The sequence below is a fragment of the Pseudoalteromonas sp. 2CM41L genome (assembly GCF_023161905.1).
Taxonomy (GTDB): domain Bacteria; phylum Pseudomonadota; class Gammaproteobacteria; order Enterobacterales; family Alteromonadaceae; genus Pseudoalteromonas; species Pseudoalteromonas atlantica.
In genome coordinates, this window is the sequence record NZ_JALNTN010000017.1 from 57,672 (window position 1) to 103,455 (window position 45,784).

37 protein-coding genes and 1 tRNA gene (1 of these 38 running past the window's edge) are annotated in these 45,784 nt (G+C 40.6%); 30 read left to right on the plus strand and 8 right to left on the minus strand.

Translation table 11 applies throughout. The features are described 5' to 3' along the window. From rpoE to pdxJ, 10 genes are all read left to right on the plus strand, one after another. Nucleotides 1-575, plus strand: partial view of an RNA polymerase sigma factor RpoE gene (gene rpoE, locus MTF64_RS16730; RefSeq protein ID WP_004586222.1) — the 3' portion only. Its footprint begins 7 nt before the window's first position; only the last 575 of its 582 coding nucleotides appear in the window; the start codon falls outside the window, past its left edge; the stop codon is at nt 573-575. Nucleotide 576: 1 nt separating this feature from the next. Beyond that, on the plus strand, nt 577-1,203 hold the full coding sequence (locus tag MTF64_RS16735; RefSeq protein ID WP_024033083.1) for an RseA family anti-sigma factor: 627 nt from the start codon (nt 577-579) through the stop codon (nt 1,201-1,203). A gap of 4 nt (nt 1,204-1,207) precedes the next feature. Beyond that, nucleotides 1,208-2,158 (plus strand): MucB/RseB C-terminal domain-containing protein, encoded by a 951-nt coding sequence (locus MTF64_RS16740; RefSeq protein WP_054982697.1) that lies wholly within the window; start codon nt 1,208-1,210, stop codon nt 2,156-2,158. Nucleotides 2,159-2,177: 19 nt separating this feature from the next. After that, on the plus strand, nt 2,178-2,627 hold the full coding sequence (locus MTF64_RS16745; protein ID WP_004586225.1) for a SoxR reducing system RseC family protein: 450 nt from the start codon (nt 2,178-2,180) through the stop codon (nt 2,625-2,627). 188 nt (nt 2,628-2,815) lie between these two features. Then, the gene (gene lepA / locus MTF64_RS16750; RefSeq protein ID WP_029771928.1) at nt 2,816-4,603 is read left to right on the plus strand and encodes a translation elongation factor 4; all 1,788 of its coding nucleotides are present in this window, start codon (nt 2,816-2,818) and stop codon (nt 4,601-4,603) included. A gap of 16 nt (nt 4,604-4,619) precedes the next feature. Continuing rightward, nucleotides 4,620-5,555 carry a signal peptidase I gene (gene lepB / locus MTF64_RS16755; protein WP_004586227.1) on the plus strand — a complete coding sequence of 312 codons (936 nt, stop codon included), beginning with the start codon at nt 4,620-4,622 and terminating at the stop codon, nt 5,553-5,555. Between the two features lie 2 nt (nt 5,556-5,557). Next, complete coding sequence (gene rnc / locus MTF64_RS16760) at nt 5,558-6,235, plus strand: ribonuclease III (protein ID WP_004586228.1); 678 nt, start codon at nt 5,558-5,560, stop codon at nt 6,233-6,235. Next, nucleotides 6,225-7,157, plus strand: coding sequence for a GTPase Era (gene era, locus MTF64_RS16765; RefSeq protein WP_004586229.1), 933 nt, complete (start codon nt 6,225-6,227; stop codon nt 7,155-7,157). Before rnc ends, era begins: the two co-directional genes overlap by 11 nt. Before the next feature lie 20 nt (nt 7,158-7,177). After that, the gene (gene recO, locus MTF64_RS16770; RefSeq protein WP_024033080.1) at nt 7,178-7,870 is read left to right on the plus strand and encodes a DNA repair protein RecO; all 693 of its coding nucleotides are present in this window, start codon (nt 7,178-7,180) and stop codon (nt 7,868-7,870) included. Nucleotides 7,871-7,891: 21 nt separating this feature from the next. Next, on the plus strand, nt 7,892-8,623 hold the full coding sequence (pdxJ, locus tag MTF64_RS16775) for a pyridoxine 5'-phosphate synthase (protein ID WP_248452055.1): 732 nt from the start codon (nt 7,892-7,894) through the stop codon (nt 8,621-8,623). Between the two features lie 104 nt (nt 8,624-8,727). On the opposite strand, the gene barA is transcribed toward pdxJ, so the two are convergent. Beyond that, on the minus strand, nt 8,728-11,502 hold the full coding sequence (gene barA / locus MTF64_RS16780) for a two-component sensor histidine kinase BarA (RefSeq protein ID WP_248452056.1): 2,775 nt from the start codon (nt 11,500-11,502) through the stop codon (nt 8,728-8,730). 111 nt (nt 11,503-11,613) lie between these two features. Between barA and rlmD the strand changes: the two genes are divergently transcribed. The 5 genes from rlmD to eno all read left to right on the plus strand — a co-directional run bounded on the left by rlmD (nt 11,614) and on the right by eno (nt 19,127). Beyond that, nucleotides 11,614-12,939, plus strand: coding sequence for a 23S rRNA (uracil(1939)-C(5))-methyltransferase RlmD (gene rlmD / locus MTF64_RS16785; RefSeq protein WP_248452057.1), 1,326 nt, complete (start codon nt 11,614-11,616; stop codon nt 12,937-12,939). A gap of 8 nt (nt 12,940-12,947) precedes the next feature. Further along, the gene (relA, locus tag MTF64_RS16790; RefSeq protein WP_024033076.1) at nt 12,948-15,104 is read left to right on the plus strand and encodes a GTP diphosphokinase; all 2,157 of its coding nucleotides are present in this window, start codon (nt 12,948-12,950) and stop codon (nt 15,102-15,104) included. Between the two features lies 1 nt (nt 15,105). Beyond that, nucleotides 15,106-15,903, plus strand: a complete 798-nt coding sequence (gene mazG / locus MTF64_RS16795) for a nucleoside triphosphate pyrophosphohydrolase (protein ID WP_248452076.1) — start codon at nt 15,106-15,108, stop codon at nt 15,901-15,903. A gap of 177 nt (nt 15,904-16,080) precedes the next feature. After that, nucleotides 16,081-17,715, plus strand: a complete 1,635-nt coding sequence (locus tag MTF64_RS16800) for a CTP synthase (protein WP_004586236.1) — start codon at nt 16,081-16,083, stop codon at nt 17,713-17,715. A 113-nt stretch (nt 17,716-17,828) separates the two neighbouring features. After that, a complete protein-coding gene (gene eno / locus MTF64_RS16805; protein ID WP_029771921.1) occupies nt 17,829-19,127 on the plus strand; it encodes a phosphopyruvate hydratase in 1,299 nt (432 codons plus the stop codon). Nucleotides 19,128-19,307: 180 nt separating this feature from the next. Here eno and mutH read toward each other — a convergent pair whose 3' ends face one another. Beyond that, entirely contained in the window at nt 19,308-19,979 is a 672-nt protein-coding gene (mutH, locus tag MTF64_RS16810) for a DNA mismatch repair endonuclease MutH (protein WP_248452059.1), read from the minus strand. A 577-nt stretch (nt 19,980-20,556) separates the two neighbouring features. Between mutH and rppH the strand changes: the two genes are divergently transcribed. From rppH to MTF64_RS16880, 14 genes are all read left to right on the plus strand, one after another. Then, nucleotides 20,557-21,075 carry an RNA pyrophosphohydrolase gene (gene rppH, locus MTF64_RS16815; protein ID WP_004586239.1) on the plus strand — a complete coding sequence of 173 codons (519 nt, stop codon included), beginning with the start codon at nt 20,557-20,559 and terminating at the stop codon, nt 21,073-21,075. Between the two features lie 29 nt (nt 21,076-21,104). Next, nucleotides 21,105-23,369, plus strand: coding sequence for a phosphoenolpyruvate--protein phosphotransferase (gene ptsP / locus MTF64_RS16820; RefSeq protein WP_004586240.1), 2,265 nt, complete (start codon nt 21,105-21,107; stop codon nt 23,367-23,369). 72 nt (nt 23,370-23,441) lie between these two features. Continuing rightward, nucleotides 23,442-24,251, plus strand: a complete 810-nt coding sequence (locus MTF64_RS16825; protein ID WP_248452060.1) for a sulfite exporter TauE/SafE family protein — start codon at nt 23,442-23,444, stop codon at nt 24,249-24,251. Between the two features lie 10 nt (nt 24,252-24,261). Continuing rightward, the gene (gene lgt, locus MTF64_RS16830; protein WP_004586242.1) at nt 24,262-25,065 is read left to right on the plus strand and encodes a prolipoprotein diacylglyceryl transferase; all 804 of its coding nucleotides are present in this window, start codon (nt 24,262-24,264) and stop codon (nt 25,063-25,065) included. A 12-nt stretch (nt 25,066-25,077) separates the two neighbouring features. Beyond that, on the plus strand, nt 25,078-25,929 hold the full coding sequence (locus MTF64_RS16835; protein WP_248452062.1) for a thymidylate synthase: 852 nt from the start codon (nt 25,078-25,080) through the stop codon (nt 25,927-25,929). Nucleotides 25,930-25,948: 19 nt separating this feature from the next. Further along, complete coding sequence (gene galU / locus MTF64_RS16840) at nt 25,949-26,827, plus strand: UTP--glucose-1-phosphate uridylyltransferase GalU (RefSeq protein ID WP_004586244.1); 879 nt, start codon at nt 25,949-25,951, stop codon at nt 26,825-26,827. A gap of 377 nt (nt 26,828-27,204) precedes the next feature. Then, nucleotides 27,205-27,903, plus strand: coding sequence for an SPOR domain-containing protein (locus tag MTF64_RS16845; protein WP_248452063.1), 699 nt, complete (start codon nt 27,205-27,207; stop codon nt 27,901-27,903). A gap of 211 nt (nt 27,904-28,114) precedes the next feature. Continuing rightward, on the plus strand, nt 28,115-28,693 hold the full coding sequence (locus MTF64_RS16850) for an SPOR domain-containing protein (protein ID WP_248452064.1): 579 nt from the start codon (nt 28,115-28,117) through the stop codon (nt 28,691-28,693). A 159-nt stretch (nt 28,694-28,852) separates the two neighbouring features. Then, nucleotides 28,853-29,446 (plus strand): FlgO family outer membrane protein, encoded by a 594-nt coding sequence (locus tag MTF64_RS16855; RefSeq protein ID WP_004586247.1) that lies wholly within the window; start codon nt 28,853-28,855, stop codon nt 29,444-29,446. A 13-nt stretch (nt 29,447-29,459) separates the two neighbouring features. Further along, nucleotides 29,460-30,152, plus strand: a complete 693-nt coding sequence (locus MTF64_RS16860) for a FlgO family outer membrane protein (RefSeq protein ID WP_004586248.1) — start codon at nt 29,460-29,462, stop codon at nt 30,150-30,152. Nucleotides 30,153-30,160: 8 nt separating this feature from the next. Continuing rightward, the gene (locus MTF64_RS16865; protein ID WP_248452065.1) at nt 30,161-30,838 is read left to right on the plus strand and encodes a FlgO family outer membrane protein; all 678 of its coding nucleotides are present in this window, start codon (nt 30,161-30,163) and stop codon (nt 30,836-30,838) included. A 224-nt stretch (nt 30,839-31,062) separates the two neighbouring features. After that, nucleotides 31,063-31,139, plus strand: a tRNA-Arg gene (locus MTF64_RS16870). Nucleotides 31,140-31,375: 236 nt separating this feature from the next. Then, nucleotides 31,376-32,374: a site-specific integrase gene (locus MTF64_RS16875; protein WP_248452066.1), complete on the plus strand. Its 999-nt coding sequence runs from the start codon at nt 31,376-31,378 to the stop codon at nt 32,372-32,374. Next, a complete protein-coding gene (locus MTF64_RS16880; RefSeq protein WP_248452067.1) occupies nt 32,371-32,865 on the plus strand; it encodes a hypothetical protein in 495 nt (164 codons plus the stop codon). Before MTF64_RS16875 ends, MTF64_RS16880 begins: the two co-directional genes overlap by 4 nt. Nucleotides 32,866-33,599: 734 nt before the next feature. Here MTF64_RS16880 and MTF64_RS16885 read toward each other — a convergent pair. The 5 genes from MTF64_RS16885 to MTF64_RS16905 all read right to left on the minus strand — a co-directional run bounded on the left by MTF64_RS16885 (nt 33,600) and on the right by MTF64_RS16905 (nt 42,145). Next, nucleotides 33,600-34,130 carry a hypothetical protein gene (locus MTF64_RS16885; RefSeq protein ID WP_248452068.1) on the minus strand — a complete coding sequence of 177 codons (531 nt, stop codon included), beginning with the start codon at nt 34,128-34,130 and terminating at the stop codon, nt 33,600-33,602. Nucleotides 34,131-34,238: 108 nt separating this feature from the next. Continuing rightward, nucleotides 34,239-36,971 (minus strand): SIR2 family protein, encoded by a 2,733-nt coding sequence (locus MTF64_RS16890; protein WP_248452069.1) that lies wholly within the window; start codon nt 36,969-36,971, stop codon nt 34,239-34,241. A gap of 583 nt (nt 36,972-37,554) precedes the next feature. Continuing rightward, on the minus strand, nt 37,555-40,107 hold the full coding sequence (gene mobF / locus MTF64_RS16895) for a MobF family relaxase (protein ID WP_248452071.1): 2,553 nt from the start codon (nt 40,105-40,107) through the stop codon (nt 37,555-37,557). Beyond that, on the minus strand, nt 40,104-41,864 hold the full coding sequence (locus MTF64_RS16900; RefSeq protein ID WP_248452072.1) for a type IV secretion system DNA-binding domain-containing protein: 1,761 nt from the start codon (nt 41,862-41,864) through the stop codon (nt 40,104-40,106). The genes mobF and MTF64_RS16900 overlap by 4 nt, the downstream gene beginning before the upstream one ends. After that, nucleotides 41,864-42,145: a hypothetical protein gene (locus MTF64_RS16905; protein WP_248452073.1), complete on the minus strand. Its 282-nt coding sequence runs from the start codon at nt 42,143-42,145 to the stop codon at nt 41,864-41,866. Before MTF64_RS16905 ends, MTF64_RS16900 begins: the two co-directional genes overlap by 1 nt. Nucleotides 42,146-42,593: 448 nt before the next feature. Here MTF64_RS16905 and MTF64_RS16910 point away from each other — a divergent pair, with 448 nt between their 5' ends. Then, entirely contained in the window at nt 42,594-43,343 is a 750-nt protein-coding gene (locus MTF64_RS16910; protein ID WP_248452074.1) for a hypothetical protein, read from the plus strand. A 531-nt stretch (nt 43,344-43,874) separates the two neighbouring features. Here MTF64_RS16910 and MTF64_RS16915 read toward each other — a convergent pair. After that, nucleotides 43,875-44,414: a hypothetical protein gene (locus MTF64_RS16915; RefSeq protein WP_248452075.1), complete on the minus strand. Its 540-nt coding sequence runs from the start codon at nt 44,412-44,414 to the stop codon at nt 43,875-43,877. Between the last annotated feature and the right edge of the window lie 1,370 nt (nt 44,415-45,784).

Here is a 45,784-nt window from a genome sequence, read left to right on the forward strand (position 1 = left end):
AGCAGGAATTAGATTTAGCGCTTGTAAAAAGGGTCCAGCAAGGAGATAAAAACGCCTTCAACCTATTAGTAAAGAAGTATCAGAACAAAATTGCAGGGTTAATTTCACGTTATGTGTCTAACCAAGGCGATATTGCAGATGTAGCACAAGAGGCATTTATTAAGGCCTACCGTGCACTTCCAAACTTTAGAGGTGATAGTGCCTTTTATACGTGGTTATACCGTATTGCCGTTAATTGTGCTAAAAATTATTTAGTAGCTCAGGGCCGTAAACCGCCAGCAAACGATATAGACGCTGAAGATGCCGAGTTTTATGACGGTGCGGATTCGATGCGTTCAAACGCATCGCCTGAAAACTTACTGTTAAGCGACGAAGTACGCGCTGTTATTTTTAATACGATTGATAGTTTGCCTGAAGACCTTAAAACCGCGATTACCCTAAGAGAAATCGAAGGGATGAGCTATGAAGAAATAGCCGTGGTAATGGATTGCCCTGTTGGGACAGTACGTTCGCGTATTTTTAGAGCCCGAGAAGCAATAGATAATAAATTAAACCCATTAATAGGCGAGTCTTAGTATGACAAAAGCACACGTTAACAAGTTGGATAGCGAAACGTTATCAGCATTACTTGACGGCGAACAACACCTTGCAGAGGGTAAAATTTCTGATCAGGATGTTGCTACGTTTGGTCGATATGCGCTAATTGGTGATGCGATGCGTGCTCAAAAAAATAACAACGACATACACATCGATATAAGCGATAACATCGCCTTAGCACTTGAAAGTGAGCCTGTGTATGCCGATTTCACCCAATCTACAGCAAACAAAGCGCCTGATACCGAGCACAGTGAAGCGCAGCAAGACAACAAAGTAGTGGCGTTTAATTGGCGTAAGCCGGTTGCACAACTTGCTATTGCTGCAAGCGTAGCTATGTTTGCCATTGTTGGCGTAAATACCTTGCCACAAGGTGCGGGCGAGCAAGAAAGCGAAATTCCGCTTTTACAAACTACCCCATTAACAGGTATGGCATCACCGGTGAGTTATTCATCAGAACCTGCTCTTGAAAATGCTGAGCAGGGTTTACGCGAATTACAGCAACAACGCATTGGCGCGTTAGTTTTAGAGCATCAACGTCAAGCACGTGTTGCACACTCTTTGCAAACAGCGCAAAATAGTGACAAAGCGCAAGAGGAAAAAAACTAATTAAATGAAAGTAATCACTTTTGTTCTGTCGTTGGTATTAAGCTTTAATGTTTTTGCTAACGACACAAATCCCGCCAAAGATTTATTACTAAACATGGCGAACGCAGTGCATACCCGTAATTTTGACGCCTCTTTTGTGGTGGTAAAGGGTAAAGCCATGGAACCCTACCGTTGGGTTCATGCAAAGCAAGGTGAAACAGAGCTTGAGCATTTAAGTTTACTTAATGGCGCGGGCTTAGAAATGGTGAGAATTAACGACCAAGTAACCTACTTTGAACCGCAATCGCAGCCATATTCTATAAATACAGACTCCATTGCTGGGCCAATACCTGAAGTATTATTTAAAGATATTGAAGCGCTAAGCAGCCAATATGATTTTGTGCTAGGTGGTAAAGGCCGTATTGCAGGGCGAGCGGCGCAACTGGTGAGAATAGAATCAAAAGATGAATACAAATATAACTATTGGATTTGGCTTGATACAGAGTCATCGCTGTTATTAAAAGCCGCGTATGTTAACCACCAAGGTGAAGCATTAGAGCAGCTACAGTTAACCCATATTAGCGTAACAGAGCAACCAGCACCGATGATTTTAGAAGTGCTCAATCGTAATTTTCCAACGCCGTTACCAGGTAACGCACTGGAAGGTGAAAAAAGTAATGCCACAAACTGGCGCATTGGGTGGTTACCGAATGGCTTTAAATTACTAAAATCAGACCGCCATAAACTTGATTTAAATAACGAACTTACTGACTATTATTTATATTCTGACGGGTTTGTTGAAATTTCTGTTTTTGTACAGCGCCCCTTACCAGGTCGCCGCTTAAGCGGATCATTAACTTCTGGCGCAACGACAATTTATGTGCATAATGGCGGAAACTTTGATGTATCCGTTGTTGGTAATGTGCCAAGCCAAACCGCAAAGGCAATTGCTGAGTCAGTGACTCGCGCATTATAAACAATTCGTAAGGGTTGTTATGATTGAACAAACACTTACAGTGGTTGCCCTAGATGGCACCACTGCCCACTTAGAAGCCCAGCAAAAAAAAGCCTGCGAAGGGTGTAATGGTCGCTGTGGCTCGCAAGTCTTTGCCAAACTCTTTGGTAGCGATAAAAAAACCTTTCCATATCAATTTGATACTCCTGTAGAAGTGGGCCAAAAAGTAACGCTCTCATTAGATGATTCGCATCTAGTCAAACATGCTTTTGCTGTATACATGCTGCCTTTATTTTTAGGATTAACGCTTGCATTTATTAGTGCCGAATTACTACTTTTAGCGCAGGGATGGCAAATATTATTCGCCGCTTTGGGCGGTGTAGGTGGTTACTTTTTAGCTAAAAGCAAAGTAAAAACACTCAGGCATGATGTAAAAGTGATAAAAATTCATCCAATTAGCCTTCCTTTAACGCAAATAGATGGTGATTAAGGCCAATTAAATGTAAAATTGCCGTTTTATACCAGAGTAACTTGGAAATACAGGGTAAAAAGGCAATCAAAATTTGATTATCTAAAGCGCATTTAGCCACTTATATAGCACTTATACCCAATAAGTATTTTCAAGTCACTCAGGTGTTCGTACTTAGCCTATTAAAATAGAAGTTTAGAATCCAGTTTATGAAGCATATCCGTAATTTTTCGATCATCGCCCATATTGACCATGGTAAATCGACCCTTTCAGATCGTTTGATCCAGGTTTGTGGTGGCTTAACAGACCGCGAAATGCAAAAGCAAGTGTTAGATTCAATGGACATCGAGCGTGAGCGCGGTATTACCATTAAAGCGCAAAGTGTAACGCTTAACTACACAGCTAACGATGGCGAAACCTACCAACTTAACTTTATCGATACACCAGGGCACGTTGACTTTACTTATGAAGTTTCTCGCTCTTTAGCGGCATGTGAAGGTGCGCTTTTAGTTGTTGATGCCGGGCAAGGTGTTGAAGCACAAACGCTGGCAAACTGTTATACCGCCATTGAAATGGATTTAGAAGTAATCCCTGTTTTAAATAAAATAGATTTACCGCAAGCCGATCCGCTTCGTGTAGCAGAAGAAATTGAAGACATTATTGGTATTGATGCCCTAGACGCTGTGCAATGTAGTGCAAAAACAGGTGTTGGTATTGCTGAAGTACTTGAAATGATTGTAAAGGATATCCCACCACCGGTAGGTGAAAAAGATCAACCTTTGCAGGCGCTTATTATTGACTCGTGGTTTGACCCATACCAAGGTGTTGTATCACTAGTGCGTATTAAGCACGGTGAACTACGTGCCGGCGACAAAATAAAAATAATGTCGAACGAGCAAGTACATACAGCTGATCACGTGGGTATTTTTACCCCTAAACAAACCAACACGGGTATTTTACGTACCGGCGAAGTAGGGTTTGTTATTGCCGGTATTAAAGAAATACACGGCGCCCCAGTGGGCGATACGATTACGCATCAAAAAAATGCGGCACCAGTGCGTTTACCAGGCTTTCAAAAAATTAAGCCGCAAGTATATGCAGGTATGTTCCCAATTGCCTCTGATGATTATGAATCGTTCCGCGATGCGCTTAATAAACTAAGCTTAAATGATGCGTCGTTATTTTTTGAACCTGAAAATTCAACAGCACTGGGTTTTGGCTTCCGCTGTGGCTTTTTAGGTATGCTACACATGGAAATTATTCAAGAGCGTTTAGAGCGTGAATACGATATTGATTTAATTACCACGGCACCTACTGTAATCTACGAAGTAGTAACCAAAGAAGGTACGAGTCAAATTGATAACCCGTCTGACCTACCAGCGGTTAATGATATTGTTGAAATCCGCGAACCAGTAGTAGAGGCAAACATACTTGTACCGCAAGAGTTTTTAGGTAGCGTTATTACTCTGTGTGTAGAAAAGCGTGGTATGCAAACTAAAATGAGTTATCACGGCAAGCAAGTCGCTGTAACTTATGAACTACCTATGGCTGAAGTGGTTATGGACTTTTTTGATAAATTAAAGTCAACCAGTCGTGGTTTTGCATCGCTTGATTACAACTTTAAGCACTTTCAAACATCAGACATGGTACGTGTTGATATACTTATTAATGGTGAACGTGTTGATGCGCTCGCTATAATTGTTCACCGCGACAGTGCACAATCACGTGGCCGCCAACTTGCTGATGCGTTAAAAGAGCTTATTCCGCGTCAAATGTTTGATATTGCGATTCAAGCTGCAATAGGACAACATGTTATTGCGCGTACCACGGTTAAGCAATTACGTAAAAATGTAATCGCTAAGTGTTACGGTGGTGACGTAAGTCGTAAGAAAAAGCTACTGCAAAAGCAAAAAGATGGTAAAAAACGAATGAAGCAATTGGGTAACGTAGAAGTACCGCAAGAAGCGTTTCTAGCTATTTTGAAAGTTGGTAAATAAAAACAAAGGATTATAGATGGCTGGTTATTTCTCAGTTTTATTGGTGTTATTAACGTTAGGCTCAGGTTTAATATGGTTAATTGACCACCTAATGTATGCGCCAAAAAGGCAAGAGCGTTTGGCGCTTGCCCAAACATCTGCCGGTGGCCAGCTTGATGAAGAAACAGCGGCGTTAATTGCACCTGAGCCGGCAATTACAGAAACTGCAAAATCGATTTTTCCGATGATTGCAGCTATTACTATTTTTAGGTCGTTTATTTTTGAGCCTTTTCAAATACCGTCAGGTTCAATGATGCCAACCTTGTTGGTGGGCGACTTTATTTTAGTACAAAAGTACTCGTACGGGATTAAAGACCCAGTATGGCGTAGCCAGCTTGTAGATGTAGGCGAGCCTGAACGCGGCGATATTGTTGTTTTTAAATACCCGTTAGATGAGCGAGTAGATTATATAAAACGTGCTATTGGTTTACCGGGCGATAAAATTGTTTATCGTGATAAACGTTTATATATTCAACCTAATTGTAAAGAAGGCGAGACCCAGCAGGGTGACCTACTTTGTAATGAGTTTAATAAAATTGATTTTAAATTAATTAACGATAATGAGTTTAAACAAGGCCAAATGTCGCTTGCCCGAGTAAATGAAGATTTAACGACACTCAAGCACGACATTTTAATCAACCCACGCGCACCTGAACGTAAAGGGCGTTACTATCAGCAACCAGGTACTCCTTCGGATGAATGGACTGTACCAGCTGATCATTATTTTATGATGGGTGATAACCGCGACAACAGCCAAGATAGTCGCTTTTGGGGCTTTGTACCAAAAGAAAACTTGGTGGGTAAAGCTGTCTTTATATGGATGAGTTTTGAATTTGAGAATGGCCCAGATGATGTTTTACCAGGATGGGTTCCAACTGGTGTTCGTTTTGAACGCCTAGGTAATATTCAGTAACAATGAAAAAAAATGTAACAGAATTATATAAACGAATTGGCTACGAATTTGCTGATCAAGGTTTACTTGAACAGGCAATGACGCACCGCAGTCATAAAGGTCAGCACAACGAACGCTTAGAGTTTTTAGGCGATTCAATTTTGAGCTTTGTTATTGCCAATGCTTTGTACGACAAATTTCCAAAAGCGCGTGAAGGCGATTTAAGCCGTATGCGCTCTACGCTTGTGCGTGGCCAAACCCTTGCTGAATTTGGGCTAGAGTTTGGTTTAGGTGACTACTTGCGCCTTGGGCCGGGTGAGTTAAAAAGCGGTGGTTTTCGTCGTGAATCAACATTAGCTGATGCTGTAGAAGCCATTATAGGGGCTGTGTTTTTAGACTCAAACATAGACCGCTGTGGCGAGCTAATTTTAGCGTGGTACGAATCTCGACTTGATGCTATATCACCAGGGCTTAATCAAAAAGATCCTAAGACCCTGCTGCAAGAGTATCTACAAGCGCGTAAGTTATCTTTACCGGGCTACACCGTTGTTGATACCAAAGGTCAAGCGCACAATCAAACGTTCACGGTTGAATGTATAGTTGAAGGTATGGATAGCATTATTTCTGTTGGTAGCTCGCGCCGTAAAGCCGAACAAAAAGCTGCCGAAAAAGCATTGAAGATACTAAAAAATGAATCTTGATACCTTAATACAGCCTCATGAAGGTGATATTGATACGTTTTGTGGCATGGTTGCCATTGTTGGCCGCCCTAATGTAGGTAAATCAACATTGCTTAATGAAATCATTGAGCAAAAAGTAAGTATTACCTCGCGCAAGCCACAAACAACTCGCCATCGTATTATGGGTATTCATACAGAAGGGCAACACCAAGCTGTTTATATTGATACGCCGGGCTTACACGTTGAAGAAAAGCGCGCTATTAACCGCTTAATGAACCGTGCTGCATCGAGTTCAATTGGTGATGTAGAGCTTATTATTTTTGTTGTTGAGGGCACTCACTGGAATGCCGATGACGAAATGGTACTTAATAAAGTATCGCAAAGTGGTAAGCCCGTTTTACTTGTTATTAATAAAATAGACCAAGTAAAAGACCGCGATTTAGTATTACCGCATATGAAGATGCTTGGCGACAAATTTGATTTTGTGGGCATTATGCCGGTATCGGCAACGCAAGGTAAAAACGTTGATTTAATTAAAGCCGAAGTAACTAAACGCTTACCACCGTGCGAATTTTACTTTCCTGATGACTATGTAACCGACCGCTCAATGCGTTTTATGGCGGCAGAAGTTATTCGTGAAAAGCTAATGCGCTTTATGGGTGAAGAGCTGCCGTATTCTGTTACTGTAGAAATTGAGCAGTTTAAATGGCAAGAAAACGGTGTTTGGCATATCAACGGGTTAATTCTTGTTGAGCGTGAAACCCAAAAACGCATGGTAATAGGTAACAAAGGCGAAAAGCTTAAAGTGATTGGCCGTGAAGCCCGTAAAGACCTTGAAGAAATGCTCGATAACAAAGTGTTTTTAGAGCTTTGGGTTAAAGTTAAATCGGGTTGGGCAGATGATGAACGTGCCTTAAGAAGTTTAGGCTATGGCGAAGATTAACCAGCATTTAACCAACTAATATGGATAGCGACTTCTACACAGCGTACCTATTACATCGGCGTCCTTATAGCGACTCCCAAGTAATGCTCGATATGCTGGTAGAAGGCGTAGGCCAGCTTAGAATGCTAGCCAGAGTGAGTGGTCGCCAGGCCACTAAACACAAAGCACAATTACAGCCTTTTCAGGCACTGCTTGTTCATTACAGTGGCAAGTACGATTTAAAATACATTAATAAATTTGAGCTACATGGTAATCCTTTATATTTAACAAAGGATAAGCTTTACTGTGGCTTTTATTTAAATGAGCTGACTAACCGCATTGTGCCGGTAAACGAGCCACTTGAACAAGTGTTTGAGCTCTACAAAACTCACCTAGAGAACTTAAATAGCGATGTCGATTTACAATCGGTGCTGCGCTCATACGAATTTCAACTATTAGAGTTGTTGGGCTATGGCGTCGACTTTAGCTTTGATGCCAGTGGTGAGCCAATTGATGAAAGACAAACGTATAGTTACTTTCCTGAGTTGGGTTTTTTGATGCAACAAGATACGCGCTCAGGGTTTAGCGGCGCGCAGCTCAAAGCGATTGCTAATCATGATTTTAGCCAAAGCGATGTACTCTATATGGCAAAACAATTAAGCCGTTATTTACTAAAACCTTTACTGGGTAATAAACCATTAAAAAGCCGTGAATTATTTATGGCCTCTCAATAAACATATTTTACAGGTAACAAAATGAAAGACATTCTTTTAGGCGTAAACGTTGATCATATTGCAACGCTTCGCCAAGCGCGTGGTACATCATACCCAGACCCAGCACATGCAGCCAGTGTGGCAGAGCACGCCGGTGCAGATGGTATTACTATTCACTTGCGTGAAGACCGTCGCCATATTCAAGACCGCGATGTATACGTAATGGCTAAAACGATTCAAACGCGTATGAATCTTGAAACAGCGGTTACAGATGAAATGATTAATATTGCCCTTGAAGTAAAGCCTGAGTACGTATGTTTAGTACCTGAAAAACGTGAAGAGCTTACGACCGAAGGCGGCCTAGATGTGGCTGGTAATGTAGATAAAATTAAAGCGGCCACTAAAACACTAACTGATGCGGGTATTAAAGTGTCATTATTTATTGACGCCGATAAAGCACAGTTAGATGCAGCTAAAGCGTGTGGTGCACCGTATGTAGAAATTCATACCGGCGCGTATGCAGATGCCACTAATGATGAAGATTTAAACAAAGAGCTTGAGCACATACGAGAGGGTGTAAAATACGCGGCGAGCTTAGGCTTAATTGTAAATGCAGGGCATGGCCTTCATTATCATAACGTAAAACCAATTGCTGCAATGCCTGAAATTTATGAGCTTAACATTGGCCACGCTATTATTGCGCGCGCAGCTATTGATGGCCTTGAAAAAGCAGTACGCGACATGAAACGCCTCATGATTGAGGCAAGGTTATAAATTTAACCCTATGGTGGCACCATTTAATAGAAATACTTAATTAAGTAAAATGGTATTAAAACCTGTTAAAAGCGCATTTACTGCGCTTTTTTATTACGTGTTTTTTAGCGTTGATGCTCGGTAACACTTGCATCTGCCATGAGGTTTTCCAGCTCATCCTGAAGCTCAAATAGTTCAGGCTCAACGTTATCTAGCACGCAATCACTTTTAAGTGAGGTTTCTATGGTTTCTGCTAGTGATTTAAGCTTAGGCACACCGGTATAACAGCACGCGCCATGGAATTTGTGAATAACACTTAATACCGTTTGGCAATCGTTTTTCTCAATAGCCTCGTTGAGCTGCGAGAGTGTCTCTGGCACACTTTGTAACAGCATATTGAGCATTTCCAGCGCCAGCTCACCTTTACCCCCTGCGCGTTGTAGCGCAAGCGACCAATCTAAGCAGTTACTTTCAAATGGAGCTGGGCTTTGTGACGTTACACTTTTAATTTTGTCGCGGCTTACGGGCGATTGCGGGCTATGATCGCATATAATTTGGCTCAGCATGTCCTCATCAATAGGCTTAGTTAAATAGCCTTTAAAGCCATCTTTTAATAGCTGCTCTTTTTCACTGTGCAGTGCATGCGCGGTTACCGCAATAATAGGTGTGTCTTCGTTTAAAGAAGACTCCTTAATAAGTTTACACGCGGTAATGCCATCCATAATCGGCATTTGTATGTCCATAAAAATAACATCGTACTTATGGCTTTTACTTAAACTGTAGGCTTGTGAGCCATTGTAGGCCGTATCTATAAATTCAACTTGTTCTTTTAACAAGGTGCAAATAAGCTTTAAGTTTGCATCGTTGTCATCTACCACCAGTACTTTTAATGGCAATAATGTTTGATCGCTTGGCTCAATATTTAAGGTTGGATGATCAAGGCGATAAGGCGCAGCCAGTACTTCACATAATTTACGATGATTAAGCGGTTTACTTAAGCACGCATCGGCACCGCTACCAATAAACGCTTCGCGCATATTATGTGATACAGTATTGAGCATAAGGTATAAATAATCGCACGACTCGCGAACCATATTCACATAGCCTTTAAGTCGCTGCATATCATCTACCGATGCCATATCACCAATAATACAAATATCGTATTTAAACATTTTATGTTTGATGGCATCTAAAAACGCTGCTTCATTAAAACAGGCGGTTACAACCGCTTCCCACTCGTTTAATACAGAAAGCACTGAGTGGTGCGTATGCTCGTGTGGCTCTAAGTATAATATGCGTTTACCAATAAGTGATTTAGAAGGTAAGTCGTTACTAAAGGTATGGTCAGGCAACCTAAACACACCATTAAAGGTAAAACAGGTGCCGCTTCCCGGGGCTGAATTTAGCGTTATTCGGCCATTCATAGCCTCTACAATATGTTTGGTAATAATAAGACCTAAACCAGTGCCGCCAAATTTTCGGGTGATAGATGAATCTGCTTGGCCAAATGCAGTAAATAACGCATCTTGCTTATCCATTGGAATACCCACACCGGTATCGGTTACTGATACTAAAATAGAGGCGCGGTCTTCATCTAATAAGCGGTAGCTTATATCAACTTTTATAGAGCCTTTTTCAGTAAACTTAATGGCATTACTTAACAAGTTAATGAGTACTTGTTTAAGGCGAGTGGGGTCACCGGTTAAATCATCAGGCACTTGTGGGTTGATATAAATAGATAGTTCAAGTTGTTTTTCATGCGCCGAGGGAGCTAATAATGTCATAACCTCGTTTACGCTATCGCGCAGTTGAAACTGGATTGATTCAAGCTCCATTGCGCCCGCTTCAAGTTTAGAAAAATCTAAAATATCGCTAATAATCGTCAATAAACTATTGGCAGAAAGCTCTATGGTATCGAGGTAGTCTTTTTGATGTTTATTTAAAGGTGTTTTATACAATTGGCGCGTAAAGCCAATAACCCCATTAAGCGGGGTACGTAACTCGTGACTCATTTTAGCTAAAAAGTCGGACTTAACGCGGTTAGCATCTTGCGCCTCTTTTTTGGCCATGGTTAGCTGAATATTTGAAGTTTCGTATTGCTCTAGGGTTTCGCGGTAATCACTCGTGGCCTGATCAATATTTTTCTGCATTTCATCTTTTTGCATAACCATAGTGTGGGCAATGGTATTAAGCCCTTCACGCAAAAGTTCAAATTCGCCCATCATGGTGTCGTTTAAACCCGTGTCTCTTTTACCTTCAACTAGTTTGTCGGTGGCAAGTACTAACTTATTAAGCGGGTTCATAAACATACGGCTAAGCTTAAGCGCTAAAATAGATGCCAATATTATTGAAAATAAAATAACAATGCCGCTAATTAAAACCGCTCGCTGCTGGCCTATAATCGCTTGGTCTTTATTAAGTTGTAAAATAACGGTGCCAAGCGGGGTTTGAAAATCATTAATATCCCATTTTGATACCGGTGCAGAGTGATTAAAAATTGGAGTATAGAACGTGATTAACTCTTCTGATTTATTAATTTTTGTTGTGTGAAGATTTTCAATTTGTTCTTTTTGAGTTAGTTCATCAAACGAGCGATGATAGTTGCTGGTCATAATAAGCTGATTGCTGGTATCAAAAATAGCAATCGATTTAATGGTTGGGGAGTGCTTATTGTGTGTGTAACTAATCAGACGGTTGAGCAGCTTTTTATTTTTTTCAAGTAAAGGCTGCTCTAAAGCAATTGCTAAGGGTTCAGATATTGAGCTGCCTTGCTGATATAAAATTTCATCAAGCTCAATGTAACGATTTATTGTAAAATAGCCGCCAAGTAACAAACCAATGATCACTGTGGGGATCAAGGTTAAGGTTAAAACAGAATCACGTAAGCCTAATTTGGTCATAATGGAAGCGTTATTATCATTATTAGTATGGATCGAGTATATACGGTTCATCGGCTATTCTCAAAGCATCTGATTTGCTTATACGTAATACAAAATTTAAGGTAATGCCGCATGGCGCAAATTTTTAAAGCAAAGAAAAAACCACTTAAACAGCAAACACTCACACTTAATATTACGGCCATGGATCATCAAGGGCGGGGCGTTGCCAAACACAATAATAAAGTGTGCTTTGTAAGCGGCGCTTTAATGAATGAAAAAGTAACGGCAACCCTAATAGAAGATAAAGCCAAATACGGTAGTGCAAAGCTGGTTAAGGTTATTAATCCAAGCGATGCACGCACGCAGCCTTTTTGTCAGCATTATAATCACTGTGGTGGTTGCCAGTTGCAGCACCTAGAAATAAATCAGCAAGTGGCTGAAAAGCAGAATGCAGTGACGCAACTGTTTCAAAAATTTGCCAAATTAAGCGACTTAAATTGGCAAGCGCCTCTTTTAAGTAAGCCCACTCATTACAGACGCAGTGCCCGTATTGCCGTAATGTATGATAAAGCCGCTAAAAAAATGCGAGTTGGGTATCGTGCGCCTAGCTCTAAAAATGTGATTAGTATTGAGCAATGTGATGTGCTTAGTGAGGCATTTACTAACGTATTTAGTATTTTTGAAACGCTTATTAATCAATATAAAGCGCTACACAGTATAAGTCATTTACAGTTGTGCCAAAACGAGGCTGGGAACTTTATTGTTATTCGCCATACTAAAGCGATACCAGATGAAGCCAAAAGCTACGTACAAGAAGCGGCAAACGCACAGCAGTGGTTAATTACCTGGCAAGACAACAGCGATGTTATAGAGCAGGCTCATTTGCCTACGCCGTATTATTTTTTAGAAAAGTTTAATTTAAAGTTTGAATTTGGCCTTGGTAATTTTATTCAAGTAAATGATGAAGTTAACCAAGCTATGTTAGCTCAGTCGGTAAATTGGCTTAACTTGCAAGGAAACGAGCAAGTATTGGATTTATTTTGTGGTATTGGTAACTTTTCATTAGTGCTAGCCCAGCATGCTAAATCGGTTATTGGAGTAGAAGGGGTTACATCGGCGGTTGCAATGGCGACACAAAATGCGCAAACTAACTCTATCACTAATGCGCACTTTCATTGTTTTGATTTAACGCAAAAAATTGAAACAGCACAATGGTTTAATAAGGCGCTAGACGTATTAGTATTAGACCCTTCTCGCACAGGTGCTATGGCTGTTTTAGAGCAACTACCTTTAAAGCAGTTTAAAACCATTTTATATGTCTCTTGCGATCCTGTTACTTTAGCCCGTGACAGTGCAATTATTTCGCAAGCAGGCTTTGAAGTTACTAAAATTGGGCTAATGAATATGTTTCCACATACAGGACACATAGAAACAATGGCGTTATTTCAACGGAGGTAAAGCGTTTTATGGTCGCTACACGTCAATCACATCAGCAGGACGACACAGGTGACTTTGCTACTAGCCTAAAACAGTTAGCGTTATCGCAAGAGAAAATAACGCTACTAAACAAAGCGCAAGCATTGTGTGTTACATGTGACAACCAAGCACGGCAAAACACGGCCATAGAAATGGTCGAGATTTTAGCCGAGCTAAATTTAGATGCAGAATCTCTCGCAACCGCGTATCTCACGCATTACTACTTAAATGACTTAGTAGACCTTGAAACCGTAGAAGCACAACTTGGCAAAAATGTAGCCATGCTTTTAACTGGGGTTGCGCAAATGGCTGCTATTAGTACTTTATCGCACCAAGGTAAAGGCACTATGCAGGTAGATAACATTCGTAAAATGTTACTTACCATGGTTGAAGATGTGCGCGCTGTGGTGATTAAACTTGCTGAGCAAGTGTGCCATTTACGCAATGTAAAAAATGGCGATGAAGAAGAGCGTGTTATTGCCGCTAAAGAAACCGCCGATATTTTTGCCCCGTTAGCAAACAGGTTAGGTATAGGCCAGCTTAAGTGGGAACTAGAAGATTTATCGTTTAGGTATTTACACCCCGACACCTATAAAAGCATTGCTAAACAACTTGATGACAAACGTCTTGCTCGTGAAGCCTATATGGAAGACATGGTTGCGCAAGTAAAAGCTCGCTTAAGCGAAGCCGGTATTGAGGCGCAAGTGTATGGCCGCCCTAAGCACATTTACAGCATTTATAAAAAAATGCAGCAAAAAAACTACGAGTTTGATCAGCTGTTTGATATTAGGGCAATGCGAATTGTTGTAGAGCGCCTGCAAGATTGTTATGGCGCGCTAGGTATTGTGCACACTAATTGGCGCCACCTTAATAAAGAGTTTGACGACTACGTTGCTACACCCAAACAAAATGGCTATCAATCAATTCATACCGTGGTATTTGGCCCTGAAGGGAAAACCGTTGAAATACAAATACGCACCAGCGAAATGCACCAAGATGCAGAGCTAGGCGTAGCCGCGCACTGGATGTATAAAGAAGGCGCTTTACCTGGGCGTGGCTCAGGCTATGAGCAAAAAATTAGCTGGTTGCGCAAATTACTGCAATGGCAAGAAGAAGTGGTTGATGGGGGCGATTTAGCCGAAGAGCTTAAAAACCAAGTTGTAGAAGACCGCGTTTATATATTTACCCCAAGTGGCGATATCATCGATTTACCTGTTGGCGCTACACCGCTTGATTTTGCTTACTACATTCACTCAAATGTAGGGCACCGCTGCATAGGGGCTAAAGTATTTGGCAAAATAGTGCCGTTTACACATCAGCTATCAACGGGCGATCAGGTAGAAATTCTCACGCAAAAGCAGCCTAATCCAAGCCGCGATTGGTTAAATCCATCGCTTGGTTATATTAAATCGTCGCGTGCAAGGGCTAAAATCCATCATTGGTTTAAACAGCTCGACCGCGATAAAAACTTAAGCGCCGGTAAAGAGATTCTAGATAACGAACTGCAAAAGCTAGATTTAACCTACAAAGATTTAGACCCAGCCATTAAGCGCTTTAATTTTAAAGAACTAGATGACTTAATGGTTGCCATTGGTGCCGGCGATGTTCGCTTAAACCAAATGCTTAACTTTGTCAGTGATCGTACTGAAGAAGAACCCGTTATTCGTTTTAAAGCGCCAAGTAAAGTAACTGGCGATAAAAACGGCATTGTGGTTGATGGTGTAGGCAGCTTAATGAGCCACGTTGCTAAGTGTTGCCGCCCAGTACCTGGCGATAAAATAATTGGCTATATTACACAAGGCCGTGGCATTGGGGTACACCGCGAAGATTGCGATTCATTTAACAACTTAAAAGAGCAACACCCAGAGCGTGTTATATCGGTTAGTTGGTCAGATGAAATAAACGGCTCTTATGCGCTAAGTATAAAAATAGAAGCCAGCGATCGCTCAGGTTTAATTCGCGATATTAGCTCTGTACTGGCTAACGAAAAAGTAAATGTGATCAACATGAACGTCAATACAGTTGGGGCCGATCAGTTAGCAGTATTTACTATGCAAATAGAAGTGCATGATCTATCGGGCACAAACCGGGTTTTGTCAAAGCTGCATCAAATTGAAGGTGTGCACAGTGCCAAGCGAAACCAATAAAATGGCAAACAGTAACGCCCTTGAGCAACTACTCGATATTATGGCGTTGCTTCGCGATCCTAGCGACGGTTGCCCGTGGGATCGCAAGCAAAACTTTAAATCGATTGTTCCGCACACGCTAGAAGAAGCCTTTGAAGTGGCCGACTGCATAGAGTCGGGTAATTTAAACGAGCTTAAAAATGAGCTGGGTGATTTACTGTTTCAAATCGTTTTTTACGCACAACTTGCCAAAGAGCAGGACATGTTTGATTTTAACGACGTGGTTAGTGAGCTAAATAGTAAACTTACCCGCCGTCACCCTCATGTTTTTAACACTAAGCAAGCGTTAACCGACGAGCAATTAGCAAAGCAATGGCAAGCAATTAAAGCACAAGAGCGTGCAGCAAAAGTACAGCCAAGCAAAGCCTCACTTTGGCAAGATATACCCACCAATATGCCAAGCCTAACTAAAGCTAAAAAAATTCAGCAGCGTGTTGCCGCACTTGGTTTTGATTGGCCAAGCTACCACGGGGCACTTGATAAAGTAAGTGAAGAAGTACTTGAAGTAAAAGAAGCGCTTGAGCACGACCCTTCATCCGATCATACAGCAGAAGAAATAGGCGACTTATTATTTGCCACGGTAAATGTGGCTCGCCATGTTAAACGCGACCCAGAGCAACTACTCAGACAAGCCAACGATAAGTTCTCGGCGCGCTTTGAAAAAGTGCAAGGTTATTTAATTGCAAAAGGTAAAAGTTTAGAGCGCGCAACGCTTGACGAAATGGAAGAAGCATGGGAAGCCATTAAAAAAGCGAAATAAGATTAGCTCAGTACAACCTAATGTTAATCAACGAACATTTTTTGTGCGTCTAAACGCTATTTTTAGCTGGATTGCTCAACGCTGTTTTGGTACAATTTCGCCCCGTCTTGATGATATACCCAGAGTCTCTTTCTCGGGTGTTATATTCCTTTTAATTCCTGATATTCTAGGGTTCGCATGAGTACAAAATTTATCTTCGTTACTGGCGGGGTTGTTTCTTCGTTGGGTAAAGGTATTGCAGCAGCGTCATTGGCAGCTATTTTAGAGGCCCGCGGTTTAGATGTTACCATTTTAAAGCTGGATCCTTACATAAACGTTGACCCAGGCACAATGAGCCCAATTCAACACGGTGAAGTATACGTTACAGAAGACGGCGCCGAAACGGATCTTGATTTAGGTCACTACGAGCGTTTTATTCGCACCAAAATGACCAGCCGCAACAACTTCACACAAGGGCGAGTGTACGAAGATGTACTACGTCGTGAGCGCCGTGGTGAATACTTAGGTGCAACCATTCAGGTTATTCCACACATCACAAATGACATTAAGCAACGTGTATACGACGGTGCTGAAGGTCATGATATTGCGATTGTAGAAATTGGTGGCACAGTAGGTGATATTGAATCACAACCATTTATTGAAGCAATTCGTCAGTTAGGTACAGAAATTGGCCGTGAACGTGCGCTATTTATTCACCTAACGCTAGTGCCATTCTTAGGCCCTGCAGGCGAAGTGAAAACAAAACCAACACAGCACTCAGTTAAAGAGTTACGCTCTGTAGGTATTCAGCCAGATATTCTTATTTGTCGCTCAGACCGTAAATTACCTAACAACGAACGTGCAAAAATTGCATTGTTTACAAACGTTGAAGAAAAAGCGGTTATTTCGCTTCCTGACGTAGACAGCATTTACAAAATTCCTGCGCTATTAAAATCACAAGAGCTAGATAACTTTGTGTGTCGTCGTTTCCACCTTGACGCACCAGAAGCTGATTTAGTTGAATGGGAACAAGTACTTTATCAAGAGTCTAACCCGACTGGCGAAGTAACGATTGGTATGGTTGGTAAGTACATTGAACTACCAGATGCATACAAATCAGTTAACGAAGCACTAAAGCATGCAGGTCTTAAAAACCGTTTAACCATTAATATTGAATACGTTGACTCGCAAGACTTAGAAAGCAAAGGGGTAGAACTGCTTTCTCATCTAGATGCTATTTTAGTACCTGGTGGTTTTGGCGGCCGTGGTGTTGAAGGTAAAATTTTAGCAGCTAAGTATGCCCGTGAAAACAAAGTACCTTACCTAGGCATTTGTTTAGGTATGCAAGTAGCGCTTATTGAATATGCACGTAATGTTGCAGGTTTAACCGACGCTAACTCAACTGAGTTTAATATTCACTCTAAAGCGCCAGTAGTGGGCTTAATTACCGAGTGGTTAGATGCTGAGGGTAACATTGAGATACGTGATGAAAAATCTGATTTAGGTGGCACCATGCGTTTAGGCGCACAAAAATGTCACTTAACGCCGGGTTCTAAGGTGCACGAAGTGTACGGCAATACAGAAATTATTGAACGTCACCGTCATCGCTACGAAGTAAACAACAACTTTGTAGAGCAATTAGAGCAAGCAGGCTTAAGCTTTACCGGTTTATCAGAAGATAAAAAACTAGTAGAGATCATCGAAAACAAAGATCACCCATGGTTTATTGCCGCGCAATTCCACCCGGAATTTACGTCAACACCACGTGATGGTCACCCGTTATTTGAAGGGTTTGTAGCAGCCGCTCATACTCACCAAAAAACGTCTTCGTAATTAAAAAAAGCCGTGCATATTGCACGGCTTTTTTGTCTAAAGGGCTGACTAAAAGATATAAAACGTAGTAAAGTTAGCTGAACTCACCATTTTGGGAATATAGAGGAATCAAGATGTCAGAAATCGTAAAAGTAATTGGTCGCGAAATTATGGACTCGCGTGGTAACCCTACTGTTGAAGCTGATGTATATTTAGCTGATGGTTCTTGGGGCCGCGCTGCCGCTCCTTCAGGTGCATCAACAGGTACTCGCGAAGCACTAGAGCTACGTGATGGTGACAAAGCCCGTTACTTAGGTAAAGGCGTATTAAACGCAGTTGGTTTTATTAACAACGAAATTGCGGATGCGCTAAAAGGCCAAAACGCATTAGAGCAAAGTGCTGTAGATAAAGTAATGCTAGATTTAGATGGCACCGAAAATAAAGAAAAACTAGGTGCAAATGCTATCTTAGCGGTATCACTAGCGACTGCAAAAGCCGCTGCACAATTTAAAAAAGTTGAGCTTTACGAGCACATCGCAGACTTAAACGGTACACCAGGTGTTTACTCAATGCCGTTACCTATGATGAACATCATCAACGGTGGTGAGCACGCAGATAACTCTGTAGATATTCAAGAATTTATGATCCAACCTGTTGGCGCTGAAAACTTCCGCGAAGGCCTACGTATGGGCGCTGAAGTGTTCCACAGCCTTGCTAAAGTATTAAAAGCAGACGGCCACTCTACAGCGGTAGGTGATGAAGGTGGTTTTGCACCAAACCTTGCATCAAACGAAGCGGCACTTGCTGCTATTAAAACAGCTGTAGCAAACGCAGGTTACGAGCTAGGTAAAGATATTACACTGGCTATGGACTGTGCAGCCTCTGAGTTTTACGACAAAGAAGCAAACATTTACGATCTGAAAGGTGAAGGCAAAAAGTTCACTTCAGAAGAGTTTAACTACTTCTTAAAAGATTTAACTGAGCAATACCCAATTGTATCTATTGAAGATGGCTTAGATGAGTCAGATTGGGATGGCTTTGCGCACCAAACTAAATTAATGGGCGATAAAATCCAATTAGTAGGCGATGATTTATTCGTAACTAACACTAAGATTTTAAAACGCGGTATTGATAACGGTATTGCTAACTCAATCCTAATTAAATTTAATCAAATTGGTTCACTAACTGAAACGTTAGCAGCAATCAAAATGGCTAAAGATGCAGGCTTTACAGTTGTTATTTCGCACCGTTCTGGCGAAACAGAAGATGCAACAATTGCTGATTTAGCGGTAGGTACTGCTGCTGGTCAAATTAAAACAGGTTCATTGAGCCGTTCTGACCGTGTTGCTAAGTACAACCAACTTCTTCGCATTGAAGAAGCGCTAGGTTCTAAAGCACCTTACAACGGTCTTAAAGAAGTTAAAGGTCAGTAATTCTATTTTATATAGAATCTTATTTTTAATTTTAGATAATAAAATCCTCGCTAATGCGGGGATTTTTTATGCCTGATAATTTTTCAAAGAGATGAGTATGCTTTGTAGGCGTTAAGCTTGCTAACGCGCGCAAGTAGTGCGAAACAGGATTTGCTTAACTCATAATATTTTCTGCACAGCTCAGAGCTGAAATTGCTGCTTCAATATTTCACCTGTAAAACTGGTTTTTAAATAAAAACCACGCGGTAAGGTTTTTATTGTTTGCCCATTTGGACCAATAGCATCGGTAACTACTTTGCTATTAGCGGCTTTAGGTCTAATTTGTATAGCATCCCCTAAATGGCCTGATATTTCATCAACTCGCCCAAGCGCTATTAACTCCATTTGTTCTTCCCAATCACGTTGTAGCAACGCATCTTGCTCAGGCGTAGGCTGCCATAAAAAACCACTGCCTATGGTTCTATCAAAAGGCGCAATATCGCGCTCACTCAATATAGGCAGCCATAAAACATGATTGAGTTTTTTACGCACAGCGCTTGTATGCCACGTCATGCCGGTTACGTTTATAAGGGGGGTAACCGACACAAAAGTGGTTTCTAAGGGTTTTCCTTTATACGAAATAGGCAGTGTTTTTAATTCAACGCCTAAATCTTCAAAGTCGGGGAGGGGTTTTGAGCCTGCAGTAGCGCCTAACACGTATTCAATAAGTTGCCCGGTCCAGCCTTTTTCACGTAATAGGTCGTCAGGGGTTTTAAAGCTGTATTGAGAGGCTAATTGCCCTAATGTTAAACCGGCAATAGCGTTTACGCGTTGCATTAAGTCATTAATTGAATGGGGTTTTGTTGGTCGCATGCTACTCATTTACCTTGAATAATTAACAGCGCCATGATAGCAAAACCCCTGTAAGGTGGATATCTTTGCTTTTGGTTGTTTTTTATACGCACTGTGTTTGGCGTAATTTTGCTCACCCCAAAAAGTCACAGTTTAACTGTAAGTGACTGACTAGCTTTAATATTTTCAATTAACTCATTCAGCTTTAATTAAGTTAGCAAATTCTATATGGGATAAATACAACTATATAAACATGTTTATCCACAGAATCTGTGGAGAAAGCGAGTTTTTAGATCTGCTATTGTGGACTTGTTTGCAAAATAGCCTTGTTTATCAAAAGTTATACACAAGCTGTGAGTAAATAGCACTAAACATAATAATCAAGGCATAGCTTAGCTTTTTTTGCTAAAAGTTGCGTGAATTAAGGGTTATTTTATCCTTGTAATTACTCAGTGCTCATTTAAGGTTAAGTCGTTATGCACAGCGTAAATAGTAAACGTGCGATTAGGGCCTGATGACTTTGGGGATAATAGTGTTTGCCGAATTGCAGCTAATGTGGAACAATCATTAAAAATCGACTTACAAATGAGGCACTAAGGTGATTGATGCCGAAGGTTTTCGTGCCAATGTCGGAATTGTAATTTGCAATAATCAGGGGCAGGTTTTTTGGGCTAGACGTTACGGTCAACATTCTTGGCAATTTCCCCAAGGCGGTGTTGATGACGGAGAAACACCCGAACAAACCATGTACCGTGAATTACACGAAGAAGTAGGTTTGCGACCAGAAGATGTAGAAATAGTTGCAAGCTCAAAACATTGGTTACGCTATAAATTACCCAAGCGATTAATTCGCCGCGACTCTAGTCCGGTGTGTATTGGGCAAAAACAAAAATGGTTTTTATTAAAACTGCGTTGTAAAGATGAAGATGTAAACTTGCTTAAAACACATCATCCCGAGTTTGATGATTGGCGCTGGGTGAGTTATTGGTACCCAGTAAGGCAAGTGGTGTCGTTTAAACGCGATGTATACAGACGGGTGATGAAAGAGTTTGCACCGTTTGCAATGCCTTTTAATAAAAGAGAACATCATAAAGAACAGTGGCGACACAAAAGGTAGTAGCATAATTATAAAATAAGGAGCAGGTAATGCTGGCAACACTTAGAACTATTGCTGAGTCTGTTTCGCAACAAGCGAATTTAGACAGTGCCTTAGTGTGCTTTGTGAAAATGGTTAAAGAGGCCATGAAAACCCAGTGCTGCTCTATTTATTTTGCCGACTACAGCCAAGATAACTTTGTACTTATGGCAACCGAAGGCCTTAACCCCGACGCCGTAGGTAAGTTTAGAATTGGCTTTACCGAAGGGCTTGTAGGTTTAGTAGCCCAGCGTGAAGAGCCCATTAATATAGCTTTTGCAAAATCCCATCCGCGTTTTAAGCTCTCCCCCGAAGTAAACGAAGAAGGTTACAATGCCTTTTTGTCTGTGCCTGTGGTGCATCAAAAAAAGGTATTGGGCGTTATTGTTGTACAACAAAAAATGGCGCGGGTTTTTAGCCAAGACGAAGAGTCGTTTTTAATTACTCTTTCAGCGCAGCTAGCCTCGCAACTTGCGCATGCTGAAATAAAAGAGCTTTTACGCCAAGACGAATCATCACACCAAACCTCAGTGCTCAAAGGGGTGTCGAGTGCCCCAGGTATTGGGATTGGCCAAGCCTTTGTGGTACTGCCCAAGCTTGATTTTAAATCTATAGAGCTAAAAAAAGATCCTGATAGCGCCGAGCAGCGCCGTTTGTTTACACAAGCCGTTGCTGCCACCCGCAAAGAATTTAATACCCTGTCTATGACCTTGAGTGACTCAATCCCGCGTGAAGCACTCGCGGTATTTGATGTATACCAACAATTACTTGATGCGAAAAGTTTAGGCCACAACGTTGAGGTACAGTTACAAGAGGGCTGGTGTGCAAAAAGCGCCTTAAAAATTGTTATTGAGCGGCTTATTTCGCAGTTTAATGCCATGCAAGACCCCTACATTAAAGAGCGCGCAGTTGATGTAAAAGACATTGGTTTAAGGGTATTACACCACCTTGTAAACACAGAGCACGCAGTAAAAGATTACCCACCCAATACCATATTAATTGCGAATACCTTAACGCCCGCCATGCTGGCTGAAGTACCCAACGGGCATTTAGCCGGTGTAGTGAGTGTGAATGGCTCAGCCAATAGCCATGCCTCTATATTAACCCGAGCGATGGGAATACCGGCTATTTGGGGGATTGAAGATTTACCTTTATTGCAATTTGATGCTAAACCAATGATTTTAGATGCCTTTGCTGGGCGTTTATATATTTCTCCTTCGCAAGTGTTACTCGATGAATACGCACAGTTAAAGCACCAAGATAAACTACTCAATAATCGCTTTTTAGCAGAGCAAAGTGCACAGTCGGTCACCTTAGATGGTGAGCAAATAAATTTAATGCTAAATGCAGGGCTTGAGCTTAATACCGAGCAAAGCAGTGCGCATATTTGCGATGGGGTAGGGCTTTATCGTACCGAAGCATGGTTTATGCAAAAGGGGCAATTTCCATCGCAAGCTGAGCAAGAAAACTGGTATAGGGAGGTGCTAAAAAGTTATCACCCAGCGCCAGTGGTTATGCGAACCCTAGATATTGGTGGCGATAAAGTTTTAGATTACTTTAATATCACCGAAGAAAATCCCTTTTTAGGGTGGCGCGGCATACGCATAAGCCTTGACCATCCAGAGCTATTTTTAGATCAGCTCAAAGCTATGTTAAAAGCAAATATGGGCTTAGGTAATTTAAAAATAATGCTGCCTATGATCAGCGGTACAGAAGAGGTAGACGAAGCGCTCGCGTTATTTGAACAAGCTTATTTTGAACTGGCAGAAAAACACCCAGAGCAAAATTTGGAGCGCCCAGAAGTGGGCATTATGCTTGAAGTACCCTCAAGTATATTTATGCTCGACGAGTGGGCTAAAAAAGTAGATTTTTGCTCAGTAGGCAGTAACGATTTAACGCAATACTTACTTGCTGTCGATAGAGCAAATGCGCGCGTGGCTCAGTTATTTAACCCATATCACCCCGGTGTGTTAAGGGTATTAAATAAAGTAGCGAATGAATGTAATAAACACCGTTTACCCTTTAGTTTATGTGGCGAGCTAGGCGGCGAGCCAGAGGGCGCTATTTTACTCATTGCCATGGGCTATAGGCATTTAAGTATGAACATGTCGTCGTTAACTAAAGTAAAGTGGATTTTAAGGCGCTTAAATATTAACGATATGCAGCAATTACTCGCAGAGTGTTTAGTGCAATCGAACGCTAAACAGGTACTGCGCTTAACGCGCAATTTTATGATTGAACACCAATTAGGCGATCTGTTTTATACCGCCAAATAATGCAGCGCTTAAAGATGCTATTAACTTTATAATCCTTTAATATAGGCGCACGAAAAGGTATTTGAGAACACTATGTATGACTTAGCTTTACTCGTGGCCAGTTGTGCGCTACTTGGCTGTGTAGTTGGCTTTTTAGCTGGGCTATTAGGGATAGGCGGCGGTTTAATTATTGTGCCTGTTTTAAGTAGCTTATTACTGATGTTTGACGTTACTTCACCTGATCACGTATTAGTTATTTCTATTGCAACATCGCTTGCCTCTATTTTATTCACTTCTACTTCTTCAGTCTTGGCTCATCATAAAAATGATAATGTGCCATGGCAAATTGCACCGTGGGTTATGTCGGGTGTAGGCTTAGGCGCGTTAATAAGTGGCTTTGCCGCAAGTTTAATACCCGAACAAGCATTACGCAGCGTGTTTGCAATAAGTGTTGTGTTTATTGCAGGCAGAATGGTGTGGGCATCACGTAGTAAATCGCTTAAAGAAAAACCGCTACCAAAAGGGGTTATTTTAGGGAGCATTTCTGCCCTTATGGGCGCGCTTTCTGGTTTAATAGGTATTGGTGGCGGCGCACTTATTGCCCCTATGCTTAATTACTTTTCAGTTGATATGAAAAAAGCGATAGGCTGTGCATCAGCGAGCGGCATTGTTATCGCGCTATTTGGCTCTATTGGTTATATAAGTGCAGGCTGGCAGGTAACCGATTTAGCCCATGGGTTCGCAGGGTTTGTATACTTACCTGCATTATTTGGTATTGTAATAACATCGTGGTTTGTGGCGCCCTTAGGGGCTAAAGCAACTCATTATTTACCTGTTAATATAATAAAGAAAATTTTCGCGGTGTTGCTTGTGCTCATCGCACTTAAAATGGTTTTTAGCTAAAGGTTTATTTATGGCACTTGAGTTTCCTCAAATCGATCCAATAATTTTTTCTGTTGGACCGCTAAGCGTACGTTGGTACGGTTTAATGTATTTAATTGGTTTTGCGTTTGCGATGTGGTTTGCTAATCGTCAAGCCGAAAAACCAAACTCTGGTTGGACTAAAGAGCAAGTTAGCGACTTGCTTTTTTACGGCATGCTAGGGGTTATTTTAGGCGGCAGAATTGGCTATGTATTGTTTTATCAGTTTAGTTACTTTTTAGAAAATCCATTATATTTATTTAGAATTGACCAAGGCGGTATGTCGTTCCACGGCGGAACATTAGGGGTTATTACCGCTATTATACTATTTGCAAAAACCCGCAAAAAATCACTATTCGCAGTGGGAGATTTTGTGGTGCCACTGGTTCCGGTTGGCTTATTAGCAGGGCGTATTGGTAACTTTATAAATGGCGAGTTATGGGGCCGCGTAAGCGATGTGCCATGGGCAATGGTATTTCCAACGGGTGGGCCGCTTGCGCGTCACCCATCGCAGTTATACGAAGCCTTTTTTGAAGGGCTAGTCCTGTTTTTAATTTTATTATGGTTTATCAAAAAGCCTCGCCCTGCAGGCAGTGTAGCCGGTGTATTTTTATTAGGGTACGGCGTATTTAGATTTTGTATTGAATATTTCCGCCAACCAGATGCGCAGCTTGGTCTATTTGCCGATTTTATCTCAATGGGTCAAATACTCTCGTTACCTATGATAATTGGTGGCCTAGGGCTATTAATTTGGGCGTACAAAAAACCGCAACCTGTAACCGCAGCAAAGGCATAGTAAGAACAGATCATGAAACAATATTTAAAATTATGTCAGCGCATTGTTGGCGAAGGTGTATGGGTAGAAAACAAACGCACAGGCACGCGCTGCTTAACCGTTATTAATGCCGACTTAGAATACGATGTAGGTAATAATAAATTCCCTATGATCACCACTCGTAAAAGTTACTACAAAGCCGCTATAGCAGAGCTTTTAGGTTACTTACGAGGGTACGATAGCGCAGCGCAATTTCGCGATATAGGCTGTAAAACGTGGGATGCAAACGCAAACGATAATAACGCATGGCTAAATAACCCTAACCGCAAAGGCGAGGACGACATGGGCCGCGTTTATGGCGTGCAAGGGCGTAATTGGCAGCGCCCAGATGGCTCAACGCTCGATCAGCTTGCTAAAGTAATAAATAACTTAAAAAACGGGATTGATGACAGAGGTGAAATAATTACCTTTTATAATCCTGGTGAGTTTGAGCTTGGTTGCTTGCGCCCATGTATGCACACGCATACGTTTTCGCTGCTTGGCGACACGCTGTATTTAACATCGTATCAGCGCAGTTGCGATGTGCCTCTAGGGCTTAATTTTAATCAAATTCAGTGCTTTGTATTACTGGCATTGGTAGCGCAAATTACCGGCCATAAAGCAGGTAAGGCGTATCATAAAATTGCTAACGCGCATATTTACGAAAACCAGTTACCGTTAATGCGCGATGTACAGCTAACACGTGAGCCGTTTGACTCACCGCAATTAAATATTAACCCAAACATAAAATCACTAGAAGATATAGAAACATGGGTAACACGAGACGATTTTGAAGTAGTAGGCTATCAATGCCACGAACCAATCCAATATCCGTTTTCAGTATAATAAGATTAAGGAGAACAAGATGAAAGCAGTGATCCCCGTAGCAGGCCTTGGAACGCGTATGTTACCTGCCACAAAAGCTATTCCTAAAGAGATGCTCCCAGTGGTAGACCGCCCGCTTATTCAATATGTAGTAAATGAAGCGGTAGCAGCAGGCGTTAAAGAGATTGTACTTGTAACGCACTCAAGTAAAAACTCTATCGAAAACCATTTTGATACCAGCTTTGAACTAGAAGCCACGCTTGAAAAACGCGTAAAGCGGCAATTACTTGCCGAAGTACAGGCAATTTGCCCTAAAGATGTGACCATTATTCACGTACGCCAAGGCGAAGCCAAAGGCTTAGGCCATGCAATTAATTGTGCAGCGCCAATTATTGGCAACGAACCCTTTGTGGTTATTTTGCCAGATGTAATTGTTGATGACGTAGAGAGCGACCTTAAAAAAGACAACCTAGCAGAGATGATCGCCCGTTTTGAAGAAACTAAGCACAGCCAAATTATGGTTGAGCCAGTACCAATGGACGAAGTAGACAAATTTGGTGTTGTTGATTTAGGTGACGTAGAGCTTCACCAAGGTGAAAGCTCGCCAATTATTAACATGGTAGAAAAACCGCCAGTAGATGAAGCACCTTCAAACCTATCGGTAGTAGGGCGTTATGTATTAAGCGAAAACATCTGGCCACTGCTTGCTAAAACGCCGCAAGGGGCTGGCAACGAAATTCAACTTACAGATGCAATTGCAATGCTCATGCAACAAGAAAAAGTAGACGCTTACGCCATGAAAGGCCGCAGCCACGATTGCGGTAGTAAAATAGGCTACTTAAAAGCAACGATAGAGTTTGCTCTGCGCCGCGACGAGTTTGCAGATGATTTAAAAACATTTATTAAATCGTTAATTTAGGTTTTATTAAATTACCCACCAAGGCGCCTGTTTAGGCGCCTTTTTTAGTGCTAAATTATTAATGCCACTATTAGTATAGCTTTACTCAATTTTAACGACGCGAGTAATAAAGATGGGCTACGCTTAATTATGTTCTGAATTTGACTTGCGTTATTTTTAAACACAACGTAATTTATATTGAAAGGTTTATGTTAATTGGCATTAAAGTTGTATTAAAAGCCACACCCATGGAGGGTCGTGTTAATTTTATCTTTGCAGGTAAATTAACGTATAGGAGCAAATTTGCTCATTGTTTAATAGATAAGTTAAACGCTTTCTTGTGAGAACGTTTAACTGAAATGTAAGTGCACAGGCACTGCTTTCAGGATAACGGGTACATGCTTAAATTAAAAAAATACTATAAACACTTTTTTGTATGCCTTTTTACGCTTACGTTTGGCACGGCGTGCTCTATTACGCCTACTGCTAAACCTGCTATTGATAATGAAATACCTAACACCACGCCCGATTACGTATCGATAACTGCACTAGAGCTTGCGCAATTAAAAGATGCCGCAATGCAATGGCAACAAGCACGCGCCGGTATAGAGCGTATTTTAAAGCTTGAAAAAGAAATTACTTACCTAGTTAATCACATAGATATAATAAACTCTAAAGCTATTGCACAATCTAATGCAAGCACTGCCTACAGCAGCCGTTACACTCGCACGCCTTCGCGTACAACCAGTAATAAGCCACGTCGTCAACAAACTTACAAAGCCGCTAACAATAACCAAAAGCAAACTCTAAAGCTTAATACCCCTAAACATGTATTTGCATTACAAGTTGCCTCGGTTGATTCTAAGCAGGATGTAGCCAAGGCCTGGCAAGAACTAAATACCAAAGCAGCGCCACTATTTAGAGATAAAATATTAACTAACGTAGAAACCGCAAAAATAAATGATAAAACCTTTTATCGCTTAAAGCTTGGCTCTTATAAAAACCTTAAAAATGCCAAAGCCGACTGTGAAGTATTTAAAATGTATAAGCTTGACTGCATTGTAAGTAACTACACCGATAAGCCAATTAAACTTTAATAGTGATACCAACACGCAGCAATATATAATTATTTTATGGGGCTAATCGTGTTGCGTTCTGCGTTAAAAAATTCTCATTTAGAGCAACTAAATATCAATTTTTTTGCCTAGCTATCAATACGTTTTACTATCCTCAAAATAGATTACTTAATTAAGCTAATTGATTTAAAAGCGCAATAGACCCTAGCACATGTGACTTGCTAAGCGTTGATTGGCTGTTAAAATAGCGCCCACTCTTACCCAAATTAACCACATACTTATGCTGCACTACAAGGATTTTTTAGCCACATTACTTTTAGGCTTTGCATTATCAAACAGTGCTCACGCACTCGCAACGGCCCAAAAGCAGGCGGTGCTCATTAAAAAAGATGATTTAGCCGTATTAAAAGAGTCAGCGCAGCAGTGGCAACAAACCAAGCCTCAACTAGAAAGACTGTTAAAGCTAGAAAGTGAATTACAGCGCACAGTAGATAAATTAAAACAACTTAACGCGCAGCCAAAACCACAGCAAACTAACCACTTAGCTGTTGTAAATACAAATGCGCTGTTTGCTGTGCAAGTGGGGGCATATAAAAATAAAGCGGTACTTGAAGCCGCTATAAAGCAATTTCAATCGGCGTCAAATAAGCTTGAAGTAAATACCGAGCAAGTACTGATTGACCAGCACACCTTTTATAGATTAAAGCTTGGTGCGTTTAAAACAAAAGAAGCAGCAAAGGATGCATGTAAGTCATTAATAAACAATAATACTTGCTTTGTAACCTACTACGTCAAAACGCCTCAAAGTTAATTAACCTGAACTCTGGTTAAGAGCCTTACTAGCATATTGAACTATCTTGATACTTAAATTTATTATCTCTGGCTAGAGATAGGTTTATTATCCAGAGTTTAGGTTAATTAGGCATAATAATTGCTTTATCCTCGATATGTTTTAAAGAGGACGGCAACTATGCGCCTTTTACTGCCTTTAGTATTGTTAAATTTAACTGCTTGCAACTTGGTTCCGCCCCCAGAGCCGAGTGTGCCTACTGACGCGCCAAAAGCAGCAATGGCACCCTATACCGTTAACGAGTATGTAGCAAATCTAACCTCGCAGCTTAACCATGTAAATGGCGCTTTAAATGCCAATGCGCGCATTGGTGTGAGTAGCTTTTTTTATGCCGATGCTTTAGATACTAAGCTAGTAGCAGGGCAGGCCTCGGGTTTGAGCTTACAAATTCAAGAAAGCTTATTAACGCAATTTACCCAGCTTGGCTATCATACCGTTGAGTACCGGCTTGGCAATAACCTTATATTAGCGCAAAACGCAGACAGCATATTAAGCCGCGACTTAAGTAAATTACGCAATCGCCAAAATATTGACTTAGTCATCACCGGCACTGTAACGCGCCAACAGCATGCTTATATAGTTAATGCACGACTCGTTAATATTGAAAACAAGCAAGTACTGTCGGCAGGCAGCACAGAGATCCCTATAAATGTAATGTGGGGAAACGAAAAAATTCAGCAGCGTGACGGCTCTTTGTACCGCAGCGAATATTAATCAGGAGCACACCATGAGAAACCTATTAATTACCCTATGTTTGCCATTAGGCTTTGGCTGTTCGCAAATGTTAAATTCGCTACATTCAGAGCCGGAGCAGGTTGAGCAAGACAATGCAGCCCAGCTTGTTTCAGAGCAGCGTGCGGTAAAAGCACCTGCACCAAATGAAGCGTTATTTCAGTCTAATTTAAACAAGCAAAGTAACTACACCAAAAGTGCCCCTGCAAAACGCAAAAATATAAACCATTATGTGCGTGGGATAATGCAAGACATGGTCGAAAACCTGCAATACGTAAACGACAAAACGCCACTTGCCGTTTCTAGCTTTGTATTTTTAGATGATGACTACAGCGATGGAAGCCTGTTAGGTAACCAAATAGCCGAAAGCTTTATGCACGAACTGCATAGTTTTGGAGTACCGGTTATCGATTTTAAAACCACCGATTATATGCGAGTAACCCCGGCAGGCGACTTTGTATTTAGCCGCGACTACCTAGAGCTAAACCAAGATCAAAACTTTAATTACGTTTTAGCAGGAACACTTGTGAGCCACCAAGGTGGCGTACTGGTAAATGCTCGAATAGTGGGCATTAAAAGTAAAGCGGTAGTGGGCAGTGCGCAAGGGTTTATTCCTCAATCAGTGGTGGATGCGCTAAACAGTAGCTATCGCACCGACGGAATTATGCTTAAACAAGCGAGCGAGTGAGGTTGACCATGTTTTACAAACTATCTGCTATAGCGGGGCTAACGGCAACGTTAGCATTAACTGGCTGTTCAATAACGCAAAATAATGAGCATAACGAAAGCATAAACACACGCTCAGATTACACCGTGGTAACGCAAAGTAGCCAACCAAAGCCTATATATGCCAACCAATCTGTGCAGCAGCAAAGTGAGTACGACACAGCAAGGCAGTTTACACCGCTTAAACACCACAAAACGCTGGCAAACTATGTAGAGCAAATGGCGCTGGATTTAGTCGATACGCTTGAAGCCGAAGCGCCCGATAACAACAGCATCAACATAGCGGTTACCACCATTGTAGATTTAGACGCATCGCTTAATAAAAGTAATCAGTTGGGTAATCAATTAGCAGAGACGTTTATTCATCAGCTGCAAAAATTTGGCTACGGCGTGGTAGATTTTAAAACCATGGACAACATTGATGTATCAAACAGAGGCGACTTTGTGTTATCTCGCGATATAGAAAAGCTAAGCGAAAGCAGCATGGCTAACTATGTATTAGCAGGTACGTTAATTTACCGCCCAAATGGCGTAGCAGTAAATACCCGCGTTATAAATGTTCACAGCAAACATATTGTAGCAAGCAGCCGTAAACTCATACCGCTGTACGTGTTAAACAAAGAAGATATATATTTATCAAGCAATTAAGTTAATTTTAGCTTGATATGAAAAACAAGATGCCGTTATAATTTTTGTAAGCTGTAAGCTGTAAGCTGTAAGCTGTAAGCTGTAAGCTCGATGCGGCCTCTTAGTTAAATGGATATAACGGCCCCCTCCTAAGGAAAAGGTAAGGTGAAAAATTGAATACTTGATTTTGTGTAACTTATTATAAAATGCAAATTTAAGGTTAGTAAAAGCTAACCTCAAAACATCCGCCCCTAGCTCAGCTGGATAGAGCGCGGCCCTCCTAAGGCTGAGGTCAGAGGTTCGAATCCTCTGGGGCGGGCCACTTCCACCACTATATACGTGGGACATTTTTGGGACACCTTATTTTTAATTAAAATTGAGGTTATAAAATGCTCCAAACAAGTTATCTTTTTAATAGTTGTACTGCTTTTACCAAAAACAGTTCATCGAACCTTCCAAAATTAAAAGTCAAACTCTCCCATATTAAATTAATCGGGAGAAAAAAATGAATGCGTTTACTTTGTATATTTTTTTACCTCAAGCTTGGGAGGTATAAATATGGCTACTTTCGTTAAAAGAAAAGACAAGCAGTGGCAAGCAAGAATACGGAAAAAAGGTTATTCACCACTATCGAAGACATTCAAGACTAAAGCTGCTGCACAACAGTGGGCAAGTGAAATCGAACTTGAAATTGATAAAGGGTTGTTTGTTTCTAAATCTGATGCTGAGACTAGGTTAGTTAAAGAGTTTTTAACCCGTTACCTCATTGAAGAAGTTCCTAAAATGAAGTCGTTTTCTTCACATAAAAGCAATATAAAGTTATTAGATGATTACTTTGGTCATTTAGCTTTAAATGCTTTAACCCCAGCTCTTATTAGAGAGTATAGGGATAAACGGCTTGATTACGTCAAAGGGGACACCGTCAGGAAAAATATTTCACTTTTGGGAAGGGTAATTAAGCATGCTATTACAGAATGGGACGTACATTTACCATTTGGTAATCCTGTAAATGCGGTGAAACTTCCACCTAAAGGTAAATCTAGAAATCGCAGGTTAATGTGTGATGAAGAGGAAATGTTATTAAAAACCGCAAAGGAATACGATGGCGTCATTGAACCAATAATTCGTATAGCTATTGAGACGGCAGCACGGCGTGGTGAAATCCAGCGCTTATGTTGGGAACATATCAACTTTAAAGAATCTACTGCTAATTTACTCGACACTAAAAATGGGGAGGATAGAGAAATACCTCTGTCAGAAGCGGCATTACACGCATTGAAGTCACTACCAAGAAGTAGTAAAGGAAGTGTTTTTAATATGCAGACTGATTCTATAACTCAAGCTTTCCGAATGGTTTGTAAAAGGGCTGACATTGAAGATCTATGGTTTCATGACCTTAGGCATGAAGCTACGTCTCGCTTCTTCGAGCTGGGGTTAAGTATAATGGAAGTTAGTACTATAACAGGGCATAAAGATTTAAGAATGCTCCGTAACTATACGCACCTAAATGCAAAGGACTTAGTAACAAAAATAAATAGTGGGAGACAAGTATTATGAATTATCAAACTATGTTAAATAGTTTTGCTATTTTCCATGAGGTAGGGCATGCCATTCTAGCTATCAATTTAGGCATAAAAATAAACTATGTCTCAATACTTAATGGAAATGGTCATATAGCTGTAGATACAAAGGACCTTGAAAAGGCATCTTTGAAGAATAAAATTTGCTTCTTCATTGCTGGCGACGCCGCATTTGAGTTTTGGATGAATATAGATCCTGAAACTCCCCATGCCGCTGAAGTATATTTACAAAAGAAGAAAACACACGCATGTGATGATTATAAAGAAATATCAGAAATTTTTGATAATGAGGGAGGTATATTTAATTTACCCTTAATTGGTCCATGGGTTCGTAAAAGATACTTATCACAATCTTTTAAATATTCTTATAAAACCATAGAAAGCCAGAGAAGTGTTTGTATACTTTTAGCAAAGGAACTTTGTCAAAGACAAAAACTAACCTATGAAGATATTTTAAGATTAATCTGAGCTTTTGTTGAATAAGCTTTTAAAACATAAAGCTTATTCGACAATCCATATTCAAATTTTAGCTTTGTAAATCAGCTACGAAAGTTATCATCCTCAATATAAATAGTTTTAATCCATCGCGATGATCCAGTTCAACAATATTTGTAGTGTCAACTAAATTTGGGAGCCAACGCCCTAAATAGTGGGGAGTGTAGCGAATTCGACTGATTGGTCTGCGTAACTGACAATATACCCCTTTAGCATCAGAGTGTTTATCCTAACATTACTATCTTCTCGATCGATATATCGATATTGGTAAGCCCTTACATCATATCTAGAATTGTACACTCTACTCAATAGTGGGAAGGTTTTGTATGAATGATGTTATAGCAAATTCGCATAATGGATGTGTTTTAATATTGTAGATAACATCTACTTCGCCAGAAATAAGATTCTTCCAAGCAGAGCCCCTCGCTCTTGAGCCATTTAACAATATGCTTGCAAATGGCAATCTTATCGTGTTAGCGGTCAATGAAAAACGCCACCCCAGCATAGCGATATTTACGTCGATATGTAGTGTGTTAGCTTCGTTGTGCCTTTTTCCTATCAATAGAGGAATTTCATACTCACCGTAATTTATAAGCATTCTTGACTGCTAACACGGTGCTAAGCTGGCTAAAATAGTGGATTGAAATTTGTAGCGAAGAAAAGTGTAATAGGTTGTTTTAGTAAAGTTAAATTTCCTTGCTAGCTATTTAATCGGTGGAAACTAAATAATCTTGTTTTTTACTACAGTATTCATAATTAATTTTTGTAGGGTAATCTTCGCTCGCTATCACGAGTATTTCGATGATTGTTGACATGGGGATTTTATAAATTTTCTTATTTCTTTCAAAGTCTGAGCAAGTATATATTCCAGCCCAATTTCTAGTATCATCACGATAAGCATATATTGCTTGCCCATGAATTAGTTGGTTCGAAATAAATAGAACATTCTTTTGCTCTTTGCTTTCAATTTCTAAATCATATAGTTCACTAATATCCCAAAAGTTCATGTTGTGAACTTGTTTCTGGCACAAGGAAGAATACACGGTGAAATTTCTTTTTAATGTCTTAGAGGATAATTTTAGGGATTCTCCTAACTTTCTCACCATAAACAACGAAATGATGACATCTTTTTCAAAATTAACTTGGCGCTTTTCAGAGTAATACGGCGGATTAGCAACAGGTTTAAAACTTTTAGCGTATCGAACTAAATCATCTTTCCAAAACCTTGATTCGATCATGTAACAAAAGCCTCGTAGTTACCAGAGCAGCTAACGCCGAACTAAAATAGTGGATTAAAATGTGAAACGTAGCGTAACCCACTGTTTTAGCTTCATTTAAGTACCTTTTTATAGCGAGTTAAACCGTTTAAAGCTATTTTTCATTGCATCGCTTAATCTCGAAACTCCTTCAACAGTTTCTTCAAAGCCATCTAACTGTTCTTTTTTGATTTTTCCTAGTTGCTCTTTAATTATAGAATAGCTGCTTGTAGTACTACCTTTTTTAATATGTTCATCAACTTTGAGCTTCAGTTGGTTTATTACAAATATCAATTCGGTTTCCGATAAAACTCCAACATTATATAAATCTAAGCCAAACATAATTGATGATTCACTGAACTCTTCTTTTTTAGATTCTTCGAATGTAGTTTTCAACAACTTTGAAACTTGTTTTTTTAACTGTCCAACAGCTAATGAATGGATTACGAATACAAATCCATTTATAGCTATTAAACGTTCTTTAAATTCCATAGATGTGATATTTGCAATAAACCTTTCTAGTTGTTTATTTCCTTCAAAAAGATTACTTACATCATTTCCATTATCTCTGATTAAGTATAAAAGGTTAGAGAATAGCTGTCCTCTTTCTTGAAAGGGTATATTTACGTTTGAATTAATTTTCTCAACTTGCTTGTCAAATAGTAGCTTTAAATCCGCCACAGAAAATGAGGAACCGTACCTCTTAACTTGAAATACTAGAAATCTATTAACTGCTTCAGATAAAAGGAACCACCTATTCGTATCAAGTGATGCCATGAAACGTTTTACTATCTCTTTAAGAGTCACTTCAGAGTGTTTTGCATAAGAAAGTAAGATAAGTGCATTAGACCAAACTTTAATACAATGCTCTTTTAAGTAGAGAGAGCTCCCCGAAGAAATTGTTTGGATTGAGTTATCCAAAACTAGGAAGATATACTCAATTGTTTCTTCTGATATTTTTAATGATTTGCCTTCATTTAATGTAGCAGATAAAAACTTAACGAGGTCTTTTTCTTTAAATGAAATTAATGCGCTATAAGAGAGAAGCACATCAAGATCAACTCTCTCTTCTAAACACTGCCTTTTTATAATTGCTTCAAAAGCAATTTTACAAATGTTTTTGTAATCTGAGGAATATAAAGTCGTAATTCTATTTTTAGTTATAAACATAATCGTACAGCGAGCTTGGTGATACATGGAGGCTTGCTTATGACTAAACACCATAGAACCACTGTTTATACTATCGATTTCATCATCTATTTCTCTACTCAGGTTAGCGACACTTCTAAAGCGCTCTAATAAAAAGGAGTTATTTGAATCTAACCCATGAAATAGTGGCTTTTGCCTATTTACAATGCTTTTAGGGAATTTTTCAATTAGCTCTGAAATGTTATCGTTTCTTGAGAGTTGCTCCTCCATTGATGTCTCAAAAAAGTCACGTTCAAGATCCCATGGTATTTCACCGAAGCATAATTGTTTTTTATTAAATGATGAAATCAAAGATTTAATAAATAATGACTTAGAAAAATACATATTGGCAACGTGTGTGAACGTTTCTCTCGCTATATGCAATTTCTTTAAAAAATAATTGTCATATGCATTCTGAAAATGCTTATCTTGATTGTCATTTGAATTAACTGTCACTGTAGAAATGCGATCTGATATGGCACTGAAATTAAAAGATGTATATTCGTCTATCAACTCGAATTTAAATAAATTTCTTACTCGATAAAACTTACCATTAGGAAGTGAAAGTTGAATCTCAGAAACAGGAATAAATTGTAATATTTTGAGGAGTTGCCTTCTAATTTCTCTAATTTTATCTCGGTTATAAACCTTCTCTTCTTCACTCAGGTTGTAAACAATCGCATTTTGACTCGAGTCAAAATAAATTTTATTAATTTCAGTTGTATTAAACCTATTTTTAAAAAGTTGAACAAATACCGAAGGATAAACAATTTCCCAACTAGAGATGTCTGTGGCAATCTCAGCTATTATATCGAGCATTTCTGTTGATTCAGGGTGGGTTATTTTCGCTATTGTTTCAGCTACCCTCCGACTCTTAGCTGATAATGATGAATATTCCGCTGTATTGTCAGAGTTGTCCTCACACAATAGGGGATATACACCTTTTTCTCTTAAATAATTTGATTCCGATAATGTTATTTTACTTTCGGTTAAAATTGTAAAAGCAGGTGGGGCATCTTGCGTTCTATTTCTTATCCAGCTTAAAACTTGATTTAAATTATAGTCACTTATACTGTAACCAACAAAAATTACAACATGAGTTGAAAAAAGGCTTTTGATAAAATTTTCAATTAATGGGAATTTATCTGTATAAGCTAAATAATCAGATTCTTTGAACACTATATTTCTATGAGTCAAATCACCATGCATTTTTACCAATAGTTGTGAACTTGGTGACGAAGCGAGTTCATGATCATCAGCTACCGTAAAATACAAGTCTCCGTTAGAGTTTATCGACTTTTCAAGTAAATCATCCCAATTTGTCGTTATTATATGCTGTGGCTTTAGAGAGAGAAGTAGTTCGTGAAGTTGATTTGGCTTACTATCCGATGGGAAAAAGTCATTGATTTTGCTGTAATACGTATTTCTTCCAAATTGAAGATAGTAATGCTCTGCTATTTTCAAATAATCATTTGTTCTGGGTAACTCCAAAGCACTTTTCATTAAACTAATGAGCTCTCCCCATGATGGGAGATTTGAATCAAAAGACACCGCAGAGCCAACAAACACTGCAAGTTTATTGTTTTCAATCGCTTTACGAATTGTTTTAAAGTGCTCTTTATTTGTTACATCCATTTATTTTCCTAGAATTACAATTTAATGCGAGAAGTTAGCCTAGAGCCATCACAGCTTTATCAGAGGAAATTTTCCCTATTATAGCAGGGAAACGTCCTTATTTTATGAGCTCCTATTAATAGCAAATAGTGTAACTTATTGCGATCCATAAATATTATACTTATCGTAAGTTATTTGAATATATGAAAAAGTGGAAAATTTCCTCTTACTAAGCTAATGACAATTATCTAAATGACTGGTTATCGCTAAAGACCATAATTTCGGCAAAGTGCCATGAACCGGCGTCGCTAATACTTTAAGAAATCCAACAGCTTTATCAGAGGATACTTTCTCTATTTTAGCACGAAAACTTCCTTGTTTTATGAGTTTCTATTAATAGCAAATAGTGTAAGTTATTGCCAATTATAAACATTATGTTTAGGAAAGATTGTTTTACTAAGTAAAAAAGTGGCAAGTTTACTCTCAGTATCGCTTATCTAATGCCAATTATCCCTGAATGACTAGTTATCACATATAGTCGTCTGTAAGATGAAGTTAAGTCTTATTTATCGGAGCCGTAAGATAAGATATGAATTACTACATTTTATACTATCAATTCGTTCTCATTTAGACTTTCTAGCTGTAGGTCAATTTCTTTTTCTAGTATATATTCAGAAGCCATATACTTGTGTTTATTGGTCTTCATACAATCTACTAAGGTTTTAATTCGGGTGCCTATGTCAGGAGTCTTGCCGATATCGGCTTGTCCACTTCGCGCATCCAGCTCTTGGCCATTGACGAACCAGTGGCACTTATCCTTGTGGCGGCTTCCGGCCACATAGGATGCGGCTCTGTCCATTGCCGTTGTGTACAACACAAAGGTATCGCCGTCGATGGTCGCGCCTTGGCTGCTGTAAACCGTACATGCATAGGCTTGCGCCAATTGCAGTCTGCCTTGTTCATCTGAATATTCCGACCTATAAAAGCTGACTGTACGGCCCGAGTCGAGTTTAACAGTAAAACGGATATCCTCCCCTTGTTGCAGTATTTGGGTAATCGTACCTTGTTCGCCATTGGTAAAATCCCTTTGGTAATCGTTTTTGGTAAATCGAACCCGCTCACCTTTTGAAAACGCAAAATACAGGCTTTGATTGGAAACCACACACTCGGTTTGGAAGTTTTCTATGCCGAGTTTTCCTCGCCCCTGATAGACTTTGCGTACCAAGTCATTAAGCGGTTTTACTTCTTTCCAGCGCTGCGCCATTATCATGGTTGACTTGTCGGGATAGGCCTCGGTGTAAGCTTGCCATTGTTTCACCAGCTGCTCACGGGCCGTTTGGCTGTCATCCTCGATATGCAGCAAACCTTTACTCTGAAAGCTGTCCAATACGGCTTTGGCATTACCACCGCGCAGGTCATTGACGGCCTTTCGTGCCCAAGCTTCGCGCTGTCTACGAATGGTATTAATTCGCGCACAGCCTTGGCGCTGACTTAAATAGCGTAAGCAGCCGCCATGGGTTATCGCATCCATTTGCTGCTGATCGCCTACCAATACCAGCTTAGCTTTGGCTGTGTGTGCGGCGCGCATCAATTTCAGTAAGTCAGGCGTGGTAAGCTGTCCGGCTTCGTCCTGCAAAATCACCGTATTTTTAAATTTGGCTTGACTGTTGTCTTTACCTAATTCATTGAGCAAACTCGCTAACGTCGTGCTTTTAATCCCCGTATCTTTCTCAAGCTGCTGGGCGGCTTGTCGTGCCACGGTAGCGCCTCTGACGGTAAAGCCTTGTGACTCATACGCCAAACGCATGGCCTGCATCGAGGTAGATTTACCGGCCCCGGCACGACCTTGGATGATATCAAGACTCGACTGACAGACCGAAAACACGGCTTCGATTTGCTCATCAGATAGTGCAAAGCCTTGCTGCTGTCCTTGTTGGTCAATTGCTTGTTGGATGATGCTGTCATCCAACTGGTAATGCTTGCTTGCGTGCATACTATCGGCATGGTTAAGCAAGTCCTGCTCAATGGCGAGCATGCCCTTGGTGGTGTAAATCTGATTGTTGCTGAGATCTTTACCGATGTTCACCATACTATTATCAGCGAGCAACTCCCGAACGGTATCTTCAATTTCCAAACGGCTTACATGATTAAACTGAGCTTCGACGCCCACCGCCGCATAGATGTCCTGTAAGCGGAACACCGCTTGGGATTCAATCAATTTATCCAAGATATGTTGCAGTGGTAATGGCTCTGGGAAATGTGTGAGATTTGGCTTACGTATCTTATCTATATCGGTTTGCATAAAGCCGAGTCTGTCCATGTCCGCTTGCCATGCCGCGAACAGCTTTGGTCTGTCCACCGCTTTCTTATAATCGCGGGAGTTAAGGGTGATGGTATCGCCAACTTTGGATGCTGCTTTGTGAATGCCCATGGCCTCCATCTGTGCGCGAATGGCTTCGGCTCGCTTTGAGAAAAACTGGCAGATACCTTGGTCAACGCCTTTGACCTCAAAGTGTTTGTGATCGTCCACGGCTTCGACTTCAAAGCTCAGTTCACGCAAGCCGTTAGCCAAGGCACTGCGATAAATTGCCCCTGAGGCCATTTGCCAAAAGAAAAAGTGTTTTGATTCCAGTGTGCCCCATTTGCCATCTGCGCGTGGCGCAAGATTGGCAATGAGACAGTGGGTATGGAGTTGGGGATCTTGTGCTCTTGATGTTGAGTGCTCAAAGGTTGCCCCAATCAATCCTATCACGCGCTCCTGAATATGCCCGCCTTTACCTCTGCGGGTAAAACTGGCGTGCTGCTCAATAAAAGTAAACGCTTCTTCCACTGCTTTTTGCTGGGCCTGTTGGATAGCTTTTCGGGTTACTTCATCGGCGCGTGCCCACAGCATGGATACGCTCTTGGGTGCAGAGAAGGTTAAGTCCCAGCCAGCCCGGTGATTGTCCCCGGCATTTTCACAAAGTGGTTCACCTTCCGGGCTGAAACCGTTAAAAACTCGCCGGTAAGAGGTGGTGTTTAACTGGTTGGTCAGGCCCATTGTTCGTGCGCCTAAACCTATCCACTTACCCGGTGGCTCACCGCCACCTTGGTAATAATCTTCCTTGGCCAGTTCCTCATAATACGCAATGCTGTTAATGGCGTTTAACGAATTCATTCAGCTTGCCTCCGTTTTTTTAGCTGCTCACGGCGGCTGGGTTTGTCTGTTTGCTCGTTAGAGTTAACGGGAGCAGGCTTTGCCGTCAGCCACTGTGCCGGGCAATGTTCATCACTGACAGGGCTTAGCTTGCTAAAAGGCCAGCGAAGGCGGTACACGGCCATGTAGCCCGGTATCAAGAGGTAACCGACCACGCCGTTTTTATTCGGTTGCGGAAGCTGCACAAGATTCGATGCACTGACTAGCGGCAGAGTTTCTCTGTGCCAGTTTTGTGTGATGCCATCGCTTTGACTGGCGCTTGAGGTGGGACGCTCCACCACACGCTCCCCAAACACTTTGGCGGTATAGCTTGCAGTTTCACCAGCCGCTCCGACCCGCATGGAGGCAAACAGGGTAAACATGTTCAAAAGCGTGTCGGCTTCCTGCTCACCGTAGATGTGCTTGAGCTGGGATATCGACTGTGTGCCACCGCAAATACGACAGCCTTTTGAGCGGCCAAGGCTCATCCACTCAGCTAGTGCCGGGTTCTTGGGCAGGTTGCCCAACTCATCAATGAATAACCATAACTCCCTGTCAGCGCTATTAGTCTGCGCCAGTATATGACTGGTCATCAAAGCAATGACCGTATTGGCCAGCGGTGCACCGATATCTTTATATCTTTTGTCAGCTTGTACGATAATGACGGGCTTTTTCGTCTCTGGGTCATTCACCCAATCACGCACACAAAAGCCATCTTCATACGCTTTTGGCCATGCGTCAGCGAGGGTATAAATCCAGCCCAGAGAGCCAACCAGCTGCGCAAAGAATGATTGGGTCGTCTTGCTGCCTTCGACGATAAAACGAGCGGCTCGCGGGTAGTATTGGCTTAACTGGCTTTGAAGTGTTGGTTCGTCGCAGCTCAGTATGTCGGCAAGTTCTGACCAGCCCCAGCGCCTTTGGGTGTGGTTCAGTATCTCAATCATGCCGGTAAACAGCATCCGTGCCCCGTTTGACCACAGTGGCTCATGGGATTCAGGAATTAGCCGCTCGGCAATGAGATGCGCCTGTGTCGCATTGTGAACATCCGATTGAATATCCCATGCGGTGCCGCGAGCATCCCACGGAGCCAGCAGCACAGTGGACTCTTGCTTATAAAACAAGGCGGTGAACTCGCGCTTCTCGTCATAAATAAAGGCGCGTTCTCCCCGGTCGATAACTTGGTCAATCAATGGCGCAATGAACACTGTCTTACCTGTACCTTGATTACCTACTACGAGTATATTGCCCGGCTCACGGGCTTTGCTGATTTGCACTTGTGGATGCAGCTTTAAGCCCTTGGCCTCATTACCTTGCTTGGCTTCATGTTTGGCCATGTGCTTAGCATGATTTAGCGCCGTTCGGCCTTGGTGCAAACGCGCACCAGAGATATGACGGTAACCGTCTTGTCCGCCTGTCACATAAAAGTACCGTGCACTGAAAAACGCGAGTATGCTTGCAATCAGTGCTGGCACGACAAGGTGCAGGACAAATGCCAACTGCCAGCTCTTTTGGGCTAACGCGCTCCAGTAGCCAAGCCAAGGGCGTAAAGAGTAATCAAAGACCAATCCTGATACGCTATCCAGCCAATAGCCCAGATGCACGTTTAACGCTGACCATGGCGTGAGCCATGACCACGACCAGATCAGCAGACCAACAAATGTGATGAGCCAGATAGTGATGCCAACGGACAGGATGCTTGCCCAATTCTGACGAAGATACGAGGTGGGATGATTGTTCATTAGAATTTCACTCCCTTCTCGTGTAATTGGCTTAGGGCTTGTTTGCGATCCTTATCGGCCAAGTCCAAGGTCGTGCACAGCATTTCAAACTGAACTTTGCGCTGACGCTGCTCGAGTTTGAGTAAAAGCTGTTGCAATTGTTGTTGCTCCTGATAATGTGACCATGAGCTTCGAATGACGTCGGCCACCGTGCAACCACGGCGCTCCGCTTCGGTTTGAAGGCGAAGGTAATCTTCACCTGAGAATCGGGCCGTGACGGCCTTATTTAAAATTTTATTCATAGGGGAAATCTCCGATTGCGTGAATAAAGTTAATGGGTTCAGGCTTTGCGTAATGTGGCAGCGGTGCACAGAGCGAAATCATCCCGGCAATACTAGAAACGGAAGTTTGCGAGTGATGACGTCGCGCCAGCGCGACCACCAAAGGTGAGTGGGGTTTGTGCTCATACATTTGAATTTTTTGATTTAAGCCAAATTAAAAGATCAGATTCAAGCCACATTCTTCTTCGACCAAGCTGTATACTGGGTGGGATTGTTTTTCCTTCTTTTCCTAAGTGAATTTGATTACGAATGTATCCGGGGCTAGTCCTTAAGATTTGAGCAAGCTCAGTAGTTTTGAGTAATTTAATTTTCATTTTAATAATCTGTTTATGTTAAATTTCGATATGTGCATTTTCAGATTGATGTGCAGAAAAATAAATGAACTAAATTGATAGGAAACAGTTCAACAATGCCAAAATACAAAAAAACTGGACTTAATTTATTGAGGACACGTTATTGGTTTCACCGCGTGTTTTTTATTTCAGGTAAAGATAACAATAAGCAGCTAGCAGAGTACTTTTCAGGAACAGACTCCAACACTTCAACACAATGGAGTCGATATAAGAATGGAGTTACCGTTCCGGATACATATTTAAGCATTGTAGAGTCAAAACTAGGTGTGACAGAGCAAGAGTTTGTAGACGGCCCAATGAAAATTTTTTCTGTCATGGAAGAACTTAGGCTAAATGATGCCCTTAATATTTTAACAACAGAGCTAGATGCTTTTCATGCAGAAAGAGACTTACCACTTATAACTGAAACCGATGACGTGTTCGAGACTTGTAAAGATAGTATTGCTTGGGTACTTGGTAGAGGGAAAAAGCTATTTGATTCTCGTTTACTGCCACAGATAGGTGAGGATATTATTCCTATTGCTTTTGCATTTGGCCATATTGAATCGAGAATGTTGGGTATTGAAGATGCTATGAAAGACTACGTGATAGATTGTCTTTCTTATTTTGAGAGAAAATATGAGATTCCAGCACACTCATGGAATTTTGATATTGATATTTGCGAATCGATAGAAGTTGCTGTAAAAACCGCAAGACTAGATACAGTTCTTAGTTTAAAAACTCCTTTGAACGAACTAAATAAGTTACCTAAAAACCTTAAATCAGTAGAAGACTTTCAAGAACAGTTCCTCGTTACAAAAGAGTAATTTTTATGTATTTAAATTTGTTTTATATATTGAATATGAGACAAATTTGAGACAGTATTAGAGTTACGTGTAGTTATTCACGGTTATAGTTGGTGTCCCTTAATTCCACTATATAAAGGCTCTAGGTTAGTTTTTACTTATTTTTCAATAGCTCAAATTCCCTCTCCTAAGGGGCAGTTGCAGGTTCGATTCCTGCAGGGGCTACCAATTAAATCAGAAACCTAATGCAATATTAGTAGCTCTTTTGTGCTGCGTAGGTCGGATAAGCGAAGCGCCATCCGACACAGTAAAATACCTTACCAATTATTATCAATATTTTATGTTGCCGAGTGGCTGGAGAGTCCCAATTTCAGATAGTGGTATCCTTGATGAATGAAGTCAAGATTTGATCCCTTTGTTTTCTTTGTTGTAATAAAACTTCCAGTATTGACTATGCAACAAATTAAAAACTAATAAAGTATAAAGTTAACTAATTAAAATAAAAAAGCACCCTATCGGGTGCTTTTGTTTGAATCATTTAAAGGGGTAGATTTACATAGCGCAAGCTTCAGTGAGCTCACTAGCTAATTCTTTTACAACGGTGTTAGAATTTCGTTGCATTAATGCCTTATTAAAAGCATCAGTAACTAACGCATGTTGCGCTAGTTCAATATCAATTTTTCCATTATCAGCAAGCCAAGTCGCTACATCGCTCCAGCGCCATAATGGGTTTGTGTTTTTAAGGCGATATATTGGGTTAGGAAATTCGCCTGGGCCTCTTTTTCCGTCTTTGTATGCACTAATTGTCTTCTTTGAAATATCAGATAATTGAGCTATGTCGCTAACACCAACTAAATCACCTGCATCTACTGAAACAACTTTTGCGTTAAGTGGTGATGACTCTATATTTTTTATTGCAGATAAAACAGCTTCCTTATAGCTATTTGCTTCGCGCATAAAATCAATATAGACAGTGTCGTTATAGGTGCAGATCAAGCCGTCATCACAACCAGCTTCAAACAGTGTATCTTCTAAGTTTGGCGTATTTTTATCTACCCCACTTAGCACCAGTGAAAACTCATATGTGTTCATAAATCAAGACCTTATTTGAATATAAATATAAATAAATATGTTTGTACTTCTAAATGTTGCTTAAAAAACTTGTAGCTATTTACCAAAAGCTGTTCACAAAAAACTATAATTAACTGGCTCAATAAAGGTGGCTTTCGCCACCTATTTTTTACACTGGTTAACCTTTCTCCTAATTTGTTTTGCGTGGTTTTCGCAACTTTTAGGTGTTGACCATATACTCATCGTATGAGTGCCATGTTCTGAATTACCACATCTAATCTGTGCGTAACAATGCGCTGATTTACCGCCTTTAATGAATGTCCAACCTTGGCTGATTGCATAATCTATTGCGGCTTGAATGTGTTTGTCTTTGTGTTTAGCTATACTCTTACCTCCTTTAAATGATTCCTCTGTAGTATATGTGTTAGTGTGGACGTTTGTCTACATTTTGCATATGCCGATATGTTATAAGCATAAAGGTTTATATTCTTTACATCTAACCCCCGTCATTACTTCCCCATTTATCTTATAAACTCTCGACAACCGCTTTTTATTGTTATGAATCCTAAGCATTAGATCAAAGTAGTCAGTTTTTGCATCACCTAATAATTGATTAAACACAGCTAACAAACCACCCTGTTCCATAATTTGAGTAACATCTATTTGTAAGGTAATACTTTTAAAGGTGTCTTTAACCAGTTCGGGTATGGTCAAGCGTTCAGCACAAGAAAGTAAAACATGATTTTTGGTAAGTTATAGCCAGCGGGCGGTTACTTCATCACGAAAAGAATGTTCGATTTTAGCGAGCTTATTTTTACAGGTGCTTTGTGAATAACCACGGTAGGTTATTTCTGTTTTGACTTGTACAATGAGTGTATTTATAACTTACTTCAAAGTTATGGAATAACCCCGAGGTGAGTATGGTTCAAATAGTCAGAATAGGGTCTTCATGTTGCGGCTTAGCTCAATAATTTAATAGCGCACCGCATATTTCTGCAAGCTTAACGCTCATTTACCTACTTTATATAGTTTTAAAAACTAACCTAAAGCATTAATATAAATAAGTTTTATGAAAATTATGAGTGAAGTTAAATGTTCGCTCAGATTATTTTGTTGAATATATAAACAAGAGTAGCTTAACCAATCAATTAACTATTATATTTATCAATCTCAATGACTGGTTATCGCTCAAAGCCGCCCTTAAAAAATCTAAGATACCAATAACTACTGAGTTGAAGTGTTAGTAAAACAGTAATTTTAATAACTACACATAAAAAAGCGAGTAAATATAAATCTACTCGCTTTAAAATTTTGACAGCTTACAGCTTACAGCTTACAGCTTACAGCTTACAGCTTACAGCTTACAGCTTACAGCTTACAGCTTACAGCTT

Bases quoted from the DNA above. Each gene is read 5' to 3' on its own strand.
- era (WP_004586229.1), top strand. From the start codon at position 6,225: ATGAATCTTGATACCTTAATACAGCCTCATGAAGGTGATATTGATACG.
- MTF64_RS16875 (WP_248452066.1), top strand. From the start codon at position 31,376: ATGGCTACTTTCGTTAAAAGAAAAGACAAGCAGTGGCAAGCAAGAATA.
- MTF64_RS16845 (WP_248452063.1), top strand. From the start codon at position 27,205: ATGCTTAAATTAAAAAAATACTATAAACACTTTTTTGTATGCCTTTTT.
- MTF64_RS16835 (WP_248452062.1), top strand. From the start codon at position 25,078: ATGAAACAATATTTAAAATTATGTCAGCGCATTGTTGGCGAAGGTGTA.
- MTF64_RS16905 (WP_248452073.1), bottom strand. From the start codon at position 42,145: ATGAATAAAATTTTAAATAAGGCCGTCACGGCCCGATTCTCAGGTGAA.
- galU (WP_004586244.1), top strand. From the start codon at position 25,949: ATGAAAGCAGTGATCCCCGTAGCAGGCCTTGGAACGCGTATGTTACCT.
- MTF64_RS16800 (WP_004586236.1), top strand. From the start codon at position 16,081: ATGAGTACAAAATTTATCTTCGTTACTGGCGGGGTTGTTTCTTCGTTG.
- MTF64_RS16910 (WP_248452074.1), top strand. From the start codon at position 42,594: ATGCCAAAATACAAAAAAACTGGACTTAATTTATTGAGGACACGTTAT.
- lepA (WP_029771928.1), top strand. From the start codon at position 2,816: ATGAAGCATATCCGTAATTTTTCGATCATCGCCCATATTGACCATGGT.
- barA (WP_248452056.1), bottom strand. From the start codon at position 11,502: ATGACCAAATTAGGCTTACGTGATTCTGTTTTAACCTTAACCTTGATC.
- MTF64_RS16865 (WP_248452065.1), top strand. From the start codon at position 30,161: ATGTTTTACAAACTATCTGCTATAGCGGGGCTAACGGCAACGTTAGCA.
- MTF64_RS16735 (WP_024033083.1), top strand. From the start codon at position 577: ATGACAAAAGCACACGTTAACAAGTTGGATAGCGAAACGTTATCAGCA.
- lepB (WP_004586227.1), top strand. From the start codon at position 4,620: ATGGCTGGTTATTTCTCAGTTTTATTGGTGTTATTAACGTTAGGCTCA.
- lgt (WP_004586242.1), top strand. From the start codon at position 24,262: ATGGCACTTGAGTTTCCTCAAATCGATCCAATAATTTTTTCTGTTGGA.
- eno (WP_029771921.1), top strand. From the start codon at position 17,829: ATGTCAGAAATCGTAAAAGTAATTGGTCGCGAAATTATGGACTCGCGT.
- recO (WP_024033080.1), top strand. From the start codon at position 7,178: ATGGATAGCGACTTCTACACAGCGTACCTATTACATCGGCGTCCTTAT.
- MTF64_RS16855 (WP_004586247.1), top strand. From the start codon at position 28,853: ATGCGCCTTTTACTGCCTTTAGTATTGTTAAATTTAACTGCTTGCAAC.
- mazG (WP_248452076.1), top strand. From the start codon at position 15,106: ATGGCAAACAGTAACGCCCTTGAGCAACTACTCGATATTATGGCGTTG.
- MTF64_RS16900 (WP_248452072.1), bottom strand. From the start codon at position 41,864: ATGAACAATCATCCCACCTCGTATCTTCGTCAGAATTGGGCAAGCATC.
- MTF64_RS16825 (WP_248452060.1), top strand. From the start codon at position 23,442: ATGTATGACTTAGCTTTACTCGTGGCCAGTTGTGCGCTACTTGGCTGT.
- rnc (WP_004586228.1), top strand. From the start codon at position 5,558: ATGAAAAAAAATGTAACAGAATTATATAAACGAATTGGCTACGAATTT.
- mobF (WP_248452071.1), bottom strand. From the start codon at position 40,107: ATGAATTCGTTAAACGCCATTAACAGCATTGCGTATTATGAGGAACTG.
- MTF64_RS16860 (WP_004586248.1), top strand. From the start codon at position 29,460: ATGAGAAACCTATTAATTACCCTATGTTTGCCATTAGGCTTTGGCTGT.
- rlmD (WP_248452057.1), top strand. From the start codon at position 11,614: ATGGCGCAAATTTTTAAAGCAAAGAAAAAACCACTTAAACAGCAAACA.
- MTF64_RS16885 (WP_248452068.1), bottom strand. From the start codon at position 34,130: ATGATCGAATCAAGGTTTTGGAAAGATGATTTAGTTCGATACGCTAAA.
- ptsP (WP_004586240.1), top strand. From the start codon at position 21,105: ATGCTGGCAACACTTAGAACTATTGCTGAGTCTGTTTCGCAACAAGCG.
- mutH (WP_248452059.1), bottom strand. From the start codon at position 19,979: ATGCGACCAACAAAACCCCATTCAATTAATGACTTAATGCAACGCGTA.
- MTF64_RS16890 (WP_248452069.1), bottom strand. From the start codon at position 36,971: ATGGATGTAACAAATAAAGAGCACTTTAAAACAATTCGTAAAGCGATT.
- MTF64_RS16880 (WP_248452067.1), top strand. From the start codon at position 32,371: ATGAATTATCAAACTATGTTAAATAGTTTTGCTATTTTCCATGAGGTA.
- MTF64_RS16740 (WP_054982697.1), top strand. From the start codon at position 1,208: ATGAAAGTAATCACTTTTGTTCTGTCGTTGGTATTAAGCTTTAATGTT.
- pdxJ (WP_248452055.1), top strand. From the start codon at position 7,892: ATGAAAGACATTCTTTTAGGCGTAAACGTTGATCATATTGCAACGCTT.
- MTF64_RS16745 (WP_004586225.1), top strand. From the start codon at position 2,178: ATGATTGAACAAACACTTACAGTGGTTGCCCTAGATGGCACCACTGCC.
- MTF64_RS16915 (WP_248452075.1), bottom strand. From the start codon at position 44,414: ATGAACACATATGAGTTTTCACTGGTGCTAAGTGGGGTAGATAAAAAT.
- relA (WP_024033076.1), top strand. From the start codon at position 12,948: ATGGTCGCTACACGTCAATCACATCAGCAGGACGACACAGGTGACTTT.